Annotated in this window: 54 protein-coding genes (1 of these 54 running past the window's edge); 25 read left to right on the top strand and 29 right to left on the bottom strand. The window is 71.8% G+C overall.

The window, feature by feature from the left end; genetic code table 11:
- The 4 genes in view from recQ to QSK31_RS25940 are tightly spaced (at most 55 nt apart) and all read right to left on the bottom strand, a layout consistent with a single transcriptional unit that may run on beyond the window.
- Window positions 1-1627: the 5' portion of a DNA helicase RecQ gene (gene recQ / locus QSK31_RS25955; protein ID WP_285686933.1), read on the bottom strand. The gene continues 197 nt to the left of window position 1, outside the view; 1627 of the gene's 1824 nt are visible here — the first part of the coding sequence; it begins with the start codon at window positions 1625-1627; its stop codon lies off the left edge, out of view.
- 55 nt (window positions 1628-1682) lie between these two features.
- Entirely contained in the window at window positions 1683-2618 is a 936-nt protein-coding gene (gene pip, locus QSK31_RS25950) for a prolyl aminopeptidase (RefSeq protein ID WP_285686932.1), read from the bottom strand.
- Window positions 2619-2620: 2 nt separating this feature from the next.
- Window positions 2621-4558 carry a SpoIIE family protein phosphatase gene (locus QSK31_RS25945; RefSeq protein WP_285686931.1) on the bottom strand — a complete coding sequence of 646 codons (1938 nt, stop codon included), beginning with the start codon at window positions 4556-4558 and terminating at the stop codon, window positions 2621-2623.
- Between the two features lie 33 nt (window positions 4559-4591).
- The gene (locus QSK31_RS25940) at window positions 4592-5242 is read right to left on the bottom strand and encodes a GTP cyclohydrolase II (RefSeq protein ID WP_285686930.1); all 651 of its coding nucleotides are present in this window, start codon (window positions 5240-5242) and stop codon (window positions 4592-4594) included.
- Window positions 5243-5408: 166 nt separating this feature from the next.
- Here QSK31_RS25940 and QSK31_RS25935 point away from each other — a divergent pair, with 166 nt between their 5' ends.
- On the top strand, window positions 5409-6098 hold the full coding sequence (locus QSK31_RS25935; protein ID WP_285686929.1) for a RibD family protein: 690 nt from the start codon (window positions 5409-5411) through the stop codon (window positions 6096-6098).
- Window position 6099: 1 nt separating this feature from the next.
- Here the strand turns inward: QSK31_RS25935 and QSK31_RS25930 are convergent, their stop codons facing one another.
- Genes QSK31_RS25930 through QSK31_RS25910 form a run of 5 tightly spaced genes read right to left on the bottom strand, consistent with a single transcriptional unit; the run spans window position 6100 to window position 10417 of the window.
- Window positions 6100-7119, bottom strand: coding sequence for a lysylphosphatidylglycerol synthase transmembrane domain-containing protein (locus QSK31_RS25930; RefSeq protein ID WP_285686928.1), 1020 nt, complete (start codon window positions 7117-7119; stop codon window positions 6100-6102).
- 59 nt (window positions 7120-7178) lie between these two features.
- Window positions 7179-7952: a class I SAM-dependent methyltransferase gene (locus tag QSK31_RS25925; RefSeq protein ID WP_285686927.1), complete on the bottom strand. Its 774-nt coding sequence runs from the start codon at window positions 7950-7952 to the stop codon at window positions 7179-7181.
- Window positions 7949-8950: a glycosyltransferase family 4 protein gene (locus QSK31_RS25920; RefSeq protein WP_285686926.1), complete on the bottom strand. Its 1002-nt coding sequence runs from the start codon at window positions 8948-8950 to the stop codon at window positions 7949-7951. The genes QSK31_RS25925 and QSK31_RS25920 overlap by 4 nt, the downstream gene beginning before the upstream one ends.
- A 60-nt stretch (window positions 8951-9010) precedes the next feature.
- Window positions 9011-9409: a 6-pyruvoyl trahydropterin synthase family protein gene (locus tag QSK31_RS25915; protein WP_285686925.1), complete on the bottom strand. Its 399-nt coding sequence runs from the start codon at window positions 9407-9409 to the stop codon at window positions 9011-9013.
- Window positions 9410-9451: 42 nt separating this feature from the next.
- Entirely contained in the window at window positions 9452-10417 is a 966-nt protein-coding gene (locus QSK31_RS25910) for a zinc-dependent alcohol dehydrogenase (RefSeq protein ID WP_285686924.1), read from the bottom strand.
- 105 nt (window positions 10418-10522) lie between these two features.
- Between QSK31_RS25910 and QSK31_RS25905 the strand changes: the two genes are divergently transcribed.
- Window positions 10523-11317 carry a CDP-alcohol phosphatidyltransferase family protein gene (locus QSK31_RS25905; protein ID WP_285686923.1) on the top strand — a complete coding sequence of 265 codons (795 nt, stop codon included), beginning with the start codon at window positions 10523-10525 and terminating at the stop codon, window positions 11315-11317.
- Between the two features lie 190 nt (window positions 11318-11507).
- A complete protein-coding gene (locus tag QSK31_RS25900; protein WP_285686922.1) occupies window positions 11508-12161 on the top strand; it encodes a threonine/serine exporter family protein in 654 nt (217 codons plus the stop codon).
- 1112 nt (window positions 12162-13273) lie between these two features.
- Here QSK31_RS25900 and QSK31_RS25895 read toward each other — a convergent pair.
- Entirely contained in the window at window positions 13274-14389 is a 1116-nt protein-coding gene (locus QSK31_RS25895) for a M48 family metallopeptidase (protein WP_285686921.1), read from the bottom strand.
- A 232-nt stretch (window positions 14390-14621) separates the two neighbouring features.
- Here QSK31_RS25895 and QSK31_RS25890 point away from each other — a divergent pair, with 232 nt between their 5' ends.
- The 7 genes from QSK31_RS25890 to QSK31_RS25860 all read left to right on the top strand — a co-directional run bounded on the left by QSK31_RS25890 (window position 14622) and on the right by QSK31_RS25860 (window position 23372).
- A complete protein-coding gene (locus QSK31_RS25890; protein ID WP_285686920.1) occupies window positions 14622-15620 on the top strand; it encodes a LacI family DNA-binding transcriptional regulator in 999 nt (332 codons plus the stop codon).
- 21 nt (window positions 15621-15641) lie between these two features.
- Window positions 15642-16979: an ABC transporter substrate-binding protein gene (locus QSK31_RS25885; protein WP_285686919.1), complete on the top strand. Its 1338-nt coding sequence runs from the start codon at window positions 15642-15644 to the stop codon at window positions 16977-16979.
- A complete protein-coding gene (locus QSK31_RS25880; RefSeq protein ID WP_285686918.1) occupies window positions 16976-17830 on the top strand; it encodes a carbohydrate ABC transporter permease in 855 nt (284 codons plus the stop codon). The genes QSK31_RS25885 and QSK31_RS25880 overlap by 4 nt, the downstream gene beginning before the upstream one ends.
- Window positions 17827-18675, top strand: a complete 849-nt coding sequence (locus QSK31_RS25875; RefSeq protein ID WP_285686917.1) for a carbohydrate ABC transporter permease — start codon at window positions 17827-17829, stop codon at window positions 18673-18675. Before QSK31_RS25880 ends, QSK31_RS25875 begins: the two co-directional genes overlap by 4 nt.
- Window positions 18672-20750: a beta-galactosidase gene (locus tag QSK31_RS25870; protein WP_285686916.1), complete on the top strand. Its 2079-nt coding sequence runs from the start codon at window positions 18672-18674 to the stop codon at window positions 20748-20750. The genes QSK31_RS25875 and QSK31_RS25870 overlap by 4 nt, the downstream gene beginning before the upstream one ends.
- Window positions 20751-20822: 72 nt before the next feature.
- The gene (locus QSK31_RS25865) at window positions 20823-23093 is read left to right on the top strand and encodes a putative bifunctional diguanylate cyclase/phosphodiesterase (protein WP_285686915.1); all 2271 of its coding nucleotides are present in this window, start codon (window positions 20823-20825) and stop codon (window positions 23091-23093) included.
- A 9-nt stretch (window positions 23094-23102) separates the two neighbouring features.
- Window positions 23103-23372, top strand: coding sequence for a transcriptional regulator (locus QSK31_RS25860; RefSeq protein ID WP_285686914.1), 270 nt, complete (start codon window positions 23103-23105; stop codon window positions 23370-23372).
- Here QSK31_RS25860 and QSK31_RS25855 read toward each other — a convergent pair.
- Entirely contained in the window at window positions 23361-24158 is a 798-nt protein-coding gene (locus QSK31_RS25855) for an alpha/beta fold hydrolase (RefSeq protein WP_285686913.1), read from the bottom strand. The two genes, QSK31_RS25860 and QSK31_RS25855, sit on opposite strands and share 12 nt — an antisense overlap.
- Before the next feature lie 50 nt (window positions 24159-24208).
- Between QSK31_RS25855 and QSK31_RS25850 the strand changes: the two genes are divergently transcribed.
- On the top strand, window positions 24209-24544 hold the full coding sequence (locus tag QSK31_RS25850) for a hypothetical protein (RefSeq protein WP_285686912.1): 336 nt from the start codon (window positions 24209-24211) through the stop codon (window positions 24542-24544).
- Here QSK31_RS25850 and QSK31_RS25845 read toward each other — a convergent pair.
- Both QSK31_RS25845 and QSK31_RS25840 read right to left on the bottom strand, forming a co-directional pair.
- Window positions 24479-24853, bottom strand: coding sequence for a hypothetical protein (locus tag QSK31_RS25845; protein ID WP_285686911.1), 375 nt, complete (start codon window positions 24851-24853; stop codon window positions 24479-24481). The genes QSK31_RS25850 and QSK31_RS25845 overlap by 66 nt on opposite strands.
- A 67-nt stretch (window positions 24854-24920) precedes the next feature.
- Window positions 24921-25865 (bottom strand): EamA family transporter, encoded by a 945-nt coding sequence (locus QSK31_RS25840; RefSeq protein ID WP_285686910.1) that lies wholly within the window; start codon window positions 25863-25865, stop codon window positions 24921-24923.
- Between the two features lie 195 nt (window positions 25866-26060).
- On the opposite strand from QSK31_RS25840, the gene QSK31_RS25835 reads away from it, so the two are divergent.
- Window positions 26061-26258, top strand: coding sequence for a hypothetical protein (locus tag QSK31_RS25835; protein WP_285686909.1), 198 nt, complete (start codon window positions 26061-26063; stop codon window positions 26256-26258).
- A 27-nt stretch (window positions 26259-26285) separates the two neighbouring features.
- Here QSK31_RS25835 and QSK31_RS25830 read toward each other — a convergent pair whose 3' ends face one another.
- Complete coding sequence (locus QSK31_RS25830; protein ID WP_285686908.1) at window positions 26286-26738, bottom strand: peptidoglycan-binding domain-containing protein; 453 nt, start codon at window positions 26736-26738, stop codon at window positions 26286-26288.
- A gap of 195 nt (window positions 26739-26933) precedes the next feature.
- On the opposite strand from QSK31_RS25830, the gene QSK31_RS25825 reads away from it, so the two are divergent.
- Entirely contained in the window at window positions 26934-27650 is a 717-nt protein-coding gene (locus QSK31_RS25825; RefSeq protein WP_285686907.1) for a hypothetical protein, read from the top strand.
- Window positions 27651-27692: 42 nt separating this feature from the next.
- Here the strand turns inward: QSK31_RS25825 and QSK31_RS25820 are convergent, their stop codons facing one another.
- From QSK31_RS25820 to QSK31_RS25810, 3 genes are all read right to left on the bottom strand, one after another.
- The gene (locus QSK31_RS25820) at window positions 27693-28640 is read right to left on the bottom strand and encodes a GNAT family N-acetyltransferase (protein ID WP_285686906.1); all 948 of its coding nucleotides are present in this window, start codon (window positions 28638-28640) and stop codon (window positions 27693-27695) included.
- Window positions 28641-28879: 239 nt separating this feature from the next.
- A complete protein-coding gene (locus QSK31_RS25815) occupies window positions 28880-29410 on the bottom strand; it encodes a hypothetical protein (protein WP_285686905.1) in 531 nt (176 codons plus the stop codon).
- A gap of 75 nt (window positions 29411-29485) precedes the next feature.
- Window positions 29486-30127: a lytic polysaccharide monooxygenase auxiliary activity family 9 protein gene (locus QSK31_RS25810; protein WP_285686904.1), complete on the bottom strand. Its 642-nt coding sequence runs from the start codon at window positions 30125-30127 to the stop codon at window positions 29486-29488.
- Window positions 30128-30361: 234 nt separating this feature from the next.
- On the opposite strand from QSK31_RS25810, the gene htpG reads away from it, so the two are divergent.
- On the top strand, window positions 30362-32206 hold the full coding sequence (htpG, locus tag QSK31_RS25805) for a molecular chaperone HtpG (protein WP_285686903.1): 1845 nt from the start codon (window positions 30362-30364) through the stop codon (window positions 32204-32206).
- On the opposite strand, the gene QSK31_RS25800 is transcribed toward htpG, so the two are convergent.
- Window positions 32203-35454 (bottom strand): BTAD domain-containing putative transcriptional regulator, encoded by a 3252-nt coding sequence (locus QSK31_RS25800; RefSeq protein ID WP_285686902.1) that lies wholly within the window; start codon window positions 35452-35454, stop codon window positions 32203-32205. The genes htpG and QSK31_RS25800 overlap by 4 nt on opposite strands.
- Before the next feature lie 194 nt (window positions 35455-35648).
- On the opposite strand from QSK31_RS25800, the gene QSK31_RS25795 reads away from it, so the two are divergent.
- The 3 genes from QSK31_RS25795 to QSK31_RS25785 all read left to right on the top strand — a co-directional run bounded on the left by QSK31_RS25795 (window position 35649) and on the right by QSK31_RS25785 (window position 38712).
- Window positions 35649-37109 (top strand): C40 family peptidase, encoded by a 1461-nt coding sequence (locus QSK31_RS25795; RefSeq protein WP_285686901.1) that lies wholly within the window; start codon window positions 35649-35651, stop codon window positions 37107-37109.
- Window positions 37110-37145: 36 nt separating this feature from the next.
- Window positions 37146-38207 (top strand): hypothetical protein, encoded by a 1062-nt coding sequence (locus QSK31_RS25790; RefSeq protein WP_285686900.1) that lies wholly within the window; start codon window positions 37146-37148, stop codon window positions 38205-38207.
- Window positions 38208-38358: 151 nt separating this feature from the next.
- Window positions 38359-38712 carry a P-loop NTPase family protein gene (locus QSK31_RS25785; protein ID WP_285686899.1) on the top strand — a complete coding sequence of 118 codons (354 nt, stop codon included), beginning with the start codon at window positions 38359-38361 and terminating at the stop codon, window positions 38710-38712.
- Here the strand turns inward: QSK31_RS25785 and QSK31_RS25780 are convergent.
- Both QSK31_RS25780 and QSK31_RS25775 read right to left on the bottom strand, forming a co-directional pair.
- The gene (locus QSK31_RS25780) at window positions 38672-39304 is read right to left on the bottom strand and encodes a response regulator (RefSeq protein WP_285686898.1); all 633 of its coding nucleotides are present in this window, start codon (window positions 39302-39304) and stop codon (window positions 38672-38674) included. The genes QSK31_RS25785 and QSK31_RS25780 overlap by 41 nt on opposite strands.
- Complete coding sequence (locus tag QSK31_RS25775; RefSeq protein ID WP_285686897.1) at window positions 39301-40401, bottom strand: sensor histidine kinase; 1101 nt, start codon at window positions 40399-40401, stop codon at window positions 39301-39303. The genes QSK31_RS25780 and QSK31_RS25775 overlap by 4 nt, the downstream gene beginning before the upstream one ends.
- A gap of 84 nt (window positions 40402-40485) precedes the next feature.
- On the opposite strand from QSK31_RS25775, the gene QSK31_RS25770 reads away from it, so the two are divergent.
- Together QSK31_RS25770 and QSK31_RS25765 are read left to right on the top strand one after the other, a co-directional pair.
- Entirely contained in the window at window positions 40486-41832 is a 1347-nt protein-coding gene (locus QSK31_RS25770; protein ID WP_285686896.1) for an alpha/beta hydrolase, read from the top strand.
- Window positions 41833-41959: 127 nt separating this feature from the next.
- Window positions 41960-43468, top strand: coding sequence for an MFS transporter (locus QSK31_RS25765; RefSeq protein WP_285686895.1), 1509 nt, complete (start codon window positions 41960-41962; stop codon window positions 43466-43468).
- Here the strand turns inward: QSK31_RS25765 and QSK31_RS25760 are convergent.
- Both QSK31_RS25760 and QSK31_RS25755 read right to left on the bottom strand, forming a co-directional pair.
- Window positions 43410-44405, bottom strand: coding sequence for an Lrp/AsnC family transcriptional regulator (locus QSK31_RS25760; protein WP_285686894.1), 996 nt, complete (start codon window positions 44403-44405; stop codon window positions 43410-43412). The genes QSK31_RS25765 and QSK31_RS25760 overlap by 59 nt on opposite strands.
- Before the next feature lie 9 nt (window positions 44406-44414).
- A complete protein-coding gene (locus QSK31_RS25755) occupies window positions 44415-44630 on the bottom strand; it encodes a CDGSH iron-sulfur domain-containing protein (protein ID WP_285686893.1) in 216 nt (71 codons plus the stop codon).
- A gap of 73 nt (window positions 44631-44703) precedes the next feature.
- On the opposite strand from QSK31_RS25755, the gene QSK31_RS25750 reads away from it, so the two are divergent.
- Both QSK31_RS25750 and QSK31_RS25745 read left to right on the top strand, forming a co-directional pair.
- Complete coding sequence (locus tag QSK31_RS25750) at window positions 44704-45654, top strand: iron-containing redox enzyme family protein (RefSeq protein WP_285686892.1); 951 nt, start codon at window positions 44704-44706, stop codon at window positions 45652-45654.
- Window positions 45642-46703, top strand: a complete 1062-nt coding sequence (locus QSK31_RS25745) for an NAD-dependent epimerase/dehydratase family protein (RefSeq protein WP_285686891.1) — start codon at window positions 45642-45644, stop codon at window positions 46701-46703. The genes QSK31_RS25750 and QSK31_RS25745 overlap by 13 nt, the downstream gene beginning before the upstream one ends.
- 23 nt (window positions 46704-46726) lie before the next feature.
- Here QSK31_RS25745 and QSK31_RS25740 read toward each other — a convergent pair whose 3' ends face one another.
- The 3 genes from QSK31_RS25740 to QSK31_RS25730 form a co-directional block, all read right to left on the bottom strand.
- Window positions 46727-47443 (bottom strand): GAF and ANTAR domain-containing protein, encoded by a 717-nt coding sequence (locus QSK31_RS25740; RefSeq protein ID WP_285686890.1) that lies wholly within the window; start codon window positions 47441-47443, stop codon window positions 46727-46729.
- A gap of 204 nt (window positions 47444-47647) precedes the next feature.
- Window positions 47648-48481, bottom strand: a complete 834-nt coding sequence (locus tag QSK31_RS25735; RefSeq protein ID WP_285686889.1) for a PfkB family carbohydrate kinase — start codon at window positions 48479-48481, stop codon at window positions 47648-47650.
- Entirely contained in the window at window positions 48478-49248 is a 771-nt protein-coding gene (locus tag QSK31_RS25730; RefSeq protein ID WP_285686888.1) for an SDR family NAD(P)-dependent oxidoreductase, read from the bottom strand. The genes QSK31_RS25735 and QSK31_RS25730 overlap by 4 nt, the downstream gene beginning before the upstream one ends.
- A gap of 38 nt (window positions 49249-49286) precedes the next feature.
- Between QSK31_RS25730 and QSK31_RS25725 the strand changes: the two genes are divergently transcribed.
- The gene (locus tag QSK31_RS25725; RefSeq protein ID WP_285686887.1) at window positions 49287-49568 is read left to right on the top strand and encodes an Rdx family protein; all 282 of its coding nucleotides are present in this window, start codon (window positions 49287-49289) and stop codon (window positions 49566-49568) included.
- Here the strand turns inward: QSK31_RS25725 and QSK31_RS25720 are convergent.
- The 3 genes from QSK31_RS25720 to QSK31_RS25710 form a co-directional block, all read right to left on the bottom strand.
- A complete protein-coding gene (locus QSK31_RS25720) occupies window positions 49565-49720 on the bottom strand; it encodes a hypothetical protein (RefSeq protein ID WP_285686886.1) in 156 nt (51 codons plus the stop codon). The genes QSK31_RS25725 and QSK31_RS25720 overlap by 4 nt on opposite strands.
- A gap of 62 nt (window positions 49721-49782) precedes the next feature.
- The gene (locus tag QSK31_RS25715) at window positions 49783-50664 is read right to left on the bottom strand and encodes an amidohydrolase family protein (protein WP_285686885.1); all 882 of its coding nucleotides are present in this window, start codon (window positions 50662-50664) and stop codon (window positions 49783-49785) included.
- Window positions 50661-51290, bottom strand: coding sequence for an FMN-dependent NADH-azoreductase (locus QSK31_RS25710; protein WP_285686884.1), 630 nt, complete (start codon window positions 51288-51290; stop codon window positions 50661-50663). The genes QSK31_RS25715 and QSK31_RS25710 overlap by 4 nt, the downstream gene beginning before the upstream one ends.
- A gap of 87 nt (window positions 51291-51377) precedes the next feature.
- Between QSK31_RS25710 and QSK31_RS25705 the strand changes: the two genes are divergently transcribed.
- Complete coding sequence (locus tag QSK31_RS25705) at window positions 51378-51809, top strand: MarR family winged helix-turn-helix transcriptional regulator (RefSeq protein ID WP_285686883.1); 432 nt, start codon at window positions 51378-51380, stop codon at window positions 51807-51809.
- 20 nt (window positions 51810-51829) lie between these two features.
- Window positions 51830-53275, top strand: a complete 1446-nt coding sequence (locus tag QSK31_RS25700) for a GntP family permease (RefSeq protein ID WP_285686882.1) — start codon at window positions 51830-51832, stop codon at window positions 53273-53275.
- 13 nt (window positions 53276-53288) lie between these two features.
- Here the strand turns inward: QSK31_RS25700 and QSK31_RS25695 are convergent, their stop codons facing one another.
- Window positions 53289-54065: an LLM class F420-dependent oxidoreductase gene (locus QSK31_RS25695; RefSeq protein ID WP_285686881.1), complete on the bottom strand. Its 777-nt coding sequence runs from the start codon at window positions 54063-54065 to the stop codon at window positions 53289-53291.
- Window positions 54066-54158: 93 nt separating this feature from the next.
- On the opposite strand from QSK31_RS25695, the gene QSK31_RS25690 reads away from it, so the two are divergent.
- Window positions 54159-55154, top strand: a complete 996-nt coding sequence (locus QSK31_RS25690) for an alpha/beta hydrolase family protein (protein ID WP_285686880.1) — start codon at window positions 54159-54161, stop codon at window positions 55152-55154.
- Window positions 55155-55881: the final 727 nt, after the last annotated feature.

The following is a 55881-nucleotide window of genomic DNA, read 5'->3' as shown; positions in this document are numbered from 1 at the left end:
GCTCGAAGACCGGCTCGTCCGCGGGGGACATGGGCGTGGCCGGCGCCGCGGACGAGCTGCGCGACGACCGGGGCGCCTTGGCCGGCTTCTCCGGCTCGCGGCGCAGCATCACCTTGCGGTCGCCGCGCAGGACCGAGGTGCTGTCGTCGGTGAGGACCAGGGTGCCGTAGTCGCCCTCGACCGCGACCAGCCCGGCGGCCAGCAGCTGGCGCGCCACGCCCCGCCACTCGGACTCGCGCAGGTCGCTGCCGATGCCGAAGACCTTCAGTTCCTGGTGGCGGTGCTGGAGAACCTTTTCGGTCTCCTTGCCCAGCAGGATGTCGATCGACTGGCCGGCGCCGAATTTCTGGCCCCGCTCGCGCTGCAGCCGCCACACCGTGGAGAGCAGTTTCTGCGCGGCGACCGTGCCGTCCCAGGCCTCCGGCGGGTTGAGGCAGGTGTCGCAGTTGCCGCAGCCGACGTCGGTGAAGTCGTTCTGCCCGAAGTACTGCAACAGCTGGGAGCGGCGGCAGTCGACGGTCTCGCACAGGGCCAGCATCGCGTCGAGGTGGGCGGCAGCGTTGCGCCGGTGGGTGAGGTCGCCGTCGGACGAGTCGATCATCTTGCGCTGCTGCACGACGTCGGCCAGGCCGTACGCCAGCCAGGCGGTCGACGGCAGCCCGTCGCGGCCGGCCCGCCCGGTCTCCTGGTAGTAGCCCTCCACCGACTTGGGCAGGTCGAGGTGGGCCACGAACCGGACGTCGGGTTTGTCGATGCCCATGCCGAACGCGATGGTGGCCACCATGACCAGGCCCTCCTCGCGGAGGAACCGGGACTGGTTGGTCGCGCGGATGACCGGGTCGAGGCCGGCGTGGTAGGGCAGGGCGGGGATGCCCTCGTCGGTGAGGTAGGCCGCCACCTTCTCCACCGAGGCCCGGGACAGGCAGTAGATGATGCCCGAGTCGCCGGCGTGCTCGCTCCGGAGCAGCGAGAGCAGCTGCCGGCGCGGCTCGGCCTTGGGCACGATCCGGTACTGGATGTTGGGCCGGTCGAAGCTGGCCGTGAAGTGCCGGGCCATGGTCAGGTCGAGCCGTTTGGCGATCTCGTCCTTGGTGGCGCTGGTCGCGGTGGCGGTCAGCGCGATGCGCGGCACGTCCGGCCAGCGTTCGTGCAGCATCGACAGGTTGAGGTAGTCGGGGCGGAAGTCGTGGCCCCACTGGGACACGCAGTGCGCCTCGTCGATCGCGAACAGCGCCGGGGTGCCCCGGTCGAGCAGCCGCTGCACCGACTGGGTGCCGAGCCCCTCGGGCGCGACGTAGAGCAGGTCGAGCTCGCCGGAGATGTACTCCTGTTCGACGAGCTGACGGGACGAGTAGTCCTGCGTCGAGTTGAGGAACCCGGCTTTCACCCCGAGCGTGCGCAACGCGTCGACCTGGTCCTGCATGAGCGCGATCAGCGGGGAGATGACCACGCCGGTGCCGGGGCGCACCAGGGCGGGGATCTGGTAGCACAGCGACTTGCCGCCGCCGGTCGGCATCAGCACCAGGGCGTCGCCGCCGCCGGTCACGTGCTCGATGATCTCCTGCTGCTGACCGCGGAAGTCCGGGTAGCCGAAGATCTGGTGCAGCACATCCTTGGGCGAAGTCACCCGGGAATAGTAGTTACCCCGCCGGGGGAGTGCCCGGACCCTGTGGACAACCCGGTCAGGCGAGGCCGTTGATCACGGCCTGCAGACCCGCTTTCAGCGCCGGCTCGGTGCGCAGGTGGCCGGCACTGACGATCAGGAGATCCAGATTCTCGCCGTACGCCCGGGCCAGGTCGTACGCCTCGTACGGCGGCGTGCACATGTCGAAGCGGCCCTGGACCACCCGGCACGGCAGGTGCCGGATCGTCCCGATCGAGTCGATGATGTGGTTCTCCGGGATGAATCCGCCGTTGCCGATGAAGTGCGTCTCGATGATCGCGCAGGCCAGCGTGTTCTCGTCGGTCGCCACGGCGTGGGCCACCGACCGGGCGTCGTAGTCCAGCGAGCACAGTGTCAGCTCCCACGTGATCCAGGCGCGGGCGTACCGCTCCGCCTCGGCCGGATCAGCGGAACGTATCCGTTCGGCGTACCAGAGGGTGATCTCTCTGCCGCTGGACCGCCGATCAGCCGGAACCGGGCCGATGAAGGTCTCCCACTCCTCGGGGAAGTGCGGGCGCGGACCGCCCAGCGCGACCCAGTCCTCGTCCTGGCTGCGCATCAGATAGACGCTCCAGAGCAGCAGCCCGCGCACGCGATCCGGGTGGGCGATCGCGAACAGGAGGCTGAGCGTCGAGCCCCACGAGCCGCCGGCGACGTGCGCGTCGGTCCAGCCTCGGTGCGTCATCAGCGCGTCGATGTCGGCCACGAGTTCGGCCGAGGTGTTGTGGTCGAGGCTGCCGGTCGGCGTGCTGCGGCCGCATCCGCGCTGGTCGTGGAAGAGCACCCGATGCTTCGCCGGGTCGAACAGCGCCTTGTGTGTGTCGTTGAAGCCGGCGCCGGGACCGCCGTGCAGGCAGACCACGGGTACGCCGTCCGGTGCGCCCCACTCCTCCCAGTAGATCGTGTGGCCGTCGCCGACCTCGAGGTGTCCACTGCCGATCAGGAAGTCGGTCATGCTCAGGCGGGTCCGATCGTGACGTCGGGGATGGCGACCAGGGCGAGAACGTGCCGCGCGGGGCTGTCCGGAGCGGCGACGAGAGTCAGCTTGCCACCCTGCCGGCCGTGCCGGTCGGCCACCCGGTGCAGCGCGGCGACCCCGGCGCTGGCCAGGTGGGTGACCGCGGAGAGGTCGACGGTCAGCGGGAGCGTGCCGCCGCGGCTGCGCTGGAGCAGGCTCTGTTCGAGCCGTTCGGCGCTGGTGCTGTCGACCGGGCCCTCGACGTGGACCCCGCCCTCCGTCCCGCCGTCCGTCCCGTCGAGCTCGGTGAGGTGGAACTCGGCCGTCGTCACCACCGGGCGCGCGGACACCGCCTCGGAGAGCAGCCGGGCGGGCCGGGTCAGCGAGTGCCGGATGGTCGCCACCGTGCCCTCCGCGGTCGGCTCGACGCGCATCGTCTCGACCAGCTGCGAGGTCAGGGCCAGCCCGCGGCCCCGCGTGGACTGCCGGGCCGGTTCGCGCCAGCGGCCCTGGTCGGTGATCGTCACCTGCAGGCAGCCCACGGCGCTCAGCTCGGCGCGCAGCCGAACCACCGGCGCCGCCGGCGGTTCGACGCCGTCGAAGGCGTGCTCGATCGCGTTGGTCATCAGCTCGCCCAGCGCGTGCTGGAGCACGAACGTGTCCTGCGCGGTCGCGCCGGCCCTGGCCAGCCAGTCGGCGATCGCCGTGCGGGACGGGCGCAGCGACTCCGGGATGGCGGGCAGCTCCAGCTCGAGCGGGGCGGCCGGGGCCACCCGCTGGGCGGCCAGCACGGTGATGTCGTCGGTGTGCCCGGTCGTCCGGACGAGCAGCTCCACGGTCTGCGAGCAGACCCGCTCGGCCGGGCTCTGGCCGGGGTCGCGCAGGGCCCGCCCGGCGGCGCTGTCGGCGGCGACGCCGGCGAGCTCGGCGGTGCTGGCCGGGATGGTCCGGCCGGGCCGTTCCAGGATGCCGTCGGTGTAGAGGGCCACCAGGTCGCCGAGCTCGAGCGTCTCGGTACGCACCGGGAACAACGCGCCGGTGCCCAGCGGGGTACCGCCGGTGCCGGGCAGGTAGCGGGTGTCGCCGGCATCGGTGACCAGCAGCGGTGGCGGATGTCCGGCCGTGCAGTACGTCAGTGTGCCGTCCGCCGGGTCGAGCAGCGCGACGCACACCGTGGTGGCGTGCGCGGCCGGGATGCGGCGGGCGAACCGGTCGGCGGCGGCCAGCGCGTCGACCAGGTGCGCGCCGGTGTCCAGGCGGTCCCGCAGCACCGCGCGGAGCTGGCCCATCACCCCTGCGGCGGTCACCCCGTGACCGACCACGTCGCCGACCACCAGGGCCACCGAGCCGTCCTGGCGGACCACCGCGTCGAACCAGTCGCCGCCCGCCGCGCTGTCCGTCACCGCCGGGAGGTAGCTGGCCGCGATCTGCGCCCCGGGCAGCACCGGCAGGCCCGGCGGCAGCAGCACCCGCTGCAGGGCGGTCACCACGTCGCGGGTCTGGTCGTAGCGCTCCCGCAGGTCGGCGACCTCCGCCGCGGCGGCCTGACGCTTCCGTACGCTCTCTGTCACGTCGAAGCCGGTGCCGATCGATCCGCGGATCGTCCCGTCCGCGTTGCGCCACGGGACGATGGTGAAGTTGGCCCACATCTCGTGGATCGAGCCGTCCGGCAGGTCCAGGTGGACCCGCCACTCCTGCCCGGTGACCGGCTCGCCGGTCTCGTAGACCTCGTGGTACTTGTCCGGGATCTGCTGCCCGACCAGGTCGCTGAGCACCGCGCGGATCGGCTGCCCGACGACCGCCCGCTCGTCGAGCACCGCGCGTGTGGCGCCGCTGACGGCGACCACGCGCTGCTCCGGCCCTTCACAGACGGCGAGGATGAAGGGCAGCTGCTCGATGGCGTCGGCGAGCAGGCCCTCGTCTCCGGGCTCAGTCACCGCCCCATCCTGCCCCATTGCGGGCGTTCCGGCTCACTCCGCGAGCGGAAGGTCGATCGTATGGGCGGTGTGCGATGCCTTGGTACGCAGATACCGGACATTCGCCGCGGACACATGAACGCCTGTCGGGATCTGCTCCTCGACCTTCACCCCGGCCGCCATCAGCTGCGCGGCCTTGTCGGGGTTGTTGCTGAGCAGCCGGATCCGGTCGGCGCCGAGCGCGGTGAGCATCTGCGCGGCGGCGGTGTAGTCCCGTTCGTCCTCGGCGTGACCCAGGGCCAGGTTGGCCTCGTAGGTGTCCAGGCCGGCGTCCTGCAGCGCGTACGCGTCGAGCTTGGCGTAGAGCCCGATTCCCCGGCCCTCCTGCCGCAGGTACAGCAGGATGCCGCCGGCTTCGGTGATCCGTTCCGCCGCCTCGCGCAGCTGCGGGCCGCAGTCGCACCGCTGGCTGCCGAAGACGTCCCCGGTCAGGCACTCGCTGTGCGGCCGCACCAGCGGCGGACGGCCGCCGACCGATGACCGGGCCACGGCCCGCCGCCAGTCGCCGAGGCCCAGCGCCAGGTGCTCCTTGCCGTCCACCAGGCCGTCGAAGGTGAAGACGCGGGCACTGGTGGTGTACCCGTCGCCGAACCGCAACGGGACGGTCACCTGCGTCCGTACGACCGCCTCGGTTGTCTCGTTCATCGGCCCTCCTCGAACTGAGATGCCCAGCACGGGCACTGATGCCCGAAGATCTTTGTCACCATGCCGTAACAGCACGTGAATGTGCCAGCAATCCAAGTCCCGATTATCTTGGACGCATCGTGATCGGACAGGGTGACGAACGTCGCTCGCTGGAGAGGATTCATCGGTGGGTGAGCGACCGTACGTGCTGCTGAGCTGCGGCATGTCCATCGATGGCTATCTCGACGACGCCGCTGCCGAGCGGCTCATGCTGTCCAATGACGCCGATTTCGACCGGGTCGACGAGGTCCGCGCCGGCTGCGACGCGATTCTGGTCGGCGCCACCACCGTCCGCACCGACAACCCCCGCCTGCTGGTCCGCTCGGCCGAGCGCCGGGCCGGCCGGGCCGCGCGCGGCGAGCACCCCAGCCCGATCAAGGTGACCGTGACGAGCAGCTGCGACCTCGACCCGGCGGCGCGGTTCTTCACCGCGGGCGACGTGGCGAAACTGGTCTACTGCGCCACCGGCACCTGCGAGACGGCGCGCAAACGGCTGGGCGACGCGGCCGAGGTGGTCGACGGCGGCGAACCGGTCGACGTCCGCCGGGTGACCGCCGACCTGCATGCTCGCGGCGTCCGCCGGCTGATGGTCGAGGGCGGCGGCACGATGCACACCCAGTTCCTCACCGCGGGCCTGGCCGACGAGCTTCAACTGGTCATCGCGCCGATCTTCGTGGGCGACTCGCGGGCGCCGCGCTTCGTGCACGACGGCGAGTTCCCGTGGGGCCGTGACCGCCGCGCCGACCTGGCCGAGGTGCGTCAGATCGGCGATGTGGTCCTGCTTCGTTACGCTCTGTCCGAGCGCTACCGGGGCTAGTTCAGGCACCGCTGTGTGCCAGCACGCGCGGGGCGGGGCGCGGGGCCGGGACCGGGACGAAGACCGGCTCCGGGGTGACGATCTCCACCGTGCGGTACTTCGCCAGGAAGCGCCCGGCCAGCACGACCGCGCCGGGCAGCGCCGCGACGAAGGCGAACACGCCGTACACCACCGCGATCGTCAGCCCCTGGGTCGCGCTCATGCCCGCCGCCGCGAACGCCCAGGCCGTCACGCCCTCGCGCGGGCCCCAGCCACCGACGTTCAGCGGCAGGGTCATCGCCAGCAGGGCGAGCAGCATCAGCGGGGCCAGCCGCAGCACCGAGGCGGTCGAGCCGGCGGCCCGCGCGGCCACCACGAAGGTCGCCAGGTGACCGGCCAGCACCACCGTCGACGCCAGCACGACGCCCGGCAGGTTGCGCCGGTTCAGCAGGCCGGTGCGGATCTCGGTCAGCGCGGTGGCCGCGGCCTTCGCGATGCGGGAGGTGCCGGTGCGCAGGCGGCGCGTGCCGAGCACGACGGCCGCGCCGGCCACGAGGACGATCAGGGCGGTCGTCGCGGCTGCGGCTCCGTGCTTCTCCAGCACGGTCAAAACCGGCGACGGTACGGTGAGGAGCACGGTGACCCCCACGGCGAAGAGGACGATCTGTCCCGCCGTCCGCTCCAGCACCACCGCGCGGACGCCGCGCCCGACGTCGCCGGTGTCCTTGCCGTGGCGCACCGCCCGGTCGACATCGCCGAGCACGCCACCGGGCAGCGCCGCGTTGAGGAACAGGGCCTTGTAGTAGTCGGCGATCGCCGACCGCATCGGCAGGCGCATCCCGATGCCGCGGGCCACCAGGCACCAGCGCCAGGCGCTGAACACCGTGGTCGTGACGCCGATCAGGAACGCCACCAGCAGCGTGCCGCCGTCGATGACCCGAAGCCCGTCGAGGAAGGCGCCGGTGCCCAGCTTCCAGATCAGGAGGCCGATGATGCCTGCACCGCCGAGCACGCGTACCCATGCCCAGACCGATCGCGTCACGATTGCTGTCCCCTCGGTAGCCCTACACCCACCAGTACGCCGGGCTGCCGCATTTCGGTTCAAACAAACGTGGCGAGAACATCCGCGTGGCCGACGCTCGCCGCGAAGCCGTCCGCCGCGCGCCGCCGCAGATATTCGTCCAGACGCAGGTCAGGCCGCTGCTCGAGGGCCGCGCCACTCCAGCCGGCGAGCCATTCATCGGCGAGCGGATCGGTGTCGGATGACAGACGCCACACCGCCGGCCGCACGGCGACGGTCGCGCCGACCTTCCCGAAGGCGGCCGCCGCGACGTCCGCGGCATCCGGCCCGAGCAGCCGCCGCCCGTCGCTCTCCCGCCGCTGATGCTCGTTGAACGCGGCGGCGACCTCGTCGTCCAGCGGGTCGGCCGGGTCCAGCGACACCTCACCGGTCACCGACAGGGTGAACAGCGCGGCGGCGCCCGCCTCCGCGCACGCCGCGGCCAGCCCCTCCACCTCCTCGGTGGTGAGCAGGTCGAGCAGCGCGGAGCAGGTGACCAGCGACGTCCCGGCCAGATCGGCGCCGGTCAGCCCGGTCACGTCACCCTGCCGCGTCTCCACGGTCACGCCCGCCGGCAGGTGCGACTCCGCGTGGGCGAGCAGCACCGGATCGCGGTCCATCAGCACCCAGTGCTGCGGTCCCTTCAGCCGCGGCGCCAGCCAGCGCCCCATCGACCCGGTCCCGCACCCCAGATCCCGTACGACCAGCGGCCCGCTCAGCGTCTCCCGCAGCGTCTCGACCAGCGTCCGGTCCCGCGCGGCGGCGTCCGCCGGCTCCCGCAACGTCAGCCAGTCCGGACTGAACTCACCCGTCATCCCCGAAGCACCTCATCCAGTAGCCGTGTCGTCTCATCCCACCCACGCAGCGTCTCCCGCCGCGCCCGCGCCGCGGCTCGCCACCGCTCCCGCAGCCGCGCATCGCCGAGCCACTCCCGGAGCGCGACCGCCAGGGCCTCCGGATCGCCCGGCGGCACCAGTACCCCCGGGACGGTCCCGTCCGGGGCCGCACCCAGCGCCTCCGGCACCCCGTCGACCTGGGTGCCCACCACGGGCAGCCCCCGGGCCAGCGCCTCGGTCACCACCATGCCGTAGGTCTCCGCCCGCGACGGCAGCACCAGCAGATCCGCCGCTCCGTAGGCGGCGTCCAGCTCCGCCCCGCCGAGGGGCCCGGCGAAGACCACCCCCCGCATCGCCGTCGCCGGTGGCGTCCCGGCGCCGACGAAGGTGCAGGTCCAGGGCGGGTCCTCCAGCGCGGACAAGGCGCTGAGCAGGACGTCCTGCCCCTTGCGGTGCGAGATCGCGGCGACGCAGAGGAAGCGCCCGCCGCCCGGGGAGGGCTCGGCCACGGGGGCGAGATCGACGCCCGGCGCGGCGACGGAAACCTTGTCCGCCGGCAGGCCGTGCAACGCGATCACGCGGGCCGCCGCTTGATCGCTGGTGACCACGATGCCGGCCGCCGCGTGCAGGGCGCGCCGCTCCAGCGGAACCAGGTCGGCTGCCTCCGCCGACTCGTCGCCCAGAGGCAGATGGACCAGCATGATCACCCGCAGCCGGCTGGCGGCCCGCTCGATGACCTCCGGGACGCCGCACCCGACCAGTCCGTCGATCACCACCTGGGACATTTCCGGAATGCCGCCCAGTGCGGCGGCGAGCGCGTCGACCGAGCGGGGAGCCGGGCGCGGCCACGACCCCGGGACGGCGATCTCGTGCACGTTCGTGAGCCGGTCGGACACCGCCCGGTCGTAGCGGTTGCCGCCGCTCGGCCGGGCGGGATCGTCGACCCCGCCCGGCATCACGAAGAACCGTCCGCTCATGTCGCTTTGCTCTGAGCACGTATATGCATCACGGCGTCGCCTCGGGTGTGTCTTGGCTGGTCAGAGCACGCGCTCGTAGGAGGCCCAGGCGATGTGCGACTCGTGCAGCGTCACCTGGATGCCGGTGAGGCCGGATGCGCCGGCGCCCAGTTCCCCGGACGCGACCCCGTCGGCCAGCCGGTCCGCGATCACCTTGGCCAGGAACTCGGTCGACGTGTTCACCCCGGCGAAGTCCGGCTCGTCGTCCAGGTTGCGGTAGCTGAGCTGCCCGCAGATCGCGTGCAGCCGCTCGAGCGCCAGCCCGATGTCGACGACGATGTTGTCCGCGTCCAGCTCGGGCCGCCGGAACGTGGCGTCCACCACGAACGTGGCGCCGTGCAGCTTCTGTGCGGGGCCGAACACCTCGCCGGAGAAGCTGTGCGCGATCATGATGTGGTCGCGGACGGTGACGCTGAACAAACTCTCACTCTCCTTCAGTAGTTCACCAGGTGACACGAGGCTTCAGTAGTTCACCAGGTGACACAGCGCGGGCAGGCTGCCGTCGGCCAGCCGCGGCAGCACGTCGGGCAGCTCGGCGAAGTCACAGCTACCCGTGATCAACGCGTCGAACCGTGCGTCCTTCAGCAGATCAAGGGCAAGGGCAAGGCGCTCCGCGTACGTACGGCGCCGCCCGGGCGGGATGCCGCCGACCTGGCTTGACTTCACGGTGAGCCGGCGCGAGTGGAAGAACTCGCCGAGCGGAACCGTCACCGGCCGGTCGCCGTACCAGCTGAGCTCGACCACGGTGGCGTCCGTGGCGAGCAGTTCCAGCGAGCGGGCCAGCCCGGCGGACGTGGCGCTGGCGTGGATCACCACGTCGCAGTCGCCGAGCGCGTCGGCCGGTGACGCGAAGCCGACGCCCAGCGCTGCCGCGAGCGTGGCCCGTGACGGGTCGACGTCCACCAGTTGCACCCGTGCGCCGGGCAGCCCGGCCAGCACCGCGGCCACCGAACAGCCGACCATGCCGCCGCCGACGACCGCGATCCGGTCGCCGATCAGCGGGGCGGCGTCCCATACCGCGTTGACGGCGGTCTCGACCGTCCCGGCCAGCACGGCCCGGGCGGGTGGCACGTCGTCGGGGACCACGGTCACCGCGGAGGCCGGGACCACGTACCGGGTCTGATGGGGGTAAAGGCTGAAGACCGTGCGGCCCTGGAGGCTCGCCGGGCCATGCTCGACCACGCCGACGTTGAGGTAGCCGTACTTGACCGGGGCCGGGAAGTCGCCCTCCTGGTAGGGCGCGCGCATCGCGTCGTGCTGACTCGGCGGAACGCCCCCGCTGAACACCAGCGTCTCGGTGCCGCGGCTCACGCCGGAGTGCAGCGTACGCACCAGAACTTCGTCGTTCGACGGATCCGGCACGGATTGCGTGCGTATCTCGCCCCGGCCTGGGGAAGCCATCCAGAAGGCGCGTGCGCCACCCGACATAGAGGGACTCCTAGACAGGCTGAACCGAACGCGCCTCAGCGAGCGTATTCGGTGTAGACAGCGGCAACCATACGCGGCAACCGATCTTGCCACCCAGGAGGCACGGTGACATCCAGTAACCCGACGGCTACGTCCAGCAGTCGTGGTCCGGCGTTCGGTCTGGTCATCCAGGCGGGTCTGCTGATCACGCTGGGCGCCACCGTGGGCCTCTCCGCAGGCGGCTGGGCGGCCGGAGCAGCGTACGGCATCGTGCTCTGCGCCCTGCTCGCGCTCGGCCTGCGCCGAGCCGGACTCACCAAGCTCGGCCCCGCGAACCTGGTCACCTTCGCCAGGGCGCTGATGGTCGGCGGGGTGACCGCGATGGTCGTCACATCGTTCACCCGGCCGGTCCACATGGTGGCGCTGGTCACCCTGGTCGGCGTGGCGCTCGCGCTGGACGGCGTCGACGGCCAGGTGGCCCGGCGCACAGGCAACAGCACGGCCCTGGGTGCCCGGTTCGACATGGAGATCGACGCGTTCCTGATCCTGGTGCTCAGCGTGTTCGTGGCCGGCACGTTCGGCTGGTGGACGGTGGCGATCGGCGCGTTCCGCTACCTGTTCGTGGCCGCCTCCTGGCTGGCGCCGTGGCTCACCGCCCCGCTGCCGCCGAAGTTCTCCCGCAAGACCGTGGCCGCCACCCAGGGCGTGGTGCTGGTCGTGGCGACCGCACACATCCTCCCCGACGTGATCGCCTTCGCCGGGCTGGCCGTCGCGCTGGTGTCGCTGACCTGGTCGTTCGCCAGGGACATCGCCTGGCTGTGGCGCTCCGAGCAACTCCGCCGTGCCGCGGCCGCCCGCACCGAGCTCCCCATCGTCCCGTCCCGGCGCCGCGTCCTGCGAACCCCCGCCGCCGTCGGCTGACCCCGGCGGTCCCGTCCGACCCGGCCGGGTGATGCGTATATGTGCGCAGAGCAAAGCGGCCGGGCACTGCGAGCCACCCGGCCGAAAGTCGTATTGTCGGCGGCCGACGTCCTGCCCGCGGGCCGATGTGCCCGCGGCGCCCCGGACGACATGCTTCCCCCACTGTCGCCAACCGACCCTGGGGGAACGCATGACCGCCGCACCGCAGGACACGACTGCGCCGCTCGCACACGCGGACGTCATCGTCCTGGACTACCTCGCCGCCCTGTGGGCCGAGAGCGAGGACCTGTCGCCGGAAGTGCGCGACGAGCTGATGACCACGGTCGCCGACTACATCGCGATGCGGCGTACGTCGGTGTCCGACCCGCTCTCCGACCCCGAACAGATCGTCGGGCGCCTCGGGCCGCCGGAAGCCCTGGTCGGCGCCGTCCGGCGCGGGCGGATGCCGGCCCACCTGCGCCTGCCGCTCACCCAGCCGCCGGTCCCGATGCGCCGCCCCGGCCCACCACCCGTCCCCGCCGACCGCGTCCCCGACCGGAACGTCGGCTCCGACGGCGCGGCGATCGCCCTGCTGATGGGCGGAGGCTTCGTGCTCCCGGTGGTGGCCCCGCTCGCCGGCATGCTGATCGCGTCGGTCTCGCAGCGCTGGACACTCGCCCAGAAGCTGGCCTCCTGGACGCTGGTGATGGGCTCGGTGGTGGCCGGTTTCATCCTGTCGGTGATCGTCCTCGCCTCGTCCAACGCGGAGGCGCTGGCGCTGTTCGTGGCCTACTCGACCGTGGTGACCGGCTCGATGATCGCCGGGATCACGCTCATTCCGGGGCTGAACAGGAAGAACGGCTAGACACTTTCGTGGTGGAGGTTTGACCGGCCGTCCTTCCTGGGTGCGTGGCGGTGCTGCCAACAGGTCGTGCCAGGCCGTGAGGGTCAGTAACTCGCGGTTACCGCTGGGTGCGGGGGTAGGGCCGGGTTGCCAAGCGCCGGGGTGCCCGCTCACCGTCGCTGCCGCCGCTCACGGTGGTGGTCGCGGTCCGCGGTGGTGGTCGCGGTCCGCGGTGGTGGTCGCGGTCCGCGGTGGTGGCCGCAGCCCTCGGTGGTGGCCGGGCACGCCAGCGGTAGCTGAAGGCGGCATCTGCGGCGTTGACGGCCGGCCCGGCCCATGCGCGCCGCCCCACCGGGCGGCCGGTGGTAGGACCGGGCGCTATCCACTGAGCTTCCCCGCTCTGAGCTACCACCCGCGCGGACCGTGGTGGCTCAGAGCGGCATCTCGACCCCGATACCGCTCTGTCCCACCACTGCGCGCCTGCCCTGCCACCCGCGCCCGCTCCTACCGCCGACCGCCGCCGACCGCGCCTTACCGCCGACCGCGCCCAGCCGCCGACCGCGCCTTACCGCCGACCGCGCCCAGCCGCCGACCGCGCCCGGCCACGACCGTGAGTGGCGGCAGCAAGGGCGAGCGGGCATCCGGGCGCCGGGCGCACCCAGGCGAAACCCCGCGCGGGCCGTGAGCGGCGGCAGTGAGCGGGCACCCGGACGCCTGACACACCCGCATGGACCCCGCCGCCACGCGATGGTGGCGGCAGCGACTGTGACCGGGCACCCCGACCGCATAGCGACCCGGCCCACACCCAGCGGAAACGCCGACAGCAAGACCAGACCATCACTCCGGAAGGTGTCCGGAGTCGTACCACCGGGACGCGATGCGCGTCCCGCCCTTCGCGCGTCGGAGCGGATACCAGCCGAAGGGCACGGCCCACCTGGGTGGGTGGGTGGGTTGCGCGCATCGACGGACCGCCGCCTCCCCCACCCCGGCACTGGGTGGGACGTCAAGGTAGCTCGGGGCGTGAGGATTTGGCGGCGTTGTCCACAGGGGTGGCCGCGTGTGGATGCGCCGACCGAACTACACAGAACAGAGCGGCACCCGCGATGCGGATGCCGCTCTGTGCGGGGAGACCGTCAGCCGGGGCTGTCGGTGGCCGCGTCGCCTGGGGGAGTGCCGCCCTGGCCCCGGGCCGCCCGGGAGGCCGCGTCGGCCGCCGTGCTGGCCCAGGTGCGGGCCTTGCCGGCCTGGCTGCCCGCCCACTCGCCGAAGTCGGCCGCGCCTCCGCTGACCCGGCGGGCGAGGTGCACGAGCGGGTCGGGGGAGGTGTTGAACGCCTCGCGGTAGTGGGAGGCGGCTGCCTTCACGTCCCCGGTGACGGACGCGTTGCCGTCGCCGTCGCGGCGTTCGTATTCGCCGTTGACGATTCTGGCGTACTCGCCCGTGTCGACCCAGCGCTGCAGTTCGCCTGCCCGGGCCACCGGGACGGGGTGGCTCGAGTACAGGGTCATGCCGATCTTCAGGACGCTGTCGCGCAGGTCGCCGCCGCCGCGGTAGTCGTGGGCCTGCTCGAGGAAGGCGGCGGTGTCGATCTGGGACAGGTCGCCGCCGCCGGCCAGCTTCATCAGGAGGCGGAGGGAGGCGGCGGGGTCCTGGCCGGCGAGCAGGCCGGCGCGGTCGGCGGAGAGTTCGGCCTTGCGCCACCACTCGTACATGGCGGCGATGATGGCCCGCAGCGCGATCGCGCCGATGGGCAGCCAGCTGACGTTGGCCGCCCACTTGGTCAGGATCATCATGATCGTCTTGTAGACGGCGTGGCCGCTGCGGACGTGGCCGATCTCGTGGCCGAGGAGCGCGCGCAGTTCGTCGTCGTCTAGTTTCTCCACGGCGGCGGTGCTGATCACGATGAACGGCTTGTCCATGCCGATCGCCTCGCCGTGGATGATCGGGTTCTGCCCGACGTAGAGCTCGGGCAGTTCGGCCACGTCGAGCGCGGTCGCCGCCTCGGTGAAGACGCGGTACACCCGCGGGTACTGCCGGTGGTCCACGCGCACAGCGCTGGCCAGGTACGACAGCCGGAACGCGCGTTCGTTCCACATGCCGAAGAAGGCCTTCACCACGTCGTCGAAGCCGCGAAGCTCGCGCAGCGCGGTCAGCGCACCGCGGTCGGCCGGGTGTTCCCAGGCGCGCGAGCTGATCCCGGTCAGCGTCACTCGGGCCCGGGCCGGCCGATTGTCATCATCGATGGTCATCTGTTCCCCTCCGGAGCATTCCTTGAGTGTGCCGAGCCTCAAGCAAAAAGCGCCCGGACACATCGGCTCGGAGCCGGACTTTCCGGGGCGGCGCTCTGCAACTTTCGGCGGACCCCGGGAAACAAAACAGAAACCGACCGTTGACATTCGACGCATTCGGCAACCAGGATCTGACTACGGAGTCAGACCGGGAAGTCAGACCAGGAAATCAGGCCGGAGCGAGGAGGCTCGGATGGTCAGGCGCCGCCCCGCGGGAACGGATGTGGCCTCCCGTGCGGGCGTCTCGCAGAAGACGGTGTCCCGGGTCATGAACGGGGAGCCGTACGTCAAGGAAGAGGTCCGTCTCCGGGTCCTGCAGGCCGCACAGGAGCTGGGCTATCGGCGTAACAACGCGGCCCGCACGCTGACCTCCGGCCGGACCCGGCGGATCGGCGTGGTCTCCCTCGGCAGTCCGCTCTACGGTCCCGCGTCCACCCTGATCGAGCTCGAGCGGGGGGCCCGCAGCACCGGCTATTCGCTCAGCGTCGTCACCACCTTCGAGGGTGACCCGTCCGGCGTGGCCGGCGCGGTCGAGTCGCTGCTCGCCGAAGGCGTCGACGGCATCGTCCTGTCCGAGCCGATCGACGAGGGCGAGAACGTCCGGGTGGACGCCGACCTCCCGGTCCTCAGCCTCGGCAACTTCCCCGGCCTGACCGGGCCGGGCGTGGTGATCAGCGGGGCGGACGGCGCGGAGGCCGGCCGGGTCGCCACCCGGCACCTGCTCGACCTCGGTCACGAGACGGTGCATCACGTGGCCGGTCCGCAACGCTGGTGGGCGGCTCGGGACCGGCTCGCGGGCTGGCAGCAGGCTCTCCAGAAGAAGCCACAGGAATGGATCGAGGGCGACTGGTCGCCGGAGTCCGGCTATGCGGCGGGGCTGCGGCTGGCGAAGCGACCCGACGTGACGGCCGTCTTCGTGGCCAACGACGACATGGCGATCGGCCTGCTCGCCGCGATGCGGGAGGCCGGTCGGGAGGTGCCCGGCGACGTCAGTGTCGTGGGGCTCGACGACATACCGACCGCGGCGTACCAGTGGCCGCCCCTCACCACCGTCCGGCAGGACTTCGTCACGATGGTCCGCCACGGCCTCGAGCGCCTGTTACGGCAGATCGAGGCGCCCGGCATCGCCACGCCGGGCCATCCGGAGCCGGTGCACCTGGTCGTGCGCCGCTCCACCGCTCGTCCGCGCTGACAGCGAAGAGGAACCCCCTCCATGAAACGCTTCAAGGCAGCAGCAGTCGTCCTCGTCCTCGCCCTCGCCGCCTGCAGCGGCGGCGGTGACGACGAAACCACCAAGGCGGCTCCGGCCAGCCAGGCCGACATCGACAAGGCCATGCAGACCCCGACCGAGCTCACCTTCTGGACCTGGGTGCCCGACATCCAGAAGGAGGTGGACATGTTCACGGCCAAGTACCCGGCGATCAAGGTGAAGGTGGTCAACGCCGGTCAGGGCGAACCGCAGTACACCAAGCTGCGTACCGCGCTGAAGGCCGGCACCGGCGCGCCGGACGCCGTGCAGATCGAGTTCCAGTACATCCCGACCTTCTCGCTTACCAAGAGCCTGGTGGACCTGCGCCCGTACGGCGCGGAGGCGCAGAAGGACAAGTTCGTCGACTGGACCTGGTCGCAGGTCAGCGGCGCGAACGGGGAGATCTGGGCGTACCCGCAGGACACCGGCCCGATGGGCATGCTGTACCGGCAGGACCTCTTCGACAAGTACGGCATCGAGGTGCCGAAGACCTGGGAGGAGTTCGCCGCCGCCGCGCGCAAGCTGCACACCGCCGACCCGAAGGTCTACCTGACCAACCTGGCGTCCAACCAGAACGGCGCCTACATGGGGATGCTCTGGCAGGCCGGCGCCAAGCCGTTCGCGACCACCGGCCCGGAGTCGGTCACCGTCAACCTCAACGACGAGGTGGCCAAGAAGGTCGGCGACTACTGGGGCGGGCTGATCAAGGAGGGCGTGGTCTCGGCCGACCCCGACTTCACCGACCCGTGGTACCAGGCCCTGAACCGCGGCAAGTACGCCACCTGGCTGACCGCCGCGTGGGGCCCGGTCTTCCTGACCGGCAGCGCGAAGTCGACGTCCGGCAAGTGGCGGGCCGCGCCGCTGCCGCAGTGGACGGCCGGGGAGAACAAGGCCGGCAACTGGGGCGGTTCGACGACCGCGGTGGTGACCGGCACCAAGAACCCGGTCGCGGCGGCCAAGTTCGCCGAGTTCCTGAACACCGACCCGGCGGTGACCAAGCGGTTCGCCACCGAGCAGTTCCTCTTCCCGGCCACCAAGGCGTTGCTCGCCGATCAGTCGTTCACCGGCCTGAAGCCGGAGTTCTACGGCGGCCAGACGGTCAACCAGGTCTTCAGTGACATCAGCGGCACGGTGGACACCCAGTTCCAGTGGCCGCCGTTCCTGGACCAGGCCGTCAACGACTGGGACGAGACGGTGGGCAAGTCGTTCGCCGACAAGTCGGACACCGGCGCTGCTCTCGACCAATGGCAGCAACGGGTCAGCGATTATGCGAAGAACCAGGGTTTCAAGGTCGGCCAGTGAAGAAGGGTTACCTCTTCATCCTGCCTTTCATGATCGTCTTCGTGGCGATGCTGGTGGTCCCGCTGGTCTACGCGGCGTACCTGAGCCTGTTCCGGGAACAGCTCATCGGGGGCACGGTCTTCGCCGGGCTGGACAACTACACCCGGGCGCTCACCGACGATCGGCTGATCGGCGGGGTGCTCCGGGTGGTCCGGTTCTTCCTCCTGCAGGTGCCGATCATGCTGCTGATCTCCCTGGTGGCCGCGCTGGCGATCGACAGTGGACTGCTGCGGTTCGCGAAGGTGTTCCGGCTGGGGATCTTTGTTCCGTACGCGGTGCCGGCGGTGGTCGCCACGCTGATGTGGGGTTACCTGTACGGCCCGGACTTCGGTCCCTTCGCGCAGCTCGCCGGCTCGCTCGGCCTGCCGGCGCCGGGTTTCCTGACCGACGGCGGCATGCTCGGCTCGATGGCCAACATCGTGACCTGGGAGTTCGTCGGATACAACATGATCATCCTGTACGCCGCCCTGCGCGGCGTGCCGGGTGAGCTCTACGAGGCGGCGGCGGTGGACGGGGCCGGCTCGTGGCGGATCGCCTGGAGCATCAAGATCCCGGCGCTCCGCCCGGCCCTGCTGCTGTGCCTGATCTTCTCGGTGATCGGCAGCTTCCAGCTGTTCGCCGAGCCGCAACTGCTCCAGCGGCTGGCCCCGAGCGTGATCGACAGCGCGTACACCCCGAACCTGTACGCGTACACGCTGGCCTTCACCGGCCAGGAGGTGAACTACGCGGCGGCGGTCTCGTTCCTGCTGGGCCTGGTCATCGTCATCGCGTCGTCGCTGGTCCTGCTGGCCACCCGCCGGAGGCCGGCGTGAAGAGACGCAGCAATCTGCTGACCATCGGCATGCTGGCCCTGCTGGTCTACTTCCTGTTGCCGCTGTTCTGGCTCGTGGTCGCCTCGACCAAGTCCACCGGCGACCTGTTCAGCAGCTTCGGCCTGTGGTTCACCGCCGACTTCCACCTGTTCCAGAACATCGGCCAGGTCTTCACGTACGGCGACGGCGTCTACGGCCGGTGGCTGCTGAACACGCTGTTCTACTCGGTGGTCAGCGCCGGTGGCGCGGCGTTCCTGTGCGCGCTCGGCGGCTACGGGTTCGCCAAGTTCCGGTTCCGTGGCAACAGCACGCTGTTCGGTGTCGTGCTGGCCGCGGTGATGGTGCCGACCACCGCGCTGGCCATCCCGACCTACCTGCTGTTCAGCAAGATCGACCTGGTCAACACGCCGTGGGCGATCATCCTGCCGTCGCTGGTCAGCCCGTTCGGGCTCTACCTGATGCGGATCTACGCCCAGGACGCCATCGACGACAGCATGATCGAGGCGGGCCGGATCGACGGCGCGTCCGAGATGGGCATCTTCTTCAAGATCGTGCTGCGCTCGCTGGCGCCCGGCATCGTCACCGTGCTGCTCTTCACGCTGGTGGCGACCTGGAACAACTACTTCCTGCCGCTGATCATGCTGAACGACCCCGAGCTCTACCCGATCACCGTCGGCCTGGCCGCCTGGTCCTCGCAGACGGCGGGCGGCGGCGGCTCCACGGGTGATCTGCTCGCCCTGGTGGTGACCGGCTCGATGCTCTCGATCGTGCCGCTGATCGCCGCGTTCCTGCTGCTCCAACGCTATTGGCAGTCGGGCCTCTCCGCCGGAGGAGTAAAAGGATGATGAGCTTTCCCGATCGGGGCGTACTTTTCGGTGCGGCCTACTACCACGAGTACCAGCCGTACGAGCGGTTGAAGACCGACCTGGACCTGATGGCCGAGGCGAGTTTCACCGTGATCCGGGTGGGCGAGTCGGTGTGGTCGACCTGGGAGCCGGAGAACGGACGGTTCGACCTGGACTGGCTCCGGCCGGTGCTGGACGGCGCCCACGAGCGCGGCATCTCGGTCATCCTGGGCACCCCGACGTACGCGGTCCCGCCCTGGCTGGCCCGGCTCTACCCGGAGATCGCGGGGGAGCGGGCCACCGGGCAGCGCATCCCGTGGGGCGCCCGGCAGGAGGTCGACTTCACCCACCCCGCGTTCCGGTTCCACGCCGAGCGGGTGGTCCGCAAGATCCTCGAGCGGTACGCGAGCCATCCGGCCGTCATCGGATTCCAGGTCGACAACGAGCCGGGCAACGAGCTCCTGCACAACCACGGCGTCTTCCAGCGTTTCGTGGACCGGCTGCGGCACCGCTACGGCGACGTCGAGACCCTGAACCGCGCCTGGGGGCTGGTCTACTGGTCGCACCGGCTCGCCGACTGGGCCGACCTGTGGACCCCGGACGGCAACGCCCAGCCGCAGTACCACCTGGCGTGGCGGCGTTTCCAGGCCGAGCAGACCACCGAGTTCATCGCCTGGCAGGCCGGGATCGTCCGGGAGTACGCGCGCCCGGAGCAGTTCGTCACCACGTGCATCTCGTACGAGCGCCCGGCCGTCGACGACGCCGAGCTCACCCTGGCGCTGGACGTCACCGCGGGCAACCCGTACTACGCCATGCAGGACGGGCTGGCCCATCCCGGCGCCGGCGACCAGCCACAGTTCTGGACCACCACCGGCACCTGGGCGCTCTATCTGAGCGCCGACCGGATGTACTCGTCGAAACAGGCGCCGTACCTGGTCAGCGAGACCAACGCCCAGTCGATCGGCTTCCCCTGGAACAACCGGCCGGCGTACGACGGGCAGTGGCGCCAGGCGGCGTGGGCGCTGATCTCCCGCGGCGCCACGATGATCGAGTACTGGCACTGGCACACCCTGCACTTCGGCGCCGAGACGTACTGGGGTGGCGTGCTGCCGCACTCCGGGCGCCCCGGCCGCACGTACCGGGAGATCGCCCGGCTGGGCGCGGAGCTGGCCGCGGCCGGTGAGCTGGTGGCCGGGCTGACCCCGGACGCCGGCGTGGCGATGCTGTGGTCGGCGGAGAGCAAGTGGCTCATGCAGCGTTTCCCGCCGCTGGCGAAGGGCGAGCGCGACCCGGACGAGCGGGCCTATCACGGGCTGTTCGACCCGTTCTACCGCGGCGCGTTCGACGCCGGTGTGCCGGTGCGGATCCTGCACGCCGGGCACCTGGACGGTCCGGGCGAGGCGGCCCGCCGGTATCCGGTGCTGGTGGCGAGCGGGCTCTACATCGCCGACGACATCACGCTGGCCTGGCTGGTGGCGTACGCGGAAGCGGGCGGGCATCTGATCCTGGGTCCGCGCACCGGCTACGCCGACGAGGAGGCCCGCGCCCGGTCCGAGCCGGCGCCCGCGGTGGTCGGCGGGCCGGCGGGAGTCCGGTACGACGAGTTCAGCAACCTCAGCTCGCCGGTGCCGGTCCGGGCCACCGGCGGCGACCTGGAGCTGCCGCCCGGCGCGACCGCCACCCGCTGGATCGACGGCCTGGAGGCCGGCGGGGCCGACGTGCTCGCCCGCTACGAGCATCCGCACTTCGGGCGCTGGCCGGCGATCACCACCCGGGCGCACGGCCACGGCCGGATCACCACGGTCGGGACCGTGCCCGGCCCCGAGCTGGCCGCCGCGCTGTTCCGCTGGCTGGCGCCGCCCGGCGAGGGGGACTGGCGGGACACGCCGCCGTCCGTGACGGTCACCGGCGCCACCGCCCGGGACGGCCGCCGTGTCCGGTTCGTGCACAACTGGTCGTGGGATCCGGTTCCGTTCCGGCCGCCCGTACCGGTCACCGACGCCCTCACCGGCGAGGACGTGGAGGGTGAGGTGGACCTCGGGCCGTGGGACGTCCGGGTTTTGGTCGTGCGCTGAGTCTCATACCCGCCCGTCACCTGCCGATATGCCGGTAACAGAACCGGTAGAGGGGCGGGCGGGGTGACGCTGGTGACGCGCGCGTGGTCGATGTTGACCACGATGCTGCCTGCCGGCGGCGGCCTGCGTGACGAGGACTGGACGCGCCGGCACCGGCTGCTGACCATCCTGCTCGCGGCCGGCATCCCGCTGCTCACCGTCGTCGGCGCGTTCCGCGACGAGGGCCTCGACGCGGCCTGGTTCATCACGGTCGCCCTGGTCCTGCCCTGCGTGATCGCGGCCACCGCGATGACGTCGAAGCGGCTGCCGTCGATCCTGGTGGCGGTCGGCTTCACCGCGCTGTGCGGCGGCTTCGTGGCGGTCTGCCACGGCCTCACCGAGGCGCACTTCACCTACTTCGTCGTGGTGGCGGCCCTCGCCCTCTACCGTGACTGGGCGCCCTTCCTGGCCTTCCTGATCGGCACCGTGCTGCACCACTCGGTGCTCGGCGCCCTCGCCAGCGACCGCACCTACGACCACCACGAGGCGGCCCAGCACCCGCTGATGTGGGCGCTGCTGCACGGCCTCGCGGTGCTCGGCGCGGCCGCCTTCCAGGTCATCGCCTGGCGGCTCACCGAGACCGAGGAGAAGCGCGCCCAGGAGAACCTGGACGAGAGCCAGGCACAGATGACGCTGGCGTTCGACGAGACGCCGGTGCCGATGGTGATGTGGTCGCCGGACGGCCGGCTGCTGCGCGCCAACGACGCCTACTACGCCTGGATGCGGCTGTCGCGGCCGCTGCCGATGGACTTCCGGCTCGAGGACCTGCCGCTCGTGGCGGAGCCGGGCGAGGAGAACATCTTCGGTGAGATGCTCGCCGAGGGCGACGCGGTCACCGTCACCCGGGCGTACCGCCGCACGGGCGACGGCAGCCGGATCTGGGTGGAGATCCACAGCAACGGTCTGCGGGACAAAGCCGGGCGGCTGCGCCTGATCTTCGTGCACTGCATCGACGTCACCGCCCAGATGGAACACCGCGACGAGCTCCGGCGGCAGCTCCGGGTCGACGACCTGACCGGGTTGCTGTCCCGCAAGGGCTTCGAGGACGACCTGGCCGCGCTGCTGACCGGGCAGCCCGGCCCGGCCGGCGTGATCTACCTGGACGTCGACCGGTTCAAGGCGATCAACGACGGCGCCGGTCACGCGGCCGGCGACGACGTGCTGCGCGCGGTCGCCGACTGGCTCCGCGCGGTCGTGCCCGCCGGGTCGCTGATCGGCCGGTTGGGCGGCGACGAGTTCGTGGTCGGGCTGGGCGGGCCGGTGGAGACCGCGGCGGCCACCGCACGCTCGGTGATCGATTCGTTCGGTACGCCGCTGCCGGTCGCCGGGAACACCAGCCGGATCGCGGTCAGTGTCGGCGTGGCCGTCGCCGACCGGCCGGACCTGGCCGAGCACGCGCTGCTGGCGGCGGACACCGCGATGTACGCGGCCAAGAAGGGCGGCGGCAACCGGCTGGCCGTCTTCAACGACCAGATGCGGGTCGACGTGCAGCAGCGGATCACCGCCGAGGCACAGCTGCGGCGCGCGCTCGAGGGCGACCTCGACGAGACGCTGCCGGTCTGGTTCCAGCCGATCGCGTCGTCGGTCAGCGGGCACATCATCGGCGCCGAGGCGCTGGTCCGCATGCGTGCCGCGGACGGCGGCATCCTCGGGCCGGGGCATTTCATCCCCGCCGCGGAGGAGACCGGGATGGTCGTCCCGCTGGGCGAGCACGTGATGTCCACGGCGCTGCGCTGGCTGATGAGGTGGCGGCTGGAGCTCGGCTACGTGTCGGTCAACGTGAGCCCGCGGCAGCTGTCCGAGCCCGGCTTCGTACCCATGGTCGCCCGGCTGCTCGCCGAGCACGGCCTGGACGACCCGTCCCGCCTGGTTCTGGAGATCACCGAGACCGCGGTGCTGGCCATGTCCGACGACCTCCAGGAGCGGCTGGACGCGGTCAAGGAGCTGGGCGTACGCATCGCGCTCGACGACTTCGGCACCGGCTACAGCTCGCTGACGTGGCTCCAGTCGGTCCCCGCCGACGTGGTGAAGCTGGACCGCTCGTTCGTGTCCGGCCTGGCCGGCGACGTCCGCAAGTCGTCGATCATCGTGGCGGTCCTCGGCCTGGCCACCTCGCTGAACATGAGCGTGGTCGCCGAGGGCGTCGAGGAGCCGGACGACTGGCGTGCGCTGGCGGCGGCCGGCTGCCCGGCGATCCAGGGCTACCTGATCAGCCGCCCGGTGCCGCCCGCCGGCTTCGAGCGCCTGCTCTGGGAGACCCCGCCGGTCGCGCCCGCACCCACGTCGGAGCTACTGCCCCTTTAAGCTCGCCCGATGGCGAACGTCGAGACGGCCGATCAGATCTTCCGGACCCGGATGGTGTCGGCGTCCGCCCTGCTCGAGGGACGTGCCGATCTGTCGCGGTACCCCTTCCGGCTGCTGGCGATCCACTCACCGCGCGGGTCCATCGGCACCGAGCGCATGTCGTTCCTGCTGACCGCCGCCGAGCACCTGATGAGCTTCGGCTGGGATGTCGTGAACATCACCGACACCGGGCAGGGCGGCGCGCCGATCGCGGTCATGCAGCGGCGCCTACCCGAGTGAGGTACGCCGGTCCGTGGCCGCGGCCGTGGTGTGCCGCAGGATCTCGCCGAGGACCTGGGGCCAGACCGCCTGCGGCGGGTACTCGTGGCCCACGCCGTCGAGCCGCACCAGCCGCGCGCCCGGCGGAGGCGGCGCCGCGAACCGGTCCATCGTGCCGTTCAGGACCAGCGTCGGCACGGTCACCGGGCCGTCCTGCGCGGGCGCCTCGGCGAAGACGATCCGGTGGTTGATCTGGCTGGACATCATGTCGACGCTGCGGTCGAACACCCGCTGGGCCAGCCGGCGCAGTCGCGGTTCGTCCGGCTGGAACGGCCCGGCCCGTTCCTGCACCTCGGCGACGAGCCGGTCGACGGCCACCCGCCGGTCGCCCCACTCGGCGTCCGGCCACGCGGCGAAGGCGGCCGGCGCGATCAGGGTCAGCGACCACACGCGGGCCGGGTGGGCGGCGGCGAGAGCCTGGGCGAGGCGGCCACCGAGACCGAACGCGACCAGGTGCGCCCTCGGCATGTCGAGCGAGTCCAGCAGGGCGAGGGCGTCGGCGGCAAGGTCCGACCAGGTGTACGGCGGGGCGCCCGGCGTGAACGACGTCGAGCGGCCGGTGTCGCGGTGGTCGTACCGGACGACCCGGCGTCCCCCGGCAGCGAGCCGGCGGCAGAACTCCTCGTCCCACCAGTCCATCGCCGACGCGGCCCCCGCGATCAGCAGCACGGCCGGCGCGGGGGGTTCGCCGAAGGCCTGCACGCACAGGTCGACGCCGCCCGCCGGCACCATCGTCTCCTCCGCCATGCCGGAAGTCTGACCCAACATCCTGACAGCTTGATGGGAAGATGGGCGCCGTGCGTACGCCTGATTTGTCGCGATACCTGCCTCACCGCGTGGCCGAGGCCGAATTCGAGGGTGAGACCGTCCCCGGCCTCACCGCGGAGTTCTACCGGCGCCCGGAGGGGGAGCGGATCGCCACCGTCGGCCGCTATCTGGTGGGTGGGCGCGAGCTGTTCAGAGCCTGGGGGTACGCGGACGAGGAGCACTGCCGCCACTCCGCGGTGAGCGGGCACCCGCCGGTCGACGGATGCCCGGTGGTCGAGCTCGAACGCGACCCGGGCGGGTCAGTCGTCGGCCTGCGCGTGCGCACGCCGGGTGGGGAATGGGCGGGTACGCGCCACCTTGAGTGACACCGCGGTCAGGGCGAGGGCGAGCCCGAAGAGCGTCAGGTGCACGACCGGGCCGGCGATCGGGACGAAGCCGATGATCGCGACCGGCACCTGGACCACGGCGATCAGGCCGGCCAGCCACCAGCGGCTGGCACCGCCGTTCCACAGCATCGCGGTCCACACCGGAGCGGAGACCACGAGCAGAGTGAGGCCGTCGAGGACGGCGTGCAGGGCCGGGCTGTGCACCGCGTTGTGCGCGAAAGCCTGGGCGGGCGCGGCGAACCAGAGGGCCGCGAGAACGAGAGGGACGACGACAGCGGCACGACGCATGGGATCCTCCGAGCGTTACTGAACCGTTGCACTGTGTATCGACGGTAGGGTCGTTTTGAGGTATCCGTCAATGTTGATCACTTTTGTGATCCTCTCGTCTGGGCAGCACGATCAATGCCACGGCCACCGCGATGATCGCGCCCGCCAGCAGCGTTCGCGGGCCGACCTGCTCGTCCAGCAGCCACCAGCCGAGCAGCACGGCCACGATCGGGTTGACGAAGGCGTAGGTGCCGGTGATCCGGGGCGGGGCGTGCTGCAGCAGCCACTCGTACGCGGTGTAGGCGATCAGGCTGCCGAACACGATCAGGTACGCCACGGCGAGCACGCTCCGCATCGCCTCCGACGAGAGGCCGTCCGCAGCCCCGCCACCGCCCACAACCGGGCTGAAGGCAGAGCTGCCGAACTCGCCGCCGACCCCGCCGAGCACCGCCAGGAACGCGCCGGCACACAGCATCTCCACGGCGCTCGCCAGCAGGGGCTGCTCGGGGCGGGGCGCGTGCCGCCCGTACACGGAACCGAGCCCCCAGCAGAGCGCACCACCCAGCGCGACCGCCGCGGAGAGCGGGTCCGGCGGATCGCCGCCGAACGGGTTGACCAGCACCGCCACGCCCACCACCCCGGCGAGCAGGCCGAGACCGACCGGCAGGCTGATCCGCTCCTTGTCGACCACCCGGCTGCCGATCACGATCCACAGCGGAATCGTCGCCAGCAGCAGCGCCGCCACGCCCGACGACAGCTCCTGCTCGGCCCACGTCGCGCCGCCGGTGCCCGCGGCCGGGAGCAGCAACCCCTGGATCGCGCCGGCCCGCCACTCCCGTGCGGTCGGCCGCTTCCACCGGTGGCCGGTGCGCCGGCGCCGCCACGCGCACCAGGCGTAGAGGATCAGTCCCGCGGTGAGGAAGCGGACCGCGTTCAGGGTGAGCGGCGGCAGATGTCCGACGGCGACCTTCATGGCCAGGTACGTCGAGCCCCAGACCACGTACACGATCAGCAGCGGGCCGAACAGCGGCATGGTCTGCGCTTTCCCGCTTCGGCCGGCAGCGAATCCTAAGACACGGAGAGTGATCTTCGTCCGAGTCCGTTTTGTCTGTTGGTTACTCCGGGTCACGTCGGCTACGGTGGCCGCGTGCGTTTGGCAGAGCTCGCAATGGCGGCGGCGATTACAGTGAGTGTGGCAGGGTTATCTTACGTTGCGTATAACCCCGGTGTGCTGACGGAGCGTGCGTCGACGGTCGCCGACCAGGCCACGTGCCGGGCCGTCGACTCGGCGATCGTGGCCTACACGTCGGTCAACTCGGCGCAGCCACGGGCGATCGCCGACCTTCAGCCGTACGTGAAGGGCGACATCTCGGCCTACTGCATCGTCCGTGGCGCCGCTGCCGGTCCCGGCTGCTCGGACGGCTAGGCACTCGCTTCAGAACACGCACTCGCTTCAGAACACCAGCGTTCCGCCGAGCAGGGCCTGCCAGACGCGGTGGTCGACCACGCCGTCGACGGTGACCGCCGGGTCGTCGGCGTGCAAGGCGTGCTGGAACGAGCGGACCGCGCCGTCGGTGATCGGCCCGAAGACGCCGTCGACGCGCGGCGCGCGAGCCGGGTCGCCGCTCAGGTTGCGGAACTGGAACTCCTCCTGGACCGCCCGCACCGCCTCGCCGCGGTCGCCTCGCCGCCGGGTGGCGATCAGGGCCCGCCAGGTGACCGGGCCGACCATGCCGTCCTCGACCAGATGCCGCTCGTGCTGGACGGCGCGCACCGCGGCGTCCGTACGTGGTCCGAACTCACCGTCCACCAGCACGACCCGCCCCTGCTCGCGCAGCAGGTACTGCAGGGTCGGCACCGGATGTGCCTTGTCGCCACGACGAATCCCCGGCCAGGGCTGAACCATGTCGATCGACTCCTCTCGGCGTCCGCCTGCCCGGCCATCCTGTCGCCCATCCGACATGAATGGGAACTCTCAGTCAGGTGGCCGACACTCTGTGCGTTCAGGCCGTCGGCCGGCACGCGCGCCGGTGGCAGGGCGGGGGAGCGGCTCTACGGCGCGGCGCTGGATCTGGGCATCGCGGCCGCCGCACGGGCGTCGTTGCCCGCCTACCGTGCGCGACGCGGCGAGGCGGGACAAGGGTTCCAGGTCGGGATTCCGGGGGCGATCGACCTGGCGATGTTCACGTTCGGGCCGGCGGGGGTGCCGCGGTACGCGGGGCGGTTCGCCGAGGCGCTGGCCGGTGCCATGCACGAGGTGCACGCCCTGGCCGGGCAGGACGTGGTGTTCCAGGTGGAGATCCCGGCCGAGCTGGTGCTGCTGACCCGGGCGCCACGCCCGGCCCGGAAGGCGCTCGCCGGGGTGCTCGCCCGCCGCGTCGCGGACCTCGTGCTGGGGGCCCCGGCGGGCGCCCGTTTCGGCGTACACCTGTGTCTCGGTGATCTCAACCATCGGGCCCTCGGGCGGATGGGTGATGCCGGACCGTTCGTCCTGCTCGCCAACGCGCTCGCCGAACGCTGGCCGTCGTCCCGGCCGCTGGAGTACGTGCACGCGCCGCTCGCCGCGGCCGTGGACCCGCCGGTGGACGACGCCCGGTTCTACGGCCCGCTGCGTGACCTGCGGCTGGGCGGCGCGCGGCTGGTGGCGGGCTACGCGCACGAGAGACAGGACCTGGCCGTGCAGCGGCGGATCCGCGGATACGTCGAGGACGCCGCCGGCCGCCCGGTGGACGTCTCGACGAGCTGCGGGCTGGGCCGCCGCGACCGGGCCGGTGCGGTCGCGGCGATGGATCGCATCAGGGAGCTGCTCGACGACTGACACGGGCGCGGCCCGCAACGGCCGCGCCCGCCCCGGCGTCCTCTACCGTGCCGCCCGCCAGGTCATGTCGATCTGATGCTCGATGGTGACGTAGCCGGCCCGGGCGAACGCCGCCGCCATCGGCCCGTTGCCCAGGTCCGTCGCCGCCCGGATGTACGGCACGTCCTGTGCCGCGAGCAGGCGCGTGCCCTCGGCGAGCAGGTCGTCGATGTAGCCGTGCCCGCGGTGGGCCGGCACCACCCCGATGTAGGCGATGACCGAGCTGTAGCCGTTGTGCGCGGGGAGCACGAACCCGGCCGGTTCGCCGTCCGGCAGGGTCGCGACCCGCCACCAGTCGCGCGGGCTGTCGTAGCGTTCGAGCTCGTCGTGGTACTGGTCCCGGGCGGCCTGCCCGGGAGGCGTCCGGGTCAGCTCCTCCCGGCTGTGCGCGTCGAGGGTGCCGTCGAGCACGAGAGTCATCAGCCCGATGAGCTCCTCCGGGTCGCGTACCGGCCGGAAGGCGAGCCGGCCGCCCGGTTCGGCGATGGGCGTGCCCGGCCGCCATTCCAGGCGCAGACGTTCGACGAACAGCTTCGCCCCGGCACGTTCGAGGGCGCCCATCCGGTCCTCGACGACCTGCCGGGTGTCCGGGCGGTCGCGCCAGTCCGATGGCAGGAACCGGAGGTATTCCGGCGGCGTCGTCCCGGCCGGGACCACGTCGCGCAAGGCGGCCTCGAGCAACCGGACGGCGTCGTCGGCGTCGGCCTCGCCGGCTAGGTCGAAGACGTCCATCAGGAGCGGATGCCGGTCGCCCGGCCGGGACCACCATCCGGCCCGGGCCACCACGCGCTCACCCCGCAGGGCGAGCCACAGCCACTCCGGGCGGCGGCGACCGGCCGCCAGGTCCCCGGCGATCTGGGCGTTCAGGACGTACGGCAGGTGGTTGAACAGGTACAGCTCGTCAGGCCCGCTGATCGGGCGCAGGGTCAGGTCGTGCAGGTGCGGATTCAAGACTTCTCCATCCGGAGACGCGCCCTGCCCGCTCCGGGATCACCGCGGTCGGCAACCCCGGGAGGACACGAGCGCGATGTGATCGGCGTACATGGCTCAGCCCTCCTTTCCGATAGGTCCGGCCTCGGTTCTATGCGCTGCGGCCCGGCGCCGCAACCTATTTAGGACCCGCAGCGAGGCACCGGGCCGACGAGATGTTGCCGAATCCATGGGCCGCATGGTCCCCAGCGGCGGGGAACTCAGATTCCGGCCGCGGCGGCGTACCGGCCGCGCAGGTCGGCCATCTCCGAGGCGGTCAGGGCCTCCTTGGCCGCCAGCTGGGCGTACTTGTCGGGGAACATCTGCCGGAGCCGGTCGACGAACCTGACATCGGCGGTCGCCTCGACCACCCGGACGCCCGGCGGCTCGGTGGACATGTCCAGGATGACCGGGCCGGCCAGCTTGACCGCCACGTCCCAGGGGACCTTCGGCTCGGCGACCCCGCAGAGGTGGAAGCCGTAGACTGTACGGACGTCGGTGAGCTCGGTGGCCTCGGCCGGCTCGTAGCCGTAGACGCGGACACCGCAGATCACCGCCGCCTTCGCCTGTGCCTCGGTGGCCGCCTGATGCGCGGCGTGATGGTGCTGTCCCGGATCGGACTGTTCGAGAGTCGTCCGCATCCGGGACGTGACCTGGCCCGGTAGATCCGCCGGCTCCGAGCTGACCAGCGCGGCAGCGCCGGCCGACGTCGCCAGCAGGACCACCGCCGCCCACACGAAACGGCTCCGCATGTTCGCGCCTCCCACCTCGTCGCTTCGGTTTCGGCCCAGGACGCCGACCGGCGTCCTGGGCCGCAGTGGTGCCGATCAGGTGAAGTTGACGTCGCTGCACCACATGTAGGCCTGGTCGAGGTGCGAGGCCTGCCAGATGACGAAGACGACGTGATGTCCGGTGTATCCGGAGGTCGTCACGGGGAACGAGATGTTCTGCGCCGGGGCGTACCGGCCGGTCTGCGTGATGAAGTCGAGGTTGCCCCAGCCGAGGCTCTGGGTGGCCGGGTTGAACCCCTGCTTGCTGACGTAGACCTTGAAGTAGTCGGCGCCGTGACTGGCCTGGTCGTACAGCTGGACGGTGAAGTTGCGGGCGAGGTTGCTGGTCCGCCAGGCGCCGGGCTGGTTCAGGCTGTTGTTCCGGGCGAGGCCGTTGCTGCACAGCTGGCCGTCGGGGGTACGGGCCTGGAACTGGCCGCCGAGGCCGTCGCGCAGCGCGCTCATCCAGTTCCACATGGTGTCCGGGTTGGCCTGGAAAGCCTGCCAGCACATCGGGTCCTGCTGCTGCATGGCCGGGTTGGTGTGCTGGTTGCCCCAGGCCTGCCAGCACTGGTAGGCGCGGCTTGCCGGACTGACGACGGTGCCGTGGGCCTGGGCGGCGCCCGCCCCGGGGACGACGGCGGCGATCGTGGCGAGCAGGGCGACGACCAGGAGCCGGACGGATCGATGGTGGCGCACGTTATGTCTCCTTCCGTAGCGATGGGAGCGCTCCCAGGATTACATCAATGTTTCCAGATATCAACCTATGTCGATCTTTGAGCGCAACCGAGCACGCACGTGGAGCGAAGCGACCCTCGGCGTGAGCGACGGTCCGTACCACCCACCCCGCTACGACATCCGGCTCTTGAACGTGATCTTCGAGCGGTCCTTTAACATCGGGCCGTAGTGGACTCGAACACGGAGAGCGGGAGTATGAGCGCGGAGACGTTGGAGTTTCAGGCTGAGGCTCGGCAGTTGCTGCAGTTGATGGTCCATTCGATCTATTCGAACAAGGACATCTTCTTGCGTGAGCTGATCTCGAACTCGTCGGACGCGCTGGACAAGCTGCGGCTGGCGACGTTGCGCGACGGGCTCGAGGCGGACACGTCGGATCTGCACATCCGGATCGTGGTGGACACCGAGGCGCGGACGCTGACCGTGACCGACAACGGGATCGGGATGGCGCGCGACGAGGTCGTGTCGCTGATCGGCACGATCGCCAAGTCCGGCACCGCCGAGATGTTGCGGCAGCTCAAGGAGTCCGGCGACGCCAAGGAGCTGATCGGGCAGTTCGGGGTCGGGTTCTACTCGACGTTCATGGTGGCCGACCGGGTCACGCTGGTCACCCGGAAGGCGGGCACGGACGACGGGACGCGGTGGGAGTCGGGTGGCGAGGGCACGTACACGATCGAGGAGGCCCCGGACGCGCCCGTCGGGACCTCGGTGACCGTGCACCTGCGGCCCGCCGACGAGGAGGACGCGCTCTTCGACTACGCCGACGAGTGGAAGATCAAGGGGATCGTCAAGAAGTTCTCGGACTTCATCGCGTTCCCGATCCGCTTCGGTCTCGAGTCCGATGAGCCCATCAACTCGATGAAGGCGCTCTGGGCGCGGCCCCGGTCGGAGGTGAAGGACGAGGAGTACCACGAGTTCTACCGGCACATCAGCCACGACTGGACCGACCCGCTCGAGATCATCAACATGAAGGCGGAGGGCACCTTCGAGTACGAGGCGCTGCTCTTCATCCCGTCGCGCGCCCCGCACGACCTGTTCCAGCGGGACGGCCGGCGCGGGCTCCAGCTGTACGTGAAGCGCGTCTTCATCATGGACGACAGCCAGGAGCTGATGCCCGACTACCTGCGCTTCGTCAAGGGCGTGGTGGACGCGGCCGACCTGTCGCTGAACATCTCCCGGGAGATCCTCCAGCAGGACCGGCACATCCAGATGATCCGCCGGCGCCTGATCAAGAAGGTGCTGTCCACGATCAAAGACCTGCAGGGCGCACAGCCGGAGAAGTACGCGACGCTGTGGCGCGAGTTCGGCCGGGCGATCAAGGAAGGCCTGCTCGGCGAGCCCGACAACCACAGGTCGATCCTGGACATCGCCTCGTTCGCGTCCACCCGCGGCGCCGACCCCACCACCCTGGCCGACTACGTGTCGCGGATGAAGGAGGGCCAGGAGGAGATCTACTTCCTCACCGGCGACTCCCGCAGCCAGGTGGAGAACTCGCCGCACATGGAGGCGTTCCAGGCGCAGGGCTACGAGGTGCTGCTGCTCACCGACCCGGTCGACGAGATCTGGGTGGAGGCCGTCCCCGAGTACGACGGGAAGAAGTTCCAGTCGATCGCGCGGGGCAACGTGGATCTGCCCTCCTCGTCCGAGGACGCCAAACCCGAGGAGGAGGGCTTCGATCCGCTCCTCGGCTTCCTCAAGGGCGCGCTGGAGGAGCAGGTCAAGGAGGTACGCCTCTCGCACCGCCTGACGACCTCACCGGCCTGCCTGGTCAGCGACGCCGACGACATCACGCCGACGCTGGAGAAGATGTACCGGGCGATGGGCCAGGAGGTGCCGCACGTCAAGCGGATCCTCGAGCTCAACCCGGCGCACCCGCTCGTCGCCGGCCTGCGCGCGGCGCACGAGCAGCGTCCCGAGGACGCCGCGCTGACCGAGACGGCCGAGCTCCTCTACGGGACCGCCCTGCTGGCCGAGGGCGGGGACCTGGACGACCCGGCCCGGTTCGCGAAGCTGCTCGCCGACCGGCTGGCACGAACGGTTTAGCGTCTGTTCGCCGGTGACCGGTCGATCAGGCCGGTCACCACGGCGTTCGCTTCGGTCTCCAGGGCGCTGTAGTTGTTGCGGCGCGCGATCTCCAGCCCCTCGCGGGCGAGTTCGCGCGCCCCCTCCACGTCGCCGTCCACGACGAGCGCCTCGGCCAGTCCGATGCTCGCCTGGGCCTCGAAGTAGCGGAGCTGCATCCTCCTGCTCAGCTCCAGCGCATCCGTGAAACGCGCCCGCGCGTCGGTGATTGCTCGGGATCCCAGCAGCGCCGACCCGAGCGTGGTGAGGATTCCGGCCTCCGAGCGGGGATCGGCGAACTCGCGGGCCAGCCGCAGCGCCTCGTCGGCGTCGGCCACCGCCGCCGACCACTCACCCCGCTGCCCGTGCAGCCGGCTCAGCTCGTCCAGCATCGCCATCTGCCCGGTGGGCGAGCCGGTACGGCGGGCGTGGTCGAGGACGACGTCGAAATGCTCGCGTGCCACGTCGTACTCGCCCAGCTGGCGCAGCACCATGCCCAGGTTCCCGCGATTCGCCATCGCCGACGGGCGGCGGGCGGCACCCTGATTGATGCGCAGAGCGTCGGCGAAGTAGGTCGCCGCGTCGGTCAGCCGGCCCTGCTCGGAGCACAACGTGCCGAGATCGTTGAGGGTGACCGCGCGGATGTGGTCGAACTCCTTGCCGTCGCCGGAGGTCAGCGCGCGCTGATAGAGCTCGAACGCCTCGTCCGTCCGTCCCCGCTGGGCCTGGACGAGGCCGAGGTTGTGCAGGCCGTACGCCGCGCCGACCAGCCAACCGGAGCGTTGCGCCGCGTCCACACCGCGCTGGTAGGCGGCTAGGGCCAGGTCGTGCCGTCCGGCCGACCAGCGTGCCTGCCCGAGGGTCTGGTGCATGGCCGCCTGCGCCCGGTCGTCACCGGCCGCCTCCGCCGCGGCCAGACCGGCGTTGCCGGTGGCCAGCCACGCCACCGTGTCGCGGCGGACGAAGAAGTAGGCGCGGAGCTGGTCGGCCAGCTGCCAGGACCGGGCGCGGTGCGGGCCGTCCGCGGCGGCGGCGACGGCGGCGACCAGGTTGCCGAGCTCGCCGTCGAGCCAGGCCATCGCGGCGTCGGTGTCCTCGAAGCCGGCCGGGTCGACCGGCACGTCGACCGGCAACCGGACCATCTCGGCGTAGACCAGGCGCACCGCCGCCGCCGTCCGGGACAGATACCACTCGAAGAGCCGGCCGAGCCTCGCGGGCGCCTCGGTGTCGTCGCGCGCGGTCGCGCCCGCCCGGCGGGCGAACAGGTGCAGCAGGTCGTGGTAGCGGTAGCGGCGCGCGCCGACGGTCTGCAGCAGGTTCTCCCGCACCAGGTCGTCGAGCACGAGTTCGACATCCGCCTGATCCTCGCCCAGCAGCGCGGCCACCGCGGCGGCGCTGAAATCCTTGCCCGGGATCAGCGCGGCCGAGCGGAAGATCCGGGCCGCCCGGGGTGCCAGGTCCTGATAGCTGAGCTCGAAGCCGGCCGTCACCGCCACGTCACCGACGCGGAGCTGGTCGAGCCGGGACTGCTCGTCGAGCAGCCGGGAGAGCGCGTCGCCCAGGGTCAGCGCGGGCCGCGCGGCCAGGCGGCCGGCGATCATCCGGATCGCGATCGGCAGCCGTCCGCACGCCTCGATGAGGGCCTCGGCGGCCGGCCGGTCGGCGGCCACCCGGGTCCTCGAGGCCGGACCGGCGAGCATGTCGACCGCCTCCCGGGCGTCCAGCACCGGCAGGTCGAACAGCGCGGCGCCGTCCAGATCGGAACACTGGTTGCGGCTGGTCACCAGCACCACGCCGGGCCCCGAGCCGGGCAGCAGCGGCCGGATCTGGGCCGCGTTGCGGGCGTTGTCGAGGATCACCAGGATCCGCCGGTCGCTCAGCACACTGCGGTAGAGCGCCGCCGCCTCGGCGGGGTCGTCCGGGATCTCCCGGTTGTCCACGCCGAGCGCGCGCAGGAACCGGGCGAGAGCCTCGGCGATGCTCACCGGCCGCCGGTCCGCGCCGCGGAGGTCGATGTGGAGCTGGCCGTCCGGGAAGTCCGGGCGCACCCGCTGGGCGACCCGCAGCGCCAGGCTGGTCTTGCCGACCCCGGCCATCCCGGAGACGACGCAGGTGGCCGGGGCGTACCGCAACACCTTCTCGATCTGGTCCAGGTGGTCGCCGCGGCCGGTGAAGTCCGGTGGAGGCGCCGGCGCCTGCCACGGCCGGACCGGCCCGCCGGGGGAGGCCGGGCGGTGCCGGGGCGCCTCGGCGTGCCGCAGCAGGACGGCCTGCCGGGCGTCGGCCAGCTCGGTGCTCGGATCGATGCCCAGCTCGTCGGCGAGGCGCCGGCGCACGTCGTCGTACGCCTGGAGCGCCGCGGCCTGCTGACCGGAGGCGGCCAGCGCCCGGATCAGCCGGGCGTGCAGCGACTCGTGCCACGGATGCCGGGCGGCCAGGTTGCGCAGGCGGGGCAGCACCTCCGGCTGGCGGCGCAGCGTCTCGCCCAGGCGGGCCAGCCGGATGGTGACCTCGATCCGCTCGTCGGTGAGCGCGGTGACCAGCGGGTCGTGACAGAGCTCCGCCACATCGCCCGCGACCGCGTCGCCGCGCCACATGTCGAGCGCGTCCTCGAGCAGGTCGAACGCCTGGCGAGGATCCACGGCCGGCGCCCGGCCCTCGTCCAGCCGTGACCGGTAGGCGACCAGGTCGAGCTGGCCGGCGCCCAGCTGCAGGCGATAGCCGGCCGAGACGAGGGTCAGCGCTGACGGACCGAGGATCCGGCGCAGGCGGCTCACGTGCGTCTGCAGGACGTTGGCCGCGGACGGTGGTGGATCGTCGCCCCACAGCAGGCCGATGAGCTCCTCGCGGCTCACCGGCTGACCCGGCGTCAACGCCAGCCGGGCCAGGACGATCCGGTGCCGGCCCGAACCGATCGCCAGCGGCACCGACGACCGGGTCACCGCCAGCGGTCCGAGCACCGAGACGTGCGGCGGCCCGGTGGCCGGCGCCGGTCCGGGCCCCGGGCGCGAGGCGAGCCGGAGCAGCCGGTGCGACGACTCCAGGCCGAGGACCCCGGCCAGCGCGCGCACCGACGTGACCCGCGGGCGGCTGCTGCGGCCCTGTTCCAGGTCGCGTACCGCGCCGGTGCTCAGACCCGCCCGGGCGGCGAGCTCCGACTGTGTGAGGCCCAGCGCCTGCCGTGCTTCGCGCAGCAGCAGACCCAGATCTTCTTCCGTGCGACCGTCCACGTCCGACACCCCCGACGTGCTCGGTGATCGGTCCGGAGCGGAGCGTAGTACGGATTCGGTACGGGTGTTGTCCCTCCAGTGATCGACCAGTGTTGATCCGCAGACTCTGCGTGTCCCGAGGGCCGACCGGCCCAGCGGGGGGACACAAGGGGAGGACCCAAGGGATGGACGCTCGACACTTTTCGGATCGCCTGGTGCGCCGATGGGCGACCGCGATAGCGGTACCGCTGGCATTGATGGCCGGCGTGGCGGCCGCGGCACCGGCCCACGCCGATCCGGCGCCGGCGCCGGCCCCGGTCGGCGACCCGGCGCTGCCGAACTACCCCGGCCTGTCCGCGAAGCCGGGCTCCGGTTTCGCCGCCCAGGTCGCCACCACGCCGCTGCCGTGCGACGCCAACGGCGCCGACGAGACGACCGCCCGGGCCGACGCGGTCACCCGGGCCCGCAGCTGGCTGGCGGTGGTCGTGCCCTACAGCCAGAACCGCTGCTACCGCAACCAGTACGGCGACTACCGCACCGACTGTTCCGGCATGGTGGCGATGGCCTGGGGCCTCGGCGGGCGCGGCAGCGACTGGTGGACCGGCAACCTCGCGGACAGGAGCCACCGGATCTCCCGCGGCGCGCTGCAGCCCGGTGACGCGTTGCTGCGGCACACCGGCGACACGTCGGAGAACCACGTCGCCCTGTTCGTGCGGTGGGGGAACTCCGAGCACACCCGCCTGGTGGTGATCGAGCAGACCGGCAGCCGGGACACGATCGAACGCACCTGGGAGACGAACTACGCCGGCCTCTACACCCCGGTCCGCTACGACCACATCGTGGAGGAGGCCGAGGAGGAAGAGGAGAACACCTGGTCGCCCGACGTGACCGGAGACGGTTTCGCCGACCTGGTGGCGACCAAGGCCGACGGTACGCAGTGGCTGTACTCCAACAACATCGTCCGCGACGACGGGCGGCCGTACAGCGCGGTGCGTCAGATCGGCAGTGGCTGGGACGGCTTCGACCGGGTCATCGCGGCGGACGTGACCGGCGACGGCTTCTCCGACATCGTCGCCACCAAGGCCGACGGGACGATGTGGCTGTACTCGAACAACATCGTCCGGGACGACGGGCGGCCGTACAGCGCGGTGCGTCAGATCGGCAGTGGCTGGGGTGGCTTCGACAAGATCGTCGGCGCCGACGTGACGGGTGACGGCTTCGCCGACCTGGTGGCGACGAAGGCCGACGGGACGATGTGGCTGTACTCGAACAACATCGTCCGCGACGACGGGCGGCCGTACAGCGCCTTCCGTCAGATCGGCAGCGGCTGGGGTGGCTTCGACCGGATCATCGCGGCCGACGCGACCGGCGACGGCTTCACCGACCTGGTCGCCACCAAGGCCGACGGCACCATGTGGCTGTACTCGAACAACATCGTCCGCGACGACGGGCGGCCCTACAGCGCGGTCCGGCAGATCGGCCACGGCTGGGAGAACTTCGACCGGCTCGTCGGCGCCGACGTCACCGGCGACCGCTTCACCGACCTGGTCGCCACCAAGGCCGACGGGACGATGTGGCTGTACTCGAACAACATCGTCCGCGACGACGGCATCCCGTACAGCGCCGTCCGGCAGATCGGCAGCGGCTGGGGCGCCTTCGAGCGCATCACCGCCTGAGTACGGGGAACGACGATGAGAAGAAGACTCAGATGGATGTCGGCCGGCGTGGCGCTGGCCGTACTCGGATCGGCGTTGTCCGCGGTCGTCGGAGCCGGACCCGCGCACGCCGAAACCACCCGGCCGTGCGACCCGGGCGGCAGCACCAGCGCCGACGCCCAGATCGCCCGAGACCTCAACGCCCGCCTCACCGGCGGGATGGACGGCGAGATGAACGCCTACCGGGTGTCCTGCGCCCGGGTCATCGCCGCCACCATCCGCGGCCGGGGACTGGACCGGCGCGCCGCCCAGATCGCCATCACCACCACGATCGTGGAGAGCACGATCCGGAACCTGACCTACGGAGACCGGGACAGCGTCGGCCTCTTCCAGCAGCGGCCGTCGCAGGGCTGGGGAACACCCGATCAAATTCTCAATCCGGTGTACGCCACCAACCGGTTCATCGACAAGATGCTGCGCGTGGACGGCGACTCCTGGATGACCGACCCGATCGGTAAGGTCTGCCAGGACGTGCAGGTGTCGGCGTTCCCGCAGCGGTACTACGACGCGACCGCCGACGGGGTGGCGATCGCCAACGCGGTCTGGACGCCGGTGGACGAGGAGGAGGCGCCCAAGGGCCACAGCGTGACCGGTGACGACTTCGCGGACATGGTCGCCACCAAGCCGGACGGCACGATGTGGCTGTACACGAACAACTTCGTCCGCGACGACGGCGTCCCGTACAGCACGACCCGCCAGATCGGCAGCGGCTGGGGCGGTTTCGACCGGATCTTCGCGGCGGACGTGACGGGGGACCGGTTCACCGACATGGTCGCCACCAAACCGGACGGCACGATGTGGTTGTACTCGAACAACATCGTCCGGGACGACGGGCGGCCGTACAGCGCGGTGCGTCAGATCGGCACCGGCTGGGAGAACTTCGACCGCATCGTCGGGGCCGACGTGACCGGTGACGGGTTCGCCGACCTGGTGGCCACGAAGGCGGACGGGACGATGTGGCTGTACTCGAACAACATCGTCCGGGACGACGGCCGGCCGTACAGCGCGGTCCGGCAGATCGGTCACGGCTGGGACGGTCTCGACAGGCTCACCGCCTGAGCGAACCGGGACACCGCTCGCCCTTCCCCGGGGCGGGCGGTGTCCGCCGTTAATGGGGTGTGCCGGCTCGCGCCGGCTTCTACCGTGCACCGTTGATGCCGACCTCGATTTCTCCATCACCCCGCTCCGCGGTGCGTTCGCCGGCCGGGCTGTGGCCCTGGGTACGGCCGGTCAGCGGACGCCTGGCCGCGGCGACGGTCCTCGCCGTCGTCGCGTCGGTTCTGGCCCTGGCCATGCCGGGCAACGGCAGCTGCTCGGGCTGGCCCGGCTGCTGATCGCCGACCCGTCGGTGGTGATCCTCGACGAGGCGACGTCCTCGCTCGACATCCCCGCCGAACGCGTCATCCACGACGCCATGCGCACCGTGCTGGCGGGGCGCACCGCGCTGATCATCGCCCATCGTCCGGCCACGATCCGCCTCGCCGACCGGATCGTGGTCATGTCCGGCGGGCAGGCGCGAGACCTCACGGGCGGTGCGGGCTCTTCGCCAGGACGGCCAGCTTGACGCGGTTCGTCGCGCCCGTCTTCGTCATCAGGCCCGCCACGTGGGTCTTCACCGTGCTGACCGCGACGTGCAGGCGGTCGCCGATCTCCGCGTTGGACAGGCCGTCGCCCAGCAGGTCCAGCACGTCGCGCTCGCGGGCGGTCAGGCCGTCCAGGCGCGGGACCTCCCGGTGCGCGGCGGTCGCGGAGCGGACGATCCGGGACAGCACGCCGGGACTGAACGGCGTCTCGCCGGCCGCGGTGCGGCGGACCGCGTCCAGGAGCTGGTCCGGGGGTGCGTCCTTGCCGAGGAAGCCGCGCGCGCCGGCGGCCAGCGCGGCGTACAGGTGCTCGTCGTCGTCGAACGTGGTCAGGACCAGGATGCGTGCGCCGGGGCGGGCGGCGACGATGCGTGCTGTCGCCGTGGTGCCGTCCACGCCCGGCATGCGCAGGTCCATCAGCACCACGTCGGGGACCAGGATCTCGAACTGGCGGATCGCCTCGGCGCCGGTCGCCGCCTCGCCGACGACCTCGACGTCGGTGGTGGTGCGGCACAGCATGCGCAGGCCCGCGCGGACCAGGCGCTGGTCGTCGACGAGCAGGACGCGGATCACGGGATCACCACCTCCAGCCGCCAGCCGGGGTGGTTGTCGAGCACGCTCATCCGGCCGCCGAGCAGCTCCACCCGTTCCCGCATGCCGACGAGCCCGAACCCGCCGCGCGACCCGGGCCCGCCTCGGCCGTCGTCGGCGATCTCCACCCGTACCCCCTGATCGGTCACCCGGACCACCACCGTGGCGTGAGCGGCGCGCCCGGCGTGCCTGACCACATTGGTCAGCCCTTCCTGCACGACGCGGAGCACCGCGAGCCGGCGCATCGCGTCCAGCGTCGCGACCGACTCGTCGATGTCGCCGCACACGGTGACGCCGGCCGCACGGACGTGGGACACCACCGCGGTGATCGCCTCGCCGATCCCGTCCGGCTCGACCAGGGCCGTGCCCGCCCCGCCGGTTGCCGTGGCCGGGTCGCGGAGGACGACCATCAGCCGTTTCAGGTCGGTCAGGCCCGCCCGGGTCGTGGTGTGCGCCTGGGCCAGCGCCTCGTCGACCTCCGGGTCCGCGCCGCCCAGCGCCTGGCGGGCGGCGCCGACCTGCACGGCGATCGAGGCCAGGTGGTGCGCGACCAGGTCGTGCAGTTCACGGGCGATGGCCGTACGCTCCGCGGCGCGCGCCTGGAGCACCGACCGCTCGCGGTCGCCCTCGGCCGTGATCGCCCGCCGCAGCACCGAGCGGACGTACACCCCGAGCCCGACCGGCGGCAGCGTGGTCAAGGCGATCGACGGGACGGACAGCCGCGGGTCGAAGCCCGGCGCCACCAGCACGGCCTGCACCACCACGAACGCGCCCGCACCCGCCCAGCACTGCCAGCCGCCCCGGCGGACCCACAGCTCACCCAGCGTGATCATGGCGAGCAGGAAGAGCATCGGCATGACCGTACGAGGACCGTCCACCAGTGCCGCCAGCAGCAGCGCCGACTGCACGACGGACGCGGCCAGCGGCTGCCACACGGCGACTCCGGTGAGCCCCGCGGCGACCAGGCCGAACGCCCAGTCGGTCGCGGTGACCACGTTCGGCCCGTGCAGCACGGCCAGGAACGCGGCCATGACCGGCAACGGGAGCAGCCGCAGCGGCACTTGCAGGAGCCGGTTCATGTCTCGACCCTAGGAAGCCGGGACGAGCCCCGCCTCCTGCCGAAGGGGGAGGCGACCGGCTCCGGCGGGCACCACGGTGGAGGGATGACCAAACATCTCATCTGGCTGCTCGTCGCCGCGCTGAGCGGATCCGGCGCGGCAGCACCCTCGTCACCGGCACCGTGGGAACCGTGTGCGGACAACGCGGCCGTCTCCTGCGGAACGCTGTCGCTGCCCGTCGACTGGTCCCGGCCCGGCGGGCAGCGCTTCGACCTGGCCGTCGCCCGGCGTCCGGCCGCCGACCCGGTGGGCACGCTCGTGTACCTGCCGGCCGGTCCGGGTAGTTCCGGTGTGGACGCCGTGACCGACGACCAGATCTTCGGCGCGCTGTTCCCGCCGGAGATCGCCGCGAGGTTCGACATCGTCGGGTTCGACCCGCGCGGGGTCCGGCGCAGCCATCCCGTGCGGTGCGACTCGGCGCTGGTCGAGCGGCTGAACGCTCCGCCGCCGCGCACCGAGACCGAGTTCGCCGCGCTGCTGGACGCCCAGGCCGCGGTCGGCGCGGACTGCCGGGCCCGGACCGGCCCGCTCTTCGACCACCTGGACAGCGTCGCCGCGGCCCGCGACGTCGACGCTCTCCGCGAGCGGCTCGGCCTGCGGCAGCTCAACCTGTACGCGCTCTCGTACGGCACGGTGATCGGCCAGATGTACGCGGAGCGGTTCCCCGCCCGGATCCGCACGATGGTGCTCGACGCCGTGTACGACCACAGCGTGGACTCCGACCGGTTCGCGGTGACCGGCGCCCGGGCCGCGCAGGAGGCGTTCGACCAGTTCCTCGCGTGGTGCGACGGCTCCACCGACTGCTCGTTGCACGGCGCCGACATCCGGGCGAGGGTGGCCGAGCTGTTCGCCGGGGACGAGAGCGGCGAGCTCACGTACCGGATCGTGGCGCCGCTGTCCCAGCCGAACCTGCCGGCCGCCGCCGCGGTCATCGAGGGCCGGCCGGGCAAGAACGCCGCCGCCGCGCCCACCCCGTTGCCGATCTACATCCAGTGCGCCGACGCCGTCAACCGCACGACCACGTTCGCGGCCATGCAGGCGTTGCGTGGCCGGGTCCAGGCGGCGGCCCCCGACGTGCGCGGAGCGCCGTACGACGTCGCCGACCTGTGCATCAACCCGCCGGTGCCGGCCACCAACCCGCAACGGCCGCTGCGTGCGCCCGACGCTCCGCCGATCATGGTGATCAACTCGCGCTTCGACCCGCCCACCCCGTACGAGGGCGCGCAACGGGTGGCCGCCCAGCTCGGCCGCGCGACGCTCGTCACCTACGACGGCATGGGTCACGGCGCCGCGAACCGGACCGACTGCACCCGTGGCCTGGTCCTGCGCTACCTCGTCGACACCACGCTGCCGCCGGCCGGGACGCACTGCCCGGCTCTTCCCCTGCGCTGATGGCGGATTCGGCAGAACCGGCCGCGCCCTTCGGCGGATTCCGACCGATCTGGCGGGGCCGGCTGGGAGATTCGCCAGGCGCCGGGTGACCGTGGGTTCGAATCTCGAGTCCTACGGAAGGAACATCATGCGCAAGTGGTGGCCGCTCGTGACGGTGTGCCTGGGCACCTTCATGTTGTTGATCGACGTGACCATCGTGAACGTCGCCCTGCCGCCGATGACCTCGGATCTGGGCAGCTCGTTCGGGTCGCTCCAGTGGGTCCTCGACGGGTACGCGCTGGCCCTCGGCGTGCTGCTGCTCGGCGCGGGCTCGCTGGGGGACCGGGTCGGGCACCGGCGGCTGTACGCCGGCGGGCCGGTCGTCTTCGCGTTGTCCTCGCTGGCCTGCGGGCTGGCCGGGACCGACACGGTGCTGATCGCCGCGCGGGTCGTGCAGGGCGCCGGCGCGGCGGCCATGTTCACCACGACGTCGGCCCTGCTCAACAGCGCCTATCAGGGGCGGGAGCGAGGCGTCGCGTACGGGATCTGGGGTGGCGTGTCGGGTGCCGCCGCGGCGATCGGTCCGGTGCTCGGCGGGCTGCTCACCGACGGGCTCGGCTGGCGCTGGATCTTCCTGGTCAACCTGCCGATCAGCGTGGTCACGATCGTGCTGTGCCGGACCGTGCTGCGGCCGGGCGAGCGGCACCGCACCGGGCGGTTCGACGTGGCCGGACTGCTCGCCTTCACGGTGTTCGCCGCCGCGCTGACCGTCGCGCTGATCCGGGCCAACGAGGTCGGCTGGTCGACCCCGCGTACGTGGGGACTGCTCCTGCTGAGCGCCGTCGCCCTCGCCGTGTTCGTGGCGTGGGAGCGGCGCGACCCGCACCCGATGCTGGACCTGTCGCTGCTGCGGAACCGGTCGTTCACCGGCATCCTGATCGCCTCGCTGCTGGTGAACTTCGCGGCGTTCGCGAGCTTCACCTACACGTCCGTCTGGCTGCAGTCGCTGATCGGGCTGTCCCCGCTCGAGGCCGGCCTGACCGGGCTGCCGATGGGGCTGGCGTCGGTGACGACCGGGCTGGCCGCGTCCCGTCTGCAGAGCCGCTACCCGCGCGCGCTGATGGGCGGCGGGATGCTGCTGATCGGCGTGGGCGCGTTACTCTGCGCCGCCCTGCTGGGCGCGGGTTCGAGCTGGCCGGCGCTGGTTCCGGGCTTCGTGGCGATCGGCGTCGGCGTCGGTATGGCGCTGCCGGTGATGGCGTCGGCCGGCATGGCCACGGTGCCGCCGCGGCGGGGCGGGATGGCCGCGGGCGCCCTGAACACCGCCCGGCAGCTGGGCTTCGCGGTCGGCATCGCGGTGCTGGGCGCCGTCTTCGCCTCCCGGGCGGCCGGCCGGCTGGCGGACCACGGCGTCCCGGATCCCACGGCGGCCGCGCACGCGCTGGCAGCCGGCCGGTCCGGACGTATCCTCGGGGCCGCGTCCGACCCGGCGAGCGTGTCGGCGGCCCTGCACGACGCGGCGGCGGCCGGGCTGGACGGCGGCTTCCTGATCGCCGGTGGCGCCGGCCTGCTCGGCGCGCTCGCGGTCCTGCTGCTGGTCACGACCCGAGAGGCGCCCGCACGCGACCGTTCTCCATCAGTGAGTGTGCCTGCTTGAAGCGGACCCGCAGCGGCACCGTCTCGACCGTGCGGACGCCCTCCACCGCGGCGACCTTGGTCGTCAGGTAGCGGTAGAGGGCGGCCGCGTCCCGGCAGCGGACCGAGGCCATCAGGTTGGCGGCGCCGGTGACCGCGGCGGTGAACGCCACCTCGCGGTGGTCCGCCAGTTCGGCGCCGACCGCCGACAGGTCGGCCGGCGCGACGGTGAACCACAGGTTGGCCACCGCGTGGATGCCGACCGCCGCGTCCGACACGTCCAGGTGGAAGTAGATCGCCTCGCTCGCCGTCAGCGCGGCCACCCGCTGGGCGACCTGCCGCTCGCTCCAGCCGGTCGCCTCGGCCAGCGCCGACCAGCCGGCCCGGCCGTCCCGGGTCAGCGCGTCCAGCAGGGGACCGTCGGCCGGTTCCAGCTGGGCGGGCCTCCCGGAAGCGCCAGGGACATCCGGGAGGAGAGTGGCTCGCTCGTCCGCGTCCAGTGGTTCGTCCACCGAGACCATCCATTCGCTCTCGCCCCGGCCGGGAAAGCGGTGCAGCACCTGATGGGCGCTGAACGTGATCACGTTCGACGCGCGGGGCAGGTGTTGGAGCAGGCCGGCCGGGTCGTCCTCGGCGATGATCGTCTGGCAGGTGATCTCGGCGCCGCCCGCCGCGATGCTGATCCACGACGTGTCGTCGCGGCGGGCCAGCGCGTCGGCCAGGGCCGTGGCGGTGCCCGGCCGGCAGCCGATCCGCAGCGTCCAGTACGTGGACCCCGGCCGCAGCGGTGCCGGCCGGGCCAGCACCCGGACCACGCCGGACGACCGGAGCCGCTGGTAGCGACGGGCCACCGTCTGCTCGGAGACGCCGAGCACCGAGGCGATCCGGGCGAACGGCGCACGCGGGGCGATCTCCAGCGCGTTGAGGATGCGCCGGTCGATCCGGTCGAGAGCCGCCACCAGCCGATCCTACGGCCGGGGCGGGGTCTCCCGGTTCACGCCGGCCTTGAAGTTGATGGCCTTGTGGGTACCGTCGCAGAACGGCTTGATGGCGGAACGGCCGCAGCGGCACAGCGCGATGGTCGCCCGGCCGGCCTCGATCGGCGTGCCGTCGGGCGTACGCAGGTCGAAGTCGCCGCGAACGATCAGCGGGCCGTCCTCGTACGGAATGATCGTTGATCCCATGCCGGCGTGGATAGCCGGGGCGAGGCGTTTCAAACGTACGTTTACCCCGCCTGACCTCGGGCAGCCCTCAGGCATGAAGCTTCCTGGACCCCGGGGCTCCGTCTCCGCGGCGGTGATCGACCTGCTCGCCGGTCGTGGTGGCGACCTGCCTGAGCTGGTGCGGCCGGACGACGACGAGGACCTGCACCTGGCGCTGTTCGTCTGCTACGAGCTGGCCTACCGCGGCTGGGACGGCGTGGACGACGCCTGGGAGTGGAACCCGGGGCTGCTGCGGGTGCGGGCCGAGCTGGAGGCGCGGTTCGAACAGGACCTGTACGCGCTGGTCGGGCCGCCCGCGCCGGTCGAGCCGGGGGACGTGCCGCGGCTGCTGGCCGAGACGGTCGCCGCCGACGACGGGCCGGCGCTGTCCAAGTATCTGCGCGGCCGGGCGACCTACGACCAGTTCCGCGAGTTCGTCCGGTTGCGGTCGGTCTACCACCTGCGCGAGGCGGATCCGCACACGTGGGTGATCCCGCGGCTGGCCGGCAAGGCAAAGGCGGCCCTGATCGAGATCCAGATGGACGAGTACGGCAACGGCGTCGAGCCGCGCATGCACCAGGAGCTGTTCAAGCAGACGATGCGGTGGTTCGAGCTGGACCTGACGTACGGCGCGTACGTGGAGTCGGCGGGCGCGGCGACGCTCGCCAACAACAACGTGATGTCGCTGTTCGGGCTGCACCGCCGTCGGCGCGGCGCCCTGATCGGCCATCTGGCGGCGTACGAGATGACCTCGACCGCGCCCAACCGCAACTACGGCAACGGCCTGCGCCGGCTCGGCGGGGACCAGGCGGCGACGGCCTTCTACGACGAGCACGTCGAGGCCGACGCGGTGCACGAGCAGATCGCCGCGCACGACCTCTGCGGATCCTTCGCGGCGGCCGAGCCGGAACTGGCCGGGGACGTGCTGTTCGGCGCCCGGAGCGCGCTGGCCCTGGACGCGCGCTGGGCGGCCGGCCTGATGGAGGGATGGTCATGCGAGTCGTGATCGTGGGCGCGTCCGGCAACGCGGGCACCGCCCTGCTGCGGCGCCTGCGCGACGAGGCCGGCATCGACGTCGTCGGGGTGTCCCGCCGCGTCTTCGACAGCGACATCGAGTGGCACTCGTGCGACATCGGCGCGGACGACGCCGGGACCAGGCTCGAGCGGATCTTCGCCGGGGCCGACGCGGTGGTGCAGCTGGCCTGGCAGATCCAGCCCAGCCACGACCGGCGGCGGCTCTTCCGGACCAACGTGCTCGGCACCCGCAACGTGGTGGTGGCGGCGCTGGCGGCGGGCGTCCGCACCCTCGTCGTGGCGTCGTCGGTCGGTGCGTACGCGCCAGGACCCAAGGACCGGTACGTCACCGAGGCGTGGCCGGCCACAGGGATCGTCGAGTCGTCGTACAGCACGCACAAGGCCCTGGTCGAGAAGCTGCTGGACGGCGTCGAACGGGACCGGCCCGAGCTGCGCGTCGTCCGGCTGCGGCCGGGCCTGATCTTCCAGCGCTCGGCGGGCACCGAGATCGCCCGCTACTTCGCCGGCCCGCTGCTGCCCGTCGGCCTGCTGCGCGCCCGGCGGATCCCGGTGCTGCCCGCCCACCCGGCACTGCGGGTCCAGGGGGTGCACGCGGACGACGTCGCCGAGGCGTACGCGAGGGCCTTGCTCTCCGATGTCCGGGGCGCGTTCAACGTCGCCGCGGCGCCCGTCCTCGACACCCGCCTGGCCGCGCGGATGTTCGGCGGCGTCCGGGTGCCGGTGCCGGGGGTGGCGCTGTACGCGGCGGCGGATCTCAGCTGGCGGCTGCGGCTCCAGCCGGTCGACGCGGGCTGGGTGGCGATGGGGTTGAAGGCGCCGCTGATGTCATGCGACCGCATCGCGCGCGAGCTGGGCTGGGCGCCGGTCCACGACGCCGAGTCGACGCTGCGGGAGTTCATCGCCGGGTTCGCCGAGCGGGCCCATGACGACACGCCGCCGCTGTCCGGCGATCCGGAACTGGCGGGCCGGCCACGGGGGCTGCTGAGAGGCCGGCTGCCCGGCACGGGCAACCCGTACTGATCCATCGCGCTGACACGTGTCCGTCAGCGGTCGGTGCCGGCCTGTGCCTTCGCGACGAGTGATTCGGCGACGTCACGGAGTTTGCGGTTGGAGTCCCGCGACACCTTGCGGAGCATGATGAAGGCCTCGTCGGCGGTGCAGCGCCGCCGGCCCATCAGGATGCCTTTGGCCTGCTCGATGATCGCCCGGCTGGCCATCGCCTCCTGCATCTGCTCGGCCAAGGTCGCCGTGGCGTCGTAGAGGTGTGCGTTGGCCAGCGCCACCGCGGCGTACCCGGCGAACGTCTGCGCCAGCGTGACCGCGTCGTCGTCGAACGCCTTCGCGTCCACGCTGTAGATGTTCAGCGCGCCGGTCACCTTCTCGAGCACGGGCAGGCCGATCGCCAGGGAACTGCGCGCGCCGGCGTCGACCGCCCGGGCGGCCCAGCCGGGCCAGCGGTCCTCCTGAGCCATGTCCGGGACCGACAGGGTCGTGGCGGTGGCGGCGGCGTCCAGACAGGGGCCGGCACCGTCCTCGTACTGCCGTTCGTCGAGGCTCACCGCGAGGAGTCCGGTGAAGGCCGCCGTGTGCGCGTCGTCGCCGCGGATCAACGTGACGGACACCTCCGAAGCGCCCGGCACGCTTCGTTTCGCCAGCCCGGCGACGCGGGCGAGGACCTGGTCGAGGTTGGTTTCGCTGAGTCTGATCCGGCCCAGCTCGGCGAACGCGGCTGTCGGGTCGAGCGGCTCAGGCGAGGTCATCTGCTCACATCTCTGTGCGAGCCCAGCAGCGTGCACGGCCGGGTCGGGAAGGGGTCGCTGCCAGAGCCACGACGGGCTAGGGACAAGCGTCGCTTCGTGACGCCGGAAGGCCGCCCTCGTGCGAGCAGAGCAGTCGCAGGCGTCCAGGATAACCGGTGCCGGGCAGAGATCAGCGGCCTGCCACCAGCCGTGGTCGTCGCTGCCTCACGGATCTTCGCTCGGCACGAGGTCTTGCTGGAGCCGAGGGTCGGTGAGCCAGGAACGCGGACCCGCGTGGGCGACGCGGATCGCGGCCACACGGATCGCCTCGTCGAGCGCTTCGACGAAACCGGCCCCGGCGGCGATCGCCACCGCCAGCGCGCCGTGGAAGGCGTCGCCCGCGCCGGAGGTGTCCAGGGCGTCGACCGCGGGCACCCGCCGCTCGCCCGATGCGGCGCCCGACCACCAGCGGACCGGCGCCGGGCCATCGGTCACCGCCACGTGGGGCGCCACCTCGGGCAGCGCGGGATGGCTGAAGCCGGACGAGGCCGCGACCACGTGGGCGTGGGGGAGGACCTCGGCGAACACCGGGCGCCAGTGGCCGGCGTCGACGACCAGGGTGCCGGCCGCCGCGGCTGCCGCCCGGGCCAGCACCGGGTGGTGGCCGTCGACCAGGACGACGCCGGACAGGTCGCACGCCGGCATGCGGAGGGTGACGGCGCCGGCGTTACGGCTCACGATGGAACGGCGGCCGGTCGTCTCCTCCACGGTCACCGCGGACACCGGCGGCGGCTCGGTCCCGCCGTCGTAGGCGTCCAGCAGGCGTACCCCGTACGCGGCGAGGTCCTGTTTGATCAACGCGCCCAGCGGATGGGCGCCGATCGCCGTGACCAGCGTGACGTCGGCGCCGAGCGCGGCCGCCGTGACCGCGGCGTTGAGTGCTGGACCACCCGCCGCGATCTGGACCGAGGTGGCCTGCGCCTTCTCGTCGGGGCCGGGGATCGCGGGCACCCGGTGGACGATGTCCACCGTGGACAGGCCGACGCAGGTGAGCCTCACTCCGGCAGCAGCGTGCCGGACAGGCGGGCGCAGTAGTCGAGCAGCTCGTCCTGAAGTTCGGCCCGGGTCGTCGCGGCCGCCGGTCGCTCCTCGCGCATGTTGCTGAAATAACGGCCGGTCACCGTCGCCGCCGGGTCGTCACTCACGGCCAGCCACGCCTGGGTGCGCGTGCCCTCGTCGAGCTTGCCGGGCGCGCCGGCGCCGCCCATGCGCGTGGCGATCCAGCCAGGGTCGACGGCATTCGCGCGTACGCCCGGCCAGCGCCGTGCCACCGCCAGGGCCAGCACCACGTCCCACAGCTTGGTGTCGCTGTAGGCGGCGCTGCCGTTCCACCGCCGCGACGTCCACTGCGGGTCGTCGAGCGTGGTGCGGCCGCCGTGGTGCATGCCGGAGCTCAGGTAGATCAGCCTGTCCGGGCGGGGGATCAGCGCGGTCAGCAGGTACGGCGCGAGAACGTTCACCGCGAAGTGTTTCTCCAGCCCGTCGGCCGTCTCCTCGCGCCGCCGGGCGGTGTAGCCGATGCCCGCGTTGTGCACGATCGCGTCGAACGGGCCGGCCCGCCCGGCCTGGGTCGCCACGTCCAGGGTCTCGGCGATGTTCGCCAGGTCACCGACGACCACCTGCTCGACGCCCGAGGCCGCGCGGGTGTCGGTGGCGCGCTGCTCGTTGCGGGCGTGCAGGACCACGTCGTGCCCGTCGTCGAGCAGCCGCCGCCCGAGGCCCAGTCCCAGCCCGTCGGCCGAGCCCGTGATGAAGATCCGTGCCATGTCGTCAGGCTACCCAGCCGGCATGAAACGATGCGGCGATGCGGGAGCCCCGGTTGGAGATCGAGTACTGCACCCAGTGCCGCTGGCTGATGCGGGCGGCGTGGACCGCGCAGGAACTGCTCACCACGTTCCCGCGCGACCTGGGTGAGGTGGCGCTGGTGCCGGGGATCGGCGGGGTCTTCGAGATCCGGCTGAACGGCGAGACGCTCTGGTCACGCAAGGAGAGCGGCTTCCCGGAGATCCCCGAGCTGAAGCGCCTGGTCCGGGACCGGGTGGCGCCTGATCGGGACCTGGGACACTCCGACAGGGCGCGGAGCTAGTTCGCCAGCTCGGAGAAGAAGGTGCCGACGTTGCGGAAGACGTTGGCCACGCCGTCGCCGAGGCTCCGGGCGATGTCGGCGGCCGGGCCGGGATTCGTGCCGATGTAGAAGATCAGCAGGATCACGGCCACCCAGCCGAGGATCTTCTTCATGCGGTGATCGTGGCACGCCCGCGCCAGCGCCCGTGGGACTTCGGCGTGGCGAGTTCAGGGATTCACCGGGGCAAACCGAACATAGCGGTAGCGTTGTCCCAGCAGACTGCCCGCAGCCAGTCGTCGCCCAGGTCGATCCGGGTCAGCGCCTCCAACTGGTGGGCGTACGGGTAGGGGATGTTGGGGAAGTCGGAGCCCAGCAGGACGCGGCCGGCCAGGCCCAGATCGCGCAGCTGGGCGAGGCGGGACCGCGGGAACGGGGCCATCTCCTCCCAGAAATCGGTGAGCGCCATCGTGGTGTCCAGCCGCACGTTCGGATAGCGGCCGGTCAGGTCGAGGAACCCCTCGTACTCGGGGCTGCCCAGGTGGGCGACGATCACCGCCAGCCGCGGGTGCCGGGCCAGCACCTCGCCGATCGGGCCCGGGCCGGTGTGTCCGTTGGCGACCGGGCCGGAACCGGCGTGCACGACCACCGGCGTCCCGGCCTCGGCCAGCAGGCCCCACGCCGGTGCGAGCAGCGGGTCGCCCGGGTCGAAACCGCCGACCTGAAGGTGCAGCTTGAAGATGCGGGCGCCGCGGTCCAGGGCGGCGCGGACATCGGGGGCGGCGGAGTCCTCGGGGAAGAACGTCGCGCTCGGCAGGCACTCGGGGACCTCCGCGGCGAAGGCGAGCGTCCATTCGTTCAGCCAGGCGGCCATCGCGGGCTTGTGGGCGTACGCGAGGGCGGAGAAGGACCGGACGCCCAGCCGGCGCAGGGTCGCGATCCTCTCGGGGTCCGAGCCGCGGTAGCTGATCGGCCACGGGCGGCCGATCAGCGGGCCGCTCGCGTCGAACTGGGCCCACACCTTGCGCAACATCCGCTCGGGCAGGAAGTGGGTGTGCACGTCGGCCAGCCCGGGCAGGCCCAGTCCGCGCCAGAAGGCCGGGACGTCGTCGTCGATCACCGGACAATCATGCGCTTGGCCACCTCCCGGGCGTCGGCGTGGGCCGCGGCCCGGGCGGTAGCGGCGTCGGCCGTCACCAGGTTCGGGCGGAAGTGGATCTCGCTGATGTCGGTGACGCCGGCCCAGCGCAGCCAGCCGGTGAAGTACGGCGCCTGGAAGTCGGTGCCGAACGACGGCGGCAACGACGGGCCGTAGACCGCGCTGGTGTAGATCACCGCGGCTCGCTTGCCGGTCAGCAGGCCGGTGTAGCCGGCCGCCGGGTCGAACCCGAAGACCAGGCCGGGCTGGCTGATCACGTCGATGAACTGCTTGAGGATGTACGGCACGCCGTGGTTCCACATCGGCACGCTGAACAGGTAGAGGTCGGCGTCGTCGAAGCGGCGGAACGTGTCGGTGGCGGCCGCCCAGCCGTCGCCGGTCGGTTCCTCGCCGGCGAAGACGGCCATCTTGGCGGCCACCGCGTCCGGCCCGAACGCCGGCAGCGAGCCGTCCCACAGGTCGAAGGTGGACACCGGCACCGCCGGGTCGGTGTCGCGGAAAGCCGACAGGAACGTGTCGGCGATCGCCAGCGACTCGGAACGCGGGCCGCGGGGTGAGGCGGAGACGTGCAGCAGCTTGGACATCATGCTTCTCCTGGATCGTCGGATTTGCGTGCGCACGCACATTCTTACGCCGTTGCGTGCGCACGCACAAGAATTGGGTACGCTCGGGTGATGGACGACACCGACGCCTGGGCGGGCCTGCTACGCGTGCACGCCGCCCTGGTCCCACTGCTCGACCGCGAACTCCAGAGCGCCTGCAACCTGCCGCTGACCTGGTACGACGTGCTGCTCGAGCTGAACTCCGCCCCGGAGCGCCGGCTCAGCATGGGCGAGCTCGGACTCCTCGCCGTGGTCAGCCGCTCCCGGGTCAGCCGGGTCGTCGACCAGCTCGCCGCCGAGGGGCTGGTCGCCCGCGAGGCCAACCCCGAGGACCGGCGTTCCGCGTACGCGACGATCACCGACGCCGGGCGCAAGCGGCTCCGCGAGGCCGCCCCCGTCTACCTCGCCGGGATCAAGCGGCACTACACCGACCACCTCGGCGGGGACGCCGCAATCGTGGCCCGCGGATTGGAACGGGTGCTCGCCGCGTTTGAGAGCAGCTGAGAGCGGGGTACGGCCCCCGCATGCACCCCTACGCAGCAGAGGCGATCACCGACGCCGGCGGCACCCAACTCGTCCTGGCCGCCGTGCTCGGCATCGTGGTCGTCATCCTCCTCATCGCGTGGGCCAAGTGGCATCCGTTCCTGGCCCTGGTGCTCGGCGCGGCCACCCTCGGCATCGCGGCCGGCGCCGCCCCGGGCGACACCGTCGACTCCTTCACCAACGGCGTCGGCACCACCGCCGGCAACGTCGGACTGCTGATCGCGCTCGGCTCGATGATCGGCGCACTGCTGGCCGACTCCGGCGGCGCCGACGGCATCGTCAAACGCATCGTCGACCGGGTCTCCGCCGGCAAACTGCCCTGGGCCATGGCCGGCGTCGCGGCGTTGATCGGCCTGCCCCTGTTCTTCGAGGTCGGCGTCGTGCTCCTGGTGCCGATCGTGCTGCTGGTCGCGCGGCGCACCACCGTGCCGCTGCTCCAGATCGGCATCCCGGCGCTGGCCGGCCTGTCGGTGCTGCACGGCCTGGTCCCGCCGCACCCGGGACCGCTGGTCGCGATCTCCAGCCTGAACGCCGACCTGGGCCTGACCCTGGCGTTCGGCCTGATCTGCGCCGTCCCGACGGTGCTGGTGGCCGGCCCGATCTTCGGCAACTTCATCAGCAAGCGGGTGCACGTCGAGGTGCCCGCCCTGGCCGGCGCCGAGCGGGTGGACGCGGTCGCGACCGAGACCGGTGCGGCGGTCTCCGCGGACGCCACCGCCGAACCGGTCGAGGCCGACGACGACAAGCCCCGCCCCACCCGCAACCCCGGCTTCTGGCCGGCCGTGCTGACCGTGCTGCTGCCGATCGTGCTCATGCTGCTGCGGGCGATCGCCGAGCTCACCCTCCCCGAGGAGAACAGTGTGCGCGGCGCGTTCGAGGTGGCCGGCGAGCCCGTGGTCGCGTTGCTGGCCGGCGTACTGGTCGCCATGTGGACCCTCGGCAAGCGTGCCGGGTTCGACCGCCGCAAGACCTCCGCGGTGATCGGCGGCTCGCTGCCGCCGATCGCCGGGATCCTGCTGATCGTGGCCGCCGGCGGCGGGTTCAAGCAGGTGCTGGTGGACGCCGGCGTCGGCAACGTGGTCGCCGACGCCGCCAAGGACGCCAACATCTCCGCGCTGGTGCTCGGCTTCCTGGTGGCGGTGGGCATCCGGATCGCGACCGGATCCGCCACCGTCGCCACGATCACCGCCGCCGGCATCGTCGCGCCGCTGGCCGGCACGCTCAGCACCCCGGAGGTGTCACTGCTGGCGCTGGCCATCGGCGCCGGGTCGCTGTTCTTCTCGCACGTCAACGACGCCGGGTTCTGGCTGGTGAAGGAGTACTTCGGGATGACCGTCGGTCAGACCATCAAGACGTGGTCGGTGATGGAGACGATCATCTCCGTCGTCGGTTTCGCCTGCGTGATGATCCTGAGCGTCTTCGTCTAGCCTGTCCCTTTTGTCAGAGCGAGTCGCGCCACTCGAGCCAGCGGCGCAACTCCGTCAGGTCGAAGTCCGGACCCTTCGCGCCCACGGTGAACTGGGTGGCGCCGAGCTCGAGCAGACGCGGCGCCACCTCGGCCGGTTCCTTGCCCTCGACCCCGACGGACACCTCGATCTCGGACACGTCCCGGCCGACGTCGGCGCAGTGCTGCTTGAGCACGCCGTACTTGTGCTCCAGCTTCTCCGGGTCCGCGAATGTGTGCCAGGCGTCGGCGTGCTTAGCCACCAGCCGCAGCGTCTTCTTCTCGCCGCCGCCGCCGATCAGCACCGGAATCTTCCGGGTCGGCGGCGGGTTGAGCCTGCCCCAGCGGGACTCGATGCGCGGCAGGGCCTCGCCCAGGTCGTCCAGGCGCCCGCCGGCGGTGCCGAACTCGTACCCGTACTCCTGGTAGTCCCGCTCGAACCAGCCCGACCCGATGCCCAGGATGAGCCGGCCGTCGCTGATGTGGTCGACGGTCCGGGCCATGTCGGCCAGCAGTTCCGGGTTGCGGTAGCTGTTGCAGGTCACCAGCGCGCCGATCTCCGCCCGGCTGGTCTGCTCGGCCCACGCCGCGAGCATCGTCCAGCACTCGAAGTGCAGACCGTCCGGCTCGCCGTTCAGGGGGAAGAAGTGATCCCAGTTGTAGAGGATGTCCACGCCCAGGTCCTCGGCCTCGGCGGCGGCGCGGCGGATGGAGGCGTAGTCGGCATGCTGCGGTTTGATCTGCACGCCGATCCGGATGTTTCTGGTCGTCATGTCCGGAACCCTATGCCGGATTGTGATCTTCGTCTTGCCGACCCGGCCCGGATTCTCAAGGTCCGCACAGCTCTGACCAGCAGAATCGTCACCATGCGTAGACGAACTCTGTTACTCAGCCTCGTGGCCGCCGGGGGTTTGTCCGCATGCGTCGCACCCGACCGGCCCGCCGCCCCGCCGCCGGCCTCGCCCTCGGCGCTCCCCTCGCTCACCGGCGACATCATGGGATCGAACGACTCCTCCAGCCTCGAACCGCAGAACGTGACCCCCTACCGGCCCCCGCCGGGAAGCGCGCCGGCGACAGCGTTCGCGGTGGGGCGCCGGGACCTCGACTTCTCCCGGGGTACGGATCGTCCGCTGCCGACCCGCGTCTGGTACCCGGCGGCCGGGGTGGCGCCCGCCACGCCCGCTCCCGTGGACAGCGCCGCGCCCGCCTCCGGCCGGTACCCGCTGATCCTCTTCAGCCACGGCCTCACCTCCAACCCCGAGGACTTCGCGGCGCTGCTGTCCCGGTGGGCACAGGCCGGTTTCGTGGTGGCCGGTCCCGCATACCCCCACACCAGGTACGAGGCGCCGGCCTTCGACGAGAACGACGTCATCAACCAGCCGGCCGACGCGATGACCGTGATCGACCAGCTCCTGGCCCTCACCGGCGACCCGCTGCGCGGCATCATCGACGACACCCGGATCGCGGCGGCCGGCCACTCCGGCGGGGCGATCACCACGATCGGCCTGTTCAGCGCCCAGCGCGACACCCGCCTGAAGGCCGGCCTGGCGATCGCCGGCACCGACTTCCTGAGCACCCCGTTCACCGGCCCGGCGGCGGCGATGCTCTTCGTCCACGGCACCGACGACGACACGGTCAAGTACGACGCCGGCCGCACCGTCTTCGAGGCCGTCCCGTGGTCCCGGGCGATGCTCACGATCAAGGGCGGCGGCCACGTCATCGAGGACTCGTCGTTCGAGGCCATCACCCGGACCAGCACCGAGTTCTGGCGCTGGTCCCTGTACGGCGACGGCGCCGCCCGCACCCGCCTCCCGGTCGCCGCCGCGGTGGGCGGTGTGGCGTCGCTGGAGCAGGAGCTCTGACCGCGCTGCCTGTGGACAGAGGGGCCGTTCGGTCAGGCGACGGTGCTACATTTCCGCCCACCCAACAGGGTGGGGGAGGCGGACGGTGCGCGCGACACAATGTTCATGATCGATGATCTTGGGCGGGGTTTCGCTTGGTGTGCCCGGGAGCCCGGTCGCTGTCGCCGCTCGCGGCTGGCGTGGGGTTTCGTTCGGGTATGCCGGGAGCCCGGTCGCTGTCGTCGGTCGCTGCCGCCGGTCGCTGTCGTCGGTCGCTGTCGTCGGTCGCTGCCGCCGCTCGCGGCTGGCGTGGGTTCTCGCTTGGGTATGCCAGGCGCCCGGGTGCCTGCTCACTGTTGCTGCCGCCGCTTGCGGCCGTGGCCAGGTGCGGTCCGGTGGTAGGAGCAGGCGCGAGTGGTAGGACCAGGCACGCGGTGGTGGGACAGGGCGGTATCCGGGCCGAAATGGCGCCCTGAGCCACCACAGTCCGCGCGGGTGGTAGCCCGGAGCGGTGGATAGCGGTGGATTGCGCCCGGTCCTACCACCGGCCGCGGGCGTGGGCGGCGCGCAAGGGCCGGGCCGGCCGTCAACGCCGCAGATAGCGCCTTCAGCTACCACCGACCGCGTCCGGCTACCGCCGCGTCCGGCTACCGCCGCGTCCGGCTACCGCCGCGTCCGGCTACCGCCGCGTCCGGCTACCGCCGCGTCCGGCTACCGCCGCGTCCGGCTACCGCCGCGTCCGGCTACC

It is taken from the genome of Actinoplanes sp. NBRC 103695, from assembly GCF_030269485.1.
Classification (GTDB): Bacteria; Actinomycetota; Actinomycetes; order Mycobacteriales; family Micromonosporaceae; genus Actinoplanes.
This window is presented reverse-complemented; position numbering and strand designations above follow the sequence as displayed.

Excerpts from the sequence above, each read along its gene's own strand:
- pip (WP_285686932.1), bottom strand. The coding sequence starts at position 2,618 with ATGACCGACTTCCTGATCGGCAGTGGACACCTCGAGGTCGGCGACGGC.
- QSK31_RS25940 (WP_285686930.1), bottom strand. The coding sequence starts at position 5,242 with ATGAACGAGACAACCGAGGCGGTCGTACGGACGCAGGTGACCGTCCCG.
- QSK31_RS25925 (WP_285686927.1), bottom strand. The coding sequence starts at position 7,952 with ATGACGGGTGAGTTCAGTCCGGACTGGCTGACGTTGCGGGAGCCGGCG.
- QSK31_RS25920 (WP_285686926.1), bottom strand. The coding sequence starts at position 8,950 with ATGAGCGGACGGTTCTTCGTGATGCCGGGCGGGGTCGACGATCCCGCC.
- QSK31_RS25910 (WP_285686924.1), bottom strand. The coding sequence starts at position 10,417 with ATGTCGGGTGGCGCACGCGCCTTCTGGATGGCTTCCCCAGGCCGGGGC.
- QSK31_RS25900 (WP_285686922.1), top strand. The coding sequence starts at position 11,508 with ATGACCGCCGCACCGCAGGACACGACTGCGCCGCTCGCACACGCGGAC.
- QSK31_RS25895 (WP_285686921.1), bottom strand. The coding sequence starts at position 14,389 with ATGACCATCGATGATGACAATCGGCCGGCCCGGGCCCGAGTGACGCTG.
- QSK31_RS25890 (WP_285686920.1), top strand. The coding sequence starts at position 14,622 with ATGGTCAGGCGCCGCCCCGCGGGAACGGATGTGGCCTCCCGTGCGGGC.
- QSK31_RS25885 (WP_285686919.1), top strand. The coding sequence starts at position 15,642 with ATGAAACGCTTCAAGGCAGCAGCAGTCGTCCTCGTCCTCGCCCTCGCC.
- QSK31_RS25870 (WP_285686916.1), top strand. The coding sequence starts at position 18,672 with ATGATGAGCTTTCCCGATCGGGGCGTACTTTTCGGTGCGGCCTACTAC.
- QSK31_RS25860 (WP_285686914.1), top strand. The coding sequence starts at position 23,103 with ATGGCGAACGTCGAGACGGCCGATCAGATCTTCCGGACCCGGATGGTG.
- QSK31_RS25855 (WP_285686913.1), bottom strand. The coding sequence starts at position 24,158 with ATGGCGGAGGAGACGATGGTGCCGGCGGGCGGCGTCGACCTGTGCGTG.
- QSK31_RS25845 (WP_285686911.1), bottom strand. The coding sequence starts at position 24,853 with ATGCGTCGTGCCGCTGTCGTCGTCCCTCTCGTTCTCGCGGCCCTCTGG.
- QSK31_RS25840 (WP_285686910.1), bottom strand. The coding sequence starts at position 25,865 with ATGCCGCTGTTCGGCCCGCTGCTGATCGTGTACGTGGTCTGGGGCTCG.
- QSK31_RS25830 (WP_285686908.1), bottom strand. The coding sequence starts at position 26,738 with ATGGTTCAGCCCTGGCCGGGGATTCGTCGTGGCGACAAGGCACATCCG.
- QSK31_RS25815 (WP_285686905.1), bottom strand. The coding sequence starts at position 29,410 with ATGCGGAGCCGTTTCGTGTGGGCGGCGGTGGTCCTGCTGGCGACGTCG.
- htpG (WP_285686903.1), top strand. The coding sequence starts at position 30,362 with ATGAGCGCGGAGACGTTGGAGTTTCAGGCTGAGGCTCGGCAGTTGCTG.
- QSK31_RS25790 (WP_285686900.1), top strand. The coding sequence starts at position 37,146 with ATGTCGGCCGGCGTGGCGCTGGCCGTACTCGGATCGGCGTTGTCCGCG.
- QSK31_RS25775 (WP_285686897.1), bottom strand. The coding sequence starts at position 40,401 with ATGAACCGGCTCCTGCAAGTGCCGCTGCGGCTGCTCCCGTTGCCGGTC.
- QSK31_RS25770 (WP_285686896.1), top strand. The coding sequence starts at position 40,486 with ATGACCAAACATCTCATCTGGCTGCTCGTCGCCGCGCTGAGCGGATCC.
- QSK31_RS25765 (WP_285686895.1), top strand. The coding sequence starts at position 41,960 with ATGCGCAAGTGGTGGCCGCTCGTGACGGTGTGCCTGGGCACCTTCATG.
- QSK31_RS25755 (WP_285686893.1), bottom strand. The coding sequence starts at position 44,630 with ATGGGATCAACGATCATTCCGTACGAGGACGGCCCGCTGATCGTTCGC.
- QSK31_RS25750 (WP_285686892.1), top strand. The coding sequence starts at position 44,704 with ATGAAGCTTCCTGGACCCCGGGGCTCCGTCTCCGCGGCGGTGATCGAC.
- QSK31_RS25745 (WP_285686891.1), top strand. The coding sequence starts at position 45,642 with ATGCGAGTCGTGATCGTGGGCGCGTCCGGCAACGCGGGCACCGCCCTG.
- QSK31_RS25740 (WP_285686890.1), bottom strand. The coding sequence starts at position 47,443 with ATGACCTCGCCTGAGCCGCTCGACCCGACAGCCGCGTTCGCCGAGCTG.
- QSK31_RS25730 (WP_285686888.1), bottom strand. The coding sequence starts at position 49,248 with ATGGCACGGATCTTCATCACGGGCTCGGCCGACGGGCTGGGACTGGGC.
- QSK31_RS25725 (WP_285686887.1), top strand. The coding sequence starts at position 49,287 with ATGCGGGAGCCCCGGTTGGAGATCGAGTACTGCACCCAGTGCCGCTGG.
- QSK31_RS25720 (WP_285686886.1), bottom strand. The coding sequence starts at position 49,720 with ATGAAGAAGATCCTCGGCTGGGTGGCCGTGATCCTGCTGATCTTCTAC.
- QSK31_RS25710 (WP_285686884.1), bottom strand. The coding sequence starts at position 51,290 with ATGATGTCCAAGCTGCTGCACGTCTCCGCCTCACCCCGCGGCCCGCGT.
- QSK31_RS25705 (WP_285686883.1), top strand. The coding sequence starts at position 51,378 with ATGGACGACACCGACGCCTGGGCGGGCCTGCTACGCGTGCACGCCGCC.
- QSK31_RS25700 (WP_285686882.1), top strand. The coding sequence starts at position 51,830 with ATGCACCCCTACGCAGCAGAGGCGATCACCGACGCCGGCGGCACCCAA.
- QSK31_RS25695 (WP_285686881.1), bottom strand. The coding sequence starts at position 54,065 with ATGACGACCAGAAACATCCGGATCGGCGTGCAGATCAAACCGCAGCAT.
- QSK31_RS25690 (WP_285686880.1), top strand. The coding sequence starts at position 54,159 with ATGCGTAGACGAACTCTGTTACTCAGCCTCGTGGCCGCCGGGGGTTTG.